This window comes from Rhizobacter sp. (assembly GCF_046595475.1).
Taxonomy (GTDB): domain Bacteria; phylum Pseudomonadota; class Gammaproteobacteria; order Burkholderiales; family Burkholderiaceae_C; genus Rhizobacter.
In genome coordinates this window covers 57,672-114,470 of record NZ_JBKJOQ010000091.1, presented here as the reverse complement: position 1 = coordinate 114,470, position 56,799 = coordinate 57,672, and the positions used below count along the sequence as shown (strand labels likewise).

The window sequence follows — 56,799 nt, the reverse complement described above, 5'->3', positions numbered from 1 at the left end:
GAGCTATGTGATCAGCCTGGTCGGCAATACAACGCCAGCCGAAGCAGTGAACGCCTGAGCCCCAGCTCAGCAAACCCCAACGAGGCACCACTCAATGTATGGATTTACCACCACGCTCACCGGCACATCGTTCGACCAAGCTCTGGCCAAGACCACCGCCGCATTGAAGACCGAAGGCTTCGGCATCCTCAGCGACATCGACGTGCAGCATGCGATGAAGGAGAAGCTGGGCGTTGACATGCCGCCCTACCGCATCCTCGGCGCGTGCAACCCTCCGCTGGCTCACCAGGCCTTGCAGGCGGTGCCCGACATCGGCCTGCTGCTGCCGTGCAACGTCATCGTGCGCGAGGAAGCCCCCGATCGCGTCGTGGTCGGGTTCCTCGACCCGCAGATCATGGTGAACCTCGTCGGCAGGCCTGAAGTCAAGACCGTGGCCGATGCGGCAGAGCAGCGATTGCGCCGCGTCTGCGATGGCCTCGGCGGCAGCACGACCAAACCCACCTGAGGCCTCAGTTTGATACGCCCGGTGGCACCGCAGGCCGAATGCTTGATCTGAATCATGGCCCGCCTCGAAACGCAATTCATGATGCGACTGAAAAGGAGAGTGCCATGCTCAAAAACGTCGGTTCGGTTGATCGCGTCATTCGCGTCGTCGCAGGGGTTGCGCTGATTGGTGCCAGCCTGTTCGGGGTCATTGGCCTGTGGGGTTGGATCGGTGTGGTGCCGCTGGCGACGGGGCTGTTCCGGGTTTGTCCCGCCTACCTGCCATTCGGCCTCAGCACCTGCACCACCAAGTCCAGCACCACGTCGGGCTGAACCCAGTTGGAGCTGGCGATGTCCACGCCATCAGCGGCATGCGCGATCTGACGCAGGCTGCGTCTCGCGTCCGACCGGCGAGGCACAGTGCAGTGCAACCCGCAAGCCATCGCGGACGCGCCCGGTCAGCGCACTCTGGACCGCTTCTTTGCCGGACTCACGAAGGCCGATCGTTCCTGCACGGTGCGTTCCAACTGGCGGGCGATGCTGCCGCAGACGAGGTCGCACAACGCATAGACAGATTTGTCCGCGATGCTGTAGATGGCGCTGTTGCCGCGGCTCTCTCGCACCACCAGCCCGTGCTGGGTCAGCAACGCCAAGTGGCGCGAGACATTGGCAGAGGTGAAGCCGCAGAGTTCCGCAAGTTCGCCGACGCTGCGCTCCTGCTGCCGCAACAGATTGAGGATCTGCAGACGCGTCGGCTCTGACAGCACCTGGAAATACGCGGCCACTTGCACCAGTGCATCGACGGGTAGGTCTTCCATGCTGGGGCGCGCGCCGGATGTTGAGAAGTCGCCATGATGCCTCGGCGCTGAACTCTTCGCTCGTCCTTGTGCACAAACACACTTGACTATTTAACTACTTACGCAAATACAAAAATTATATCCGACGTGTTCCAGCCCCTCCGAGGGTTGGGCATTCGCCAGAAAGCACGCTCCATGTTCACGCTCCGTCTCGCTTCCGCCGCTTCCGCCGTCCTGGCCACTGCGCTCGCGTGGGGCCTGCCCACGGTTGCGTGCGCGCAGGCCCTCAAAGCAGTGCCGGCGCAGGCTGCGACCAGCGCCGCCGCATCGGCCTTCGACGGTGTGGTCGAAGCCGTGCGCCAGACCGTGGTCGCCGCTCAGGTCACCGGCGCGGTGGTGCAGCTGGAGGCCAAGGTCGGTGATCGCGTGAAGGCCGGCCAGGTGCTGCTGCGCATCGACGCCCGCGCCGCCAATCAAAACGCCGCTGCCAGCGACGCGCAGGTGCGGGCAACCCGCGCTTCGCTCGACCTGGCGAGCAAAGACTTCGAGCGCCAGAAGCAGCTCTTCCAGAAGAACTACATCAGTCAGGCTGCGTTGGAACACGCCGAATCAGAATTCAAGTCGACACAGGCGCAGGCCAATGCCCAGCTCGCGCAGGCCGGCGCCGCGCGCACTGAGAGCGGGTTCTATGTCGTGCGTGCGCCGTTCGCCGGCGTGATCGCCGAGGTTCCAGTGTCGCTGGGTGACATGGCGATGCCCGGGCGGGCGCTGCTGACGCTCTACGACCCGCGCGCGCTTCGCGTCACGGCGGCCGTGCCGCAATCCGTTGCGTTGCAGATGGCTTCTGGCCCGTTGCCGCGGATTGAGTTGCCCGGCCTGCCGGCTGCCGCCGCCTGGGTGACGCCGTCGCGCGTGCAATTGCTTCCGACCGTCGACGCAGCGACGCACACGGTGCAACTTCGCGCGGACCTGCCTGCCGACGTGGCCGGCCTGTCGCCGGGCATGTTCGCCAGGTTGTGGTTGCCGGTACCCCAGCCACAGATCGCGGCAGGCGCGAGCCCTGCTTCGGCTCCGCTATCGGTGCCGCTCACGTCCGTCGTGCGCCGCGCCGAGATGACCGGCGTGTATGTGCTCGACCCGAGCGGCAAACCGGTGTTGCGCCAGGTGCGCCTGGGCCGGGTTGAGGGTGATCGCGTCGAGATCCTGTCTGGCCTGATGGTCGGCGAGCAGGTCGTCTCCGATCCGCAAGCGGCCGCCCGTGTACGCTGAAGACCGCCGATGACCCAGCCTTCCACGACGAGCAAGGGCAGCGGCGCACTCGGCGTCTCCGGCCGCATCGCGGCCTTTTTCCAGCGTGCGCAGATCACGCCTCTGCTGGCGCTGGTGGCGCTGCTGCTGGGCTTCTTCGCGGTCGGCGTCACGCCGCGCGAAGAAGAGCCGCAGATCAACGTGACGATGGCCAACGTGCTGATCCCGTTCCCCGGCGCGGCGGTACGCGATGTCGAGCAGATGGTGGCCGGCCCGGCCGAGCAAGTGCTGGCGCAGATTGCTGGCGTCGAGCACGTGATGTCGGTGTCGCGCCCCGGCGTCGCCATCATCACGGTGCAGTTCAACGTCGGCGTGCCGCGCACCGAGGCGCTGGTGCGGCTCTATGACGCGGTGAACTCCAACGCCGACTGGTTGCCGAAAGGCTTGGGCGTGCTCGACCCGATCATCAAGCCCAAAGGCATCGACGACGTGCCCATCGTCACGCTGACGCTGTTCAGCAAGAACACTTCAACCGGGCCGTATGACCTGGAGCGCGTGGCCCACAGCATCGAAGTCGACCTGAAGCGCGTGCCCGGCACGCGCGAGGTCAGCACCATCGGCGGCCCCGGGCGCGCGGTCATGGTCGAGATCGATCCGGGGCGCATGTCCGCTGTCGGCGTCACGGTGGCCGACCTGCGCCAGGCCCTGCTGTCGGCCAACCTCGGCCTGCCGGTCGGTGAACTTGTCAAAGGCAACCGCGCGGTCGCCATCGAGTCCGGCCCCTTTTTGCGCCGGGCCAGCGAGGTCGCCGACCTGGTGGTGGGCGTGCGTGCCGGCAAGCCGATCTTTCTGCGCGACGTGGCCACCGTGCGCGACGGCCCGCTGCCGCCCAGCCGCTACGTCTGGCACGGCGTGACGGGTTCAGCCAGCGCCCCAGCTGCCGAATACCCTGCCGTCACCATCGCCATCACCAAGAAGGCCAGCGAGAACGCCATCGACGTGGCCAACGCGGTGATGAAGCGTGTCGATGCCCTGCGCAACACCGTGATCCCTGGCGACGTGCAGGTGGCCGAGACGCGAAACTACGGCGCGTCGGCCAACGACAAGGCGAAAAAGCTGATCCAGAAGCTACTGTTTGCGACGACGGCGGTGGTGGTTCTGGTCTTCCTCGCTTTGGGCAAGCGCGAAGCAGCCATCGTCGGCAGCGCCGTAGTCTTGACGCTCACCGTCACGCTGTTTGCGTCGTGGGCCTGGGGCTTCACGCTCAACCGCGTGTCGCTGTTCGCACTGATCTTCTCGATCGGTATCCTGGTCGATGACGCGATCGTGGTGGTCGAAAACATCCACCGCCATCAAGGCCTGTACCCAGGCCGCACGCTGACGCAGATCATTCCCGGCGCGGTCGACGAGGTCGGGGGCCCGACGATTCTCGCCACGCTGACCGTCATCGCCGCGCTGCTGCCGATGGCCTTCGTCTCAGGGCTGATGGGCCCGTACATGAGCCCGATCCCCATCAACGCGAGCATGGGCATGCTGCTGTCGCTGGCGATCGCCTTCGTCGTCACGCCGTGGCTGGCGCGGATCTGGATGAAGGCCACGCCAGCGCCCGCCGCAGACGCCTCCGACGATGCGGCGCACCCGCCAGCGCATGCTTCTGCGCACCGCGGCATATCGGCCAAGATCGCGCCGGTCTTCGAGCGCCTGTTCCGTCCGCTGATCGACGAGCGGCGAGGCGTTCGCAACCGTGGCCTGCTGGGCCTGGGCATTGCCGTGCTGATCTTGATTTCATTGGCCCTGCCGGCGACCGGCCTGGTGCTGCTGAAGATGCTGCCCTTCGACAACAAGTCGGAATTCCAGGTCATCGTCGACATGCCCGCCGGCACGCCGGTCGAGCAGACCGCCGCGGTGCTGCACGAGCTCGGTAACTACCTGGCCACGGTGCCCGAGGTCACCGACTACCAGGCTTATGCCGGCACCGCCGCGCCAATCAACTTCAACGGTCTGGTGCGCCAGTACTACCTGCGTGCCGGCGGCGATGTCGGCGACTTGCAGGTCAACCTCGTCGGCAAGCACGACCGCAAGGCGCAGAGCCACGCCATCGCGACGCGCGTGCGGCCGGCGTTGCAGAAGGTCGGTCAGCGTTTCGGCGCCAACATCAAGGTGGTCGAAGTGCCGCCGGGCCCGCCGGTGCTGTCGCCCATCGTCGCCGAGATCTATGGCCCCGAGGCCAGTGGCCGACAGCAGGTGGCCAAGGCCGTGCGCGCCGTGTTCGAGAAGACACCGGGTGTCGTCGACGTAGACGACAGCAGCATCGCGGTCGCGCCGAAGATCATGCTGTTGGTGGACCGCCAGAAGGCCTCGATGCTCGGCGTGCCGCAGCAGGCCATCGTGACGACGCTTCGTGCCGGTCTGGCCGGCGAAGCCACGGCCTATCTGCACGACGAGACGAAGTACCCCGCGGCCGCGGTGATTCAGTTGCCGCCCTCCGCCCAGGGCGACCTGAATGCGTTGTTGCAGCTTGCGGTGCGCAGCGCAGACGGCAAGCTGGTGCCGATCCGCGAGCTGGTGACCGTGAGCGACAGGCTGCGCGAGCAACCGCAATATCACAAAGACCTGCTGCCGCTGAACTTCGTCGTGGCCGACATGGCCGGCGCGCTCGACAGCCCGCTCTATGGCGTGTTCCAGATGCGCGGCGAGATCACGAAGATCGCGACGCCGGGCGGCGGGACGCTGCAGGAATACTTCATTCACCAGCCCGAAGATCCGTACCGCGACTACGCGATCAAGTGGGACGGCGAGTCGCAGATCACCTACGAGACCTTCCGCGACATGGGCCTAGCCTACGGCTTAGGGCTGATCCTGATCTACCTGCTGGTAGTTGCGCAGTTCGGCAGCTACCTGACACCGCTGATCATCATGGCACCGATCCCGCTCACCATCATCGGTGTGATGCCCGGCCACGCGCTGCTGGGTGCGCAATACACCGCGACGAGCATGATTGGCATGATCGCGCTGGCCGGGATCATCGTGCGCAACTCGATCCTGCTGGTTGACTTCATCAACCTGCAGGTGCGCGAGGGCCTCGATTTCAAGCAGGCCATCGTGAGCTCGGCCATCACCCGCGCGCAGCCGATCGTGCTGACCGGCCTGGCGGCGATGCTCGGCGCCTTTTTCATCCTCGACGACCCCATCTTCAACGGCCTGGCGATCTCGCTGATCTTCGGCATCTTCGTCTCGACCGTGCTGACGCTGGTCGTGATCCCGATCCTCTATTACGTCGCCTACCGCCACCGGCTGTATGCGCTCACGGGTTCGGTCGACCCCGACGCACCGGCGGTCATCGCCACCACTTCAAGCACCCCGTCCATTCAACTCGACTAGCGAGCATGTTCGTCAAAATGAAAATGAAAGTTCTAGGATCAGACACCCTGCCGTCGAACGACAAGCTGCTGGAAGGGGCGAATCCCCACTTGATCGGCTTTCTGAGCCAGCCGACCCGACATCTGTTCTTCACGGGCAAAGGCGGGGTCGGCAAGACCTCTTTGTCGACGGCCGCTGCGCTGAACCTGGCCGACGCGGGCAAGAAGGTGCTTCTGGTCAGCACCGACGCGGCATCCAATCTCGACGAGATGCTCGGGGTGGAGCTTCGCAACACGCCCACGCCGGTGCCCGGCGCTCCCGGTCTGTGGGTCTTGAACATCGACCCCGACAACGCCGCCGAGTCTTATCGAAAGCGCGTTCTGGCCCACATGGACACCACGGCCACCGAAACCGAACGCTCGACCGTGCGCGAACAGCTGTCGGGTGCCTGCACCACCGAGATCGCTTCCTTCGACGAGTTCGCTTCGCTGCTGTGCGAAGACGCAGAACACTTCGACCACCTCGTTTTCGACACGGCGCCGACCGGCCACACCCTGCGCCTGCTGAGTCTGCCCAAGGCGTGGAGCGGTTTTCTGGATGGCAACGATCGCGGCGCCTCCTGCCTCGGCCCGCATTCGGGGCTGAAGATGCAGGAGGAGCGCTTCAAGGCCGCGTTGAAGGCGTTGAGCGATCCGGCCCTGACCACTGTGGTCCTGGTGACCCGAGCCGACAAGGGCGCGATCCTTGAGGCGGCACGCACGTCGCAAGACCTGCATGAATTGGGTTTGAACAACCAGCGGCTCGCGATCAACGGGGTGTTCCACGCCAGCGACCGAAGTGACGCCGTCGCCTGCGCCATCGAAGACCTGGGCCAGCTGGCGTTGGATGAGATGCCGAAGTCGCTGAAAGGCTTGCCGCAAGACCAGGTGCCGTTGCGCGCCTTCGACACGGTTGGCCTGCCGGCGCTGCGTGCATTGCTGTCGTCGGCAACACCGGCCGTCGTGCCTATGCAGACCCCACCCGATCAGCACATCGACCCGGTCCAGGGGCTCGCCACACTGGCCGATGAGTTGGCCGCTGCCGGGCACGGCTTGATCATGGTCATGGGCAAGGGCGGTGTCGGCAAGACGACGGTCGCGGCGGCCCTCGCCTTGGGGTTGATTCAGCGCGGCAAGACCGTGCACCTGAGCACCACCGACCCGGCTGCGCACTTGGCCGCAACGCTGAACGGCGACGTGCCGGGTTTGCATGTCAGCCGCATCAATCCCAAGGTCGAGACCCAGCGCTATGTCGACAAGATCATGGCCGCCAAGTCGTCCAGCCTGAATGCCCAAGAACGGGCCCTGCTGCTCGAAGACCTGCGCTCACCATGCACCGAGGAGGTCGCGGTCTTCCATGCCTTTTCGCGCATCGTCGGCGAGGGGCGCAGCGCCTTCGTGGTGCTGGACACCGCACCGACCGGGCATTCGATGCTACTGATGGATGCGACCGGCGCCTACCACCGACAGATGGTGCGCGAGTTCGAAGGGCACGCAAACGCTCGCGTCGTCACGCCGCTGATGCGCTTGCAGGATGCCGCGTACACCAAGATCGTTCTCGTGACGCTGCCGGAAGTGACCCCGGTGTCGCAGGCCGCCGCCTTGCAAGAAGACCTGCGCCGCGCGAGCGTCGAGCCCTATGCCTGGGTGCTCAACAAGAGCGTTCTCGCGGCCGGGACGCACGACCCCTTGCTGGCGGCACGTCTGGCGGGTGAAGCCAGGCAGATCAAACGCTTGTCTGCTGGCCTTGCCAAGCGCCTCTTCACGCTGCCGTGGTTGACTGTCCCGCCGATCGGCTTTGTTGAGTTGTCCAAACTGGTTGACGAGACATGCCGCAGGCCATCGCCCCCACTTTCTCCACCCACGCCCACTCAAGGAGCTTGACCATGACTTCCTGGCAAATCGTTCGACTTGTCGCCGGCACCTTCATCCTGCTGTCGCTGGCCCTCGGCAGCCCCGGCAGCCCGATATTCGTCAGTCAATGGTGGCTGGCTTTTACCGCCTTCGTCGGCATCAACCTGCTGCAAAGCGCGCTCAGCAAGTGGTACCTGATGGAAGCCATCGTGCGCAAGCTCGGCGCGCGCGAGGGGGCCTGATCGTGAACGTCGCCTGCCCGGCCTGCAGCGCCACCAATCGCGTGCCCGACACGCGATTGAAAGACAGACCGGTGTGCGGCAAGTGCGGCGCCGAGCTGATGGCCGCCAAGCCATTCGCCTTGTCCGATGCGACCCTGCCCGCCTACATCGCCCGCACCGAGCTGCCGGTGCTGGTGGACTTCTGGGCCGAGTGGTGCGGTCCCTGCAAGATGATGGGGCCCCACTTCGCCAACGCGGCAACGCAACTGCCCGATGTGCGCTTTGCGAAGGTCGATACCGAGGCCAACCCCCAGACCAGCACGACCTACGCCATCCGCAGCATCCCGACGCTGATCCTGTTTCGCGGCGGCAAAGAAGTGGCGCGCCAGTCGGGCGCGATGGCGGCAGGCGACCTGGTGCGCTGGGTGCAGGCCCATGTCGCAAAGTGACCGCGGCCTACGAGTTTCACGTTCATCTTCAACACCGACCTCAAGCTCCGAAAGCTGCGCCGCAAGGTGCCGATCACCTACGTGGGCAGCGAGCCCTACATCGGTCGCATGACTGGGCCTTGTGCATCGATGCCTTGTTCATCACTTGAACTTCATGTCATCCTCCAGAATCCATGAACGGCGTCTTGCTGTGCACCGACATCGCGCCTAAGGGTCTGGCGGGACACACCTGCGGACGAGCCCTGCGGTAACTTCCAGCCGCCTCAGCCTGGTTGGGCTGGGGGGCCCGCTCTCCAACCGCTGGATCTCACTTCAGAACGGGCGCGGCCCGGCCCGTTGCGCAACACGCGTCAGCGCGCGCCCTTGTGATCCTTCTGGCCGCTGTTCTTGTGCCGCCCCAGAACCTCTGCGGGCTCCGTCGGCTTCGCTTGCGTCTTCGAGTTGTGTGGCGGCTGGGGATGAATCGGCCCAGGGGTCGGGGTTGAGCGTTTGGTCTTTTGGGTCATGGAAACTCCAGTGAAAGTGGGTCGCCTGTTGCACGACACTAATTTCTGCAGCATTTCACCTTAGCGCAGGAGACCGCTTTCCACAGTGCGGCAACGCACACTGGTGCAAGAGAAAGATGGCGCCGTCAGTGCGATGTCGGTGGGCCCTCAGGGCACCAGCACCGCGGCGCCATCGAACCTGCCGGCGCGCAGATCGGCCAGGGCCTCGTCCGCCTGCATGAGCGGGTAACGCGTGGTCTTGGTGACGATGCCCATGCGTGGCGCCTGGCTCAAAAAGTCGAGCCCGTCTTGGCGCGTGAGGTTGGCGACCGAAAGCAACTGGCGTTCTTCCCACAGCAGGCTGTAGGCGAAGCGTGGGATGTCGCTCATGTGGATGCCGGCGCACACAACGCGGCCGCCCTTTCGCACGGCCTTCAGCGCCAGCGGCACCAGATCGCCGACGGTGGCGAAGATGATGGCTGCGTCGAGTGTCTGCGGCGGCATCTCGTCGGAGCCCCCGGCCCAGGTGGCGCCCAGGCTGCGTGCGAAGGCTTGCGTCTTGATGTCGCCCGGCCGTGTGAAGGCGAACACCGAACGACCCTGCCACTTCGCCACCTGCGCGAGGATGTGCGCCGCAGCGCCGAAGCCGAACAAACCGAGGTGCTTGGCCGCGGGTTCGTGATCGACAGCGATCTTCAAAGCGCGCCATCCGATCAAGCCCGCACACAGCAAGGGGGCGAGCGACTCGTCGCTGCCTTGCTCGCCCAACGGAAACGCGAAACGCGCGTCGGCAACCGTGGCCGTGGCAAAGCCGCCATCGCGCGAGTAGCCGGTGAACAGCGGGCGGTCGCACAGGTTCTCGCGCTGCAGGGTGCAGTAGGGGCAGACGCCGCAGGTGTGGCCCAGCCAGGGAATGCCCACCCGCTGGCCCAAGGTCAACCCCAGCATGTCATCGACGCCCGAACCGATGGCGTCGATGCGGCCGACGATCTCGTGTCCCGGAATGATGGGCACCTGCGGCTGCGGCAACTCGCCATCAACGACATGCAAATCGGTACGGCAGACGCCGCAAGCTCCGACCTGGACGCGAATCTCGCCCGGCCCAGGCTGCTTGTCAGGCAGCTCGGTCCATTCCAAGGGGCGGCCCAGTTGCTTCAACACCATCGCGTGCATGACGCGATGGCTCACGCGGTATCGGTGAAACAGGCGGTGGTGAAACGGGTGCCAACAGGCGAGTAGGCGGTGAACCTGAGGGTGAGCGTGGTCATGGCTTCCATTCCAAAGTTTTGGGCGGGCGGAAAGGGCCGAGACGTGCCAGCCGACGAAACACGGCCGGCAAGCGGTCGGGCAGGTCTTCGGCCAACAGCCCGGGGCCGAAGCGGGCCGCCGCCGCGCCGTGCATCCAAACCGCGGCCGCGGCAGCAAGAAACGGCTCCATGCCTTGTGCGAGCAAGCCCAGCACCATGCCGCCCAGCACGTCGCCGGCCCCGGCGGTGGCCAGCGTCGGCGGGGCATTGGCGTTGACGATCGCGCGGCCGTTGGGCGCGGCGATCACGGTGTCGCTGCCTTTGAGCACGACGATGGCGCCGCTGCGGCGTGCGGCGGCGCGCGCACGGGTGAGCTTGTCACCGCGGGCATCGAACAGGCGGGGGAACTCGCCTTCATGCGGTGTCAGCACGCAGGGGCCCGTGATGGCCCGAAACAAGACGTCGGGGTCGTCCGCGAATGCTGACAACGCGTCGGCATCGAGCACGCTGGCCTTGCCAGTCTTCAACATCGTGAACACCCTCGCGCGGGTGTCAGCCCCGATGCCAGCACCCGGGCCGATCAGCAAACCCGAGTAGCGACTGTCGGCCAGCAAGCGGTCGAAGTCTTCGGGCCGCGCGACTGCGCTCACCATGACGCTGGTCAGCGCCGCGGCGTAGACCGGTAGCGCAAATTCGCTGAGGCTCACGTCGACGGCAACGGTGGTCAGGCCCGCACCGACCCGAGCAGCCGCGCGAGCCGCCATGCGGGCCGCGCCGGTGGTCGGCCAGCCACCCCAGATGAGGGCGTGGCCTCGGGTGTATTTGTTGCCATCGGCCTGCAGCGCGGGCAGCGCACCTGCCCACAACGCGGGGTCGTTCTCGAAGGTGTCGGGTACGACGTGCTCGAACACCGATGCGGGCGTGCCAATGTCGGCAACCACCAGCTCGCCGCACAGGCTTCGGCCCGGCTGCAGCAGGTGACCCGGCTTCTTGCGAAAGCAGGTCACCGTGAGGGCCGAGGCTACCGCGCCCGCGTTGACACCGATGTCCCCCATCAAGCCGCTCGGCACATCGACGGCGATGAGGGTCAGCTGTCGTGTCGACGCTGCGGCAAGTGTCTCGGCGGCCGCCCCGTCGAGGGCTCGGCTTAGGCCCGCGCCGAAGAGGGCATCGACAACAAGTTCAGCGCCTTGGAGCGCCGCTGGCGTCAACGCTTCGACGGGCCCACGCCATAACGCGGCATGGTGAGCCGCGGAGCCGCGCAACTGCTCGCGCGGGACCAGCAGAGCGATGCGCACCGGCCAGTCGGCTTCAGCCAGGCGCCGCGCGGCCACGAAACCATCGCCACCGTTGCTGCCCGGGCCGCACAACACGAGCACCGGGCGAGGCGTCCAGCGCTCGATGATGGCCTGGGCCACCGCGCGCCCGGCGTTCTCCATCAGCGCGGCGTTAGTGATGCCCGACGCCACCGTCAGACGGTCGGCTTCGCCCATCTGTTCAGTGGTGAGCAAAGCCGTCTTGCAGTTCAGCTGTGTGGGTGGCACCGTGACCATGGACCCAAGCAGCGGCTCACGCCACCGACTTCAGGGTCGCCTTCTCGAAGTCGGCGCCGCGGGCCACGGCCTCACCGGCTGCGAAGTCTTTGCGCAGCTCATCGAGCTTGGCCATCGCGCCGTCGAAGGCCGCGTTGCCAAGCAGCAGGTGGTGTGGTGGGTTGTCAGAATCGACCGCCGCGATGACGGCCCGCGCCGCGCGCACCGGATCGCCGGCTTGCTTGCCCGAGATCTCACGCACTTGCGCACGCCAGGCGCCCGCTGTGGCCACGTAGTCGTCAATCTGCTGCGGGCTTTCGTTCGCCGAACGACCCGCCCAATCGGTGCGAAAGCCGCTTGGCTCCACAACCATTACCTTGATGCCCAGCGGCTCGACTTCTTGCCACAGCGCCTCGGACAGACCTTCGACCGCGAACTTCGTCGCGTTGTAGTAGCCCAACGAAGGGAACGAGCGTAGGCCGCCGATCGACGAGAAGTTGACGATCGCGCCCTGGCGGCGCCGGCGCATCCCCGGCAAGACGGCATGAATCATTCGCGACATGCCAAAGACGTTCACCTCGAACATCTTGCGAACCTCGGCCTCTTCGCTCTCTTCAACCGCGGCGAAGTAGCCAATGCCCGCGTTATTCACGAGCACGTCGATGCGGCCGAACTTCGCCTCGGCCGCCGCGATGGCAGCGGCGACCTGGTCGGGCTGCGTGACGTCGAGTTGCAGCACCAGTGCGTTCTCGGCCGCGGCGTAGCCTTTGAGTGTGTCTGGGTTGCGCGCCGTCACCACGGTGCGATGGCCGTGTTCAACGGCTTGCCTGGCGAATTCACGGCCGAAGCCGGTGGAACAGCCGGTGATGAACCAAACGCGTGGTTCAGTGGCGAGCGATCTGTTGGTTTGGGTGGTCATCATGGTTTGCCTCGCGCCTCAAGCCGGAGCATCGAGATGCACCACGCGAACCAGCTTCTTGTTGACGAATTCCTGAATGCCCATGTTGCCGAGCTCGCGCCCGTAGCCTGAGTTTTTGATGCCGCCGAACGGCAGTTCGGCATCGGCCCAGTCCAGGTTGTTGACGAACATCATTCCGGTGTCGACGCGGCTGGCCACGCGTCTGCCGCGGGCTTCGTCTTTTGTCCACACCGAGCCGCCCAGGCCGAAGTCGGAGTCGTTGGCCAGCGCAATAGCTTCGTCTTCGGTCTTGACACGAAAGAACGACACCACGGGGCCGAAGAACTCGTCGCGAAAGGCCGGGGTGCCCGGCTTGATGTCGGCGAGGATCGTCGTCTGCATGAACGACCCCGGGCGGGCGATGCGCTTGCCGCCCATCACCAGCGTGGCGCCGCCCTTCACGGCTGCATCCACTTGCTTGAGCAGTTGCACCAACGCGGCTTCGGTCGACAGCGGACCGTGCGTGGTCTTCTCGTCCATCGGGTCGCCGGGCTTCAAGGCCTCCAATGCGGTCTTGAACTGGGCCAAAAACTTGTCGGCAATCGAATCGAGAACGATGAAACGCTTGGCCGCGCAGCAAGTCTGGCCGCCGTTGTACATGCGGCCCCACACGGCCCATGGAATGGTCTTGGCGAGGTCGGCATCGTCGAGCACGATGAAGGCGTCGCTGCCGCCGAGTTCCATCGACGACTTCTTCAGGTTCTGCCCGGCGCGGGCCGCGACCTTGCGGCCGGCTTCGACGCTGCCGGTCAAGGCCACGCCTTTGATGCGCGGGTCATCGATGACGCTGTTGCATTGCTCGTGCGAGATCAGCAGGTTGGTGTAGGCCCCGACCGGCGCGCCCGCGTCGAGCAGCAGCTTCTCGAAGGCAATGGCGCATTGCGGCACGCAGCCCGCGTGCTTGACCACCAGCACATTGCCCGCCATCAGCTGTGGGCCGGCGACACGGGCCAGCTGGTAGTACGGAAAGTTCCAGGGCTCGACGCAAAACAGCACACCGATGGGCGAGCTTTCCATGTGGGCTTCACCGACCTTGGGGTGCAGCTTGGTCGGCGCCAGAAAGGCTTCAGCGTGCTTGGCGTAATAGGCCAAGATGTCGCCGCTGAACTTGACCTCGCCGCGCGCCTCGTTGATGCGCTTGCCCATCTCCAGCGTCTCTAGCTTGGCGAAGTCGTCGACGTGGGCGTGCAGCAACGCCGCCGCCTTGTTGACGATGACCGCGCGCTCGGCATAGGTCTTGTGCTTCCAGCTCTGAAAGCAATGCTCGGCTGCCGCGAGCGACTTCTCGAGCTGGGCGCTCGTCAAGTGCTCGAAGCTTTTGAGCACCTTGCCGTCGTTGGGGTTGACGCTTTGGTAGGGCATGTTGATCTCCTGTGGGGTGTGCGCTTGTTGAAGCGGCGGGGGTTCGGGTGACGCATGCCATTGCATGCGCGGCGTGGTTCGATGAGCAGACCTTGCGCCCCGTAGGCCTGCAGGTCTGTGCGCTACCCCACTCAGCGGTCTCGCAGCCCTCGCAAGCGAAAAGCGGTGCGGCGCTAAGGAACCAGGATGAGTATCCAGTTGACAAGCACGCGCGCGTCGGCTTCAGTGACTGCCTCGGCATTCGGCGGCATCGTGACGGCCCCCGCCTTGCCCGCCCAGTGCGGGGCACGCGGATTCGAACCGGTCATGACGGTGCGGGTCAGCCGATCAGAAGCGCCGGGGTCGTCTCTGTACTTGATGGCAATGTCGCGCCAAGCGGGCGCGATCGGCGGCAGCCCGTCAGTGCGCTTGGGCTTCGGCAAGATGCTGTGGCAAGTCATGCAGCCGCTTCGGCGCGCCATCTCGGCGATTGCGCGGTCGTTCTCAGCCGGGGTCGCATGCGCCAACGCTGCGACCATCAGAAGCGTCGTGGCTGTGCACCATGGTTTGACCATCTTATTTCTCCGCCAGCCGGTGTGTCGGTGACGCCGACTGGGCCGACTGCTCAAAGCGATAGATGGTGTCGTTCAAATAGCGCGCGACCGAAACGATATCGTCTTCAGTCCACTCGAGTGAAGCCACGCCTTGCCAGCGCCGCACTTGCGCCTTGAGAGTCGGCCAGTCGGTGGCCGACCTGCCAGCGCGCCAGTGCATTTGCGTCGTGTGGCAAGCGCCGCAGTGCGTTGAGTAGAGCAACTCGCCACGGCTCTGGGCGCAGGCGGTGGTCGATACCCAGAGCGCACCGAAAAAGACCGAAACAATCCATCTCCGGACCGATCGCCGTGCATTCATTGGTTCACCCCGTTCGCGGTTGATTTCCCTACCAGAGTGGACTGTAGAAGCGAGACAACTTGCAGTCTGTGCGCGAGCGAACACAAGCGAACTGGCGTCAAGGCGTCGCTCGCCAGACCCAACCTGGGCGCTTGCGTTCGCTAGCGCACCGACAGGCCGGCGCAGCCCGCGCATCGTTGGTCGCATGAAACCTGTCAGCACGCATGAGTCTCGGCTCGGACAAGCACAGCGCAATGCCGCCCACAACATGGTGACGCTCTCGCTGGAGCAAGTCGCTCAACTGTCAGGCGTAGTCACCGCCGACCTCAAAGGGCTCGTCGAACACGGCGTGCTGACGCCGGTCGCTCCGCTCAGTGAACCCTGGACGTTCCGCCTCGACTGCGTCATGACCCTGCAGCGCGCAGACCATCTGCGCCAGAGTCTGGCCCTGGACGATCATGGTTTCGCGCTCGCGATGATGCTGAGCCAGATCACCGAGCTCGAATAAAGGTCGTGCCAACCGAGCCGCGAGTGGCACTGCCGACAAGGCACCCACGATCTTTACGTTCATTTTGTGCCGGGGGTTCGTTGCCGCACAGACCGCCGCCCTCAACGCGCTCAGTCTGCGCATTCCGACCCACCCCAACACCGATGAAGGACCTAGCCCATGACCACCGACACACAACTTCAGAGCAACGTTCTCGATGAACTCAAGTGGCGCCCAAGCGTCAATGCCGCGCATATCGGCGTCACCGCGAAGAATGGCGTTGTGACGCTGACCGGCCAAGTGGCCCACTACGCCGAGAAGGCGGCCGCCGAGGATGCCGCCAAGGGCGTGTATGGCGTCAAGGGTCTGGCCAACGACATCGCCGTCGAAATGATTGGCGCGCACAAGCGCACCGATCAGGACTTGGCCGAGGCCGCCTTGAACTCGCTGAAATGGGACTACGAAGTACCCAACGACAAGGTGAAGGTTATCGTGAAGAACGGCTGGGTCACGCTGAACGGCACGCTCGACTGGCAGTTCCAGAAGGATGCTGCCGCGCGCAGTGTGCGCAACCTCATGGGCGTGATTGCGGTGTCGAATGACATCACGATCAAGCCCGAAGCGAAGTGGATCGACGTCAAGAGCAAGATCGAAGACTCATTCCGCCGCAATGCCGATCTCGAGGCTCGCCGCATCAGCGTCAGCACCGACAACGGGACCGTGACGCTCACCGGCAGCGTGGCGTCTTGGGCCGAGCGCGACCAAGCGATGTGGGCGGCATGGTCCGCGCCCGGCGTGACCCTGGTCAAGAACGATCTCACGATTGTTCCCTGACCAACTCGCGCCGGCCGTTCGGTGCACAGCGCCTCCACATGGGCCGACCGCACGAGAAGGCGGCACCCCGAACAACACCGCACTTCACGCATCGGATGGTTGCGTGCGGCGGTGCTGGGTGCCAACGACGGCATCGTGTCGACCGGCAGCCTGATGCTCGGCGTGGCCGCGGCCAGCGCCAGCCACAGCAACATCCTGATGACCGGGGTTGCCGGCCTGGTGGCCGGCGCCATGTCGATGGCGGCGGGCGAGTTTGTGTCGGTGCATTCTCAGGCAGATTCCGAGGCGGCTGACCTCGCCCGCGAAAGCGGCGAGCTCGAAAGAGACCCTGCGGGTGAACATCGCGAGCTCGCGACCATCTATGTCGGCCGCGGGCTCGACCCCGCGCTGGCCAAGCAGGTGGCCGAACAACTGATGGCGCGAGACGCCCTCGGCGCGCACACGCGTGACGAACTCGGCTTCTCCAAAGACCTGGGCGCCCGACCCGTTCAGGCAGCACTGGCATCAGCGGCGAGCTTCGCGGTGGGCGCTGCACTTCCCTTGGTCGTGGCCACCCTGGTGAGCGGGAAATTCCTGATGCCGTGGGTGGGCGCCACCTCGCTCGTGTTCCTGGCATTGCTGGGTGCCGTTGCAGCCCAAGTCGGAGGCGCGAGCGTGTGGGTCGGTGCTTGGCGCGTCACCTTTTGGGGAGCGTTTGCGATGGCGATCACCGCGGCGGCGGGCGCATGGTTCGGCTCGGTCGCTTAAGGCCGCACGAATGCGCTTGCGGACAACGGCGACGGCACCGTGCAGCCTGAACATCGACGCGTTTGAAGTGCTGGGCGTGGGCTGCCGCACAGACGCCACCCGGGCTCGGCCTCACTCTGCGGAAGTCTTAGATCGAGTCTCAACAACAAACCCGGTGCTCCCACCAAGCGCCACCGCAAGGAGTTTCAATGTCACTCAGCCACGCCGTTGCCTTGATCGACCACCACAGCGCTCAGTTGTTGCAGATCGACGCCGAGCAAGTTGTCGAGCACAAGATCAAGGAGCACGCGCACTACACGCGCCAGCATGGCAGCCAGGTGCGCAGCGAACACGAGTTTTTCGCCGAGGTCTGCGATGCGCTGGCGGGCATCGAGTCGGTCTTGGTGGCAGGCTCGCACACGGCTCAAGCCGACTTTCGCCACTATGTCGAGAAGCATCGCCCCGCCGTGGCGACGCAGATCGTCGGATGGGAAACAGTCGATCATCCAAGCCAGGGCGAGATCGTCAAGATGGTCCGCGAGTTCTTCGTCAAGCGCGGTGAACTGGTCGCCACGACCCGGATGACGTGACATCGCCTTGCCGGCGGTTCAGTCCTTCCAGAACAGTGGGCCCTTCACTGCCTTTCGCAGCGCGACCTTGCAACGCTCAACGCAGGCGCGAATGCGAATCGAGATCCAACGTATGGCGGGCTTGGCCGCAACACCCGACGACCCGCCCCGAAGCAAATCAAGTCCAACACGGCGGTCGTTGTTGTCGCCGAGCGCATCTTGGGCGTCGCGCCAGCGCTTCAAACACCGACCCACGCGTTTGGCCCCGAACAGCGGCGCGGCGAATTCGGCCAGGTAGCGCAGGCGCTTCAGTCGTTTTCTCACACGGTGCTGGCGTGACGGCGAGAGCCTGCCGAAGCGCTTGGCGTCGCGCTTCACGTCTCGGTGCAGCCGGTCGAGTCGCGCAGCGACCCGCTTCTTCAAGCGCCGGCGCGCACCCTTGAGGAGTGGATTGGTCGAGTTTGGTACAGCGTGGCAGAACGCCATGACACCCAGCAGAGCGCGCTGAAACTGGGGGTCTTGCACAACCGCTTCGGGGCTCGGCGCCGAAGGCGATGAAATTGAAGCCTCAACCCATGGGATACCTGCTTGTGTCATCTCCTCGCGCAACATGCGCAACACGGTCGCATTGTCTCGATGCACCCCGAGTGCCTGGAAGGCGATTCTGAAGGCCACCTCCCATGCCGGATCGAGGGTGGCGGTGCAGCCCGAGAGTTCGCGCAGTGCAGTGCGCAATCGGCGCAGCCCCACGCGCAGTTGGTGCACAAGCTCCTCGTCCGCCGCACCCGCACCGATCTCGCTGGCGTTGCCGAGAATCTGCCGCAGGCAGCTCTCCATCACAGCGACCAGGAATCGCTCGGGCCCAGCACCGGCATCGACCATCGGCGTGACGGCACGCACCGCAGCCACGGTCTCGTCGGGTGCGAGTCGCATGCCACGCTGGGCCTTCGAAACGGAGCTGAGCCACAGACCGTGGCGACCGGCCCACTGGAAAGCCAGGTCGAACAGCCCCAAAACTGGCCCCGATTTCAACTCGATCTCGAACTCGCAAACCCTGCTCGAGCGGCTGCCGGCGACGATCTCGCCCGTGTCGAGGGCGAGCTCTACGCGTGCCCTCGCGAACTCATCGACGCGAGTCAAGCGCGACACGTCAGTGCGGAAGCGTTCGACCAGTGACGTCTGCGCGGTGCCCATGCCCAGCGTGCCAAGGGCCTCGCGAATCGCAAGGCCGGCGGGAGTGCCGTCGTGCAGGTCGAGATCCAGTGCGGGCGCCTCGCGGGCGCTGGTCACGGTCCGCCGGACGTTGTGCTCAAGTCGCCGCAACGGGTCGGATGTCTGCGCCTTGGCGGTCTGAACCCACAGTCGCCCTTCCCTGCGCAGACGAACAGATACGTTGTTCGCGGCGAGTCGGCCATCGACAGTGTCGTAGTAGATCGCCAGAAGCCGACGAACGTACCCTTCGCCCTGTCGCATGTCGGCGGCAAGCGCCTTGAGCCGGTCGGGCGGGACGATGAACTTCAGCTCAAGCTCTGCCTGCGCCAACGGTTCGTTCACAGAAGCGGCGTGCACGTTTCTGGTGAAGCAGGCCCTCGTTGCCCACGATGGCGATCTCGGCCGAGGCGCCGCTTTCAAGCATATACGGCAAGGACACAATCGCCGTCGTCGGGAAGTACACGTGCGTCAACTTGGCGCCGGACTCGTAGAGAACCGTGCCCAGTGGCAGATCGACGTGTTCAAGTTGCGGCAACCAACGCTCCCACTCGGCTTTGGGCAGCGCGGCCAGCAACTGGATGGATCGGGGGTTGTGCAACAGGGCCGGATTTCGCCTGTGCGCCGCGTGCTCTTGCATCTGTGCTTGCATCTGTTGGTACATCTCGAGTCCCTCCGAAGAAGGCCCTCGGTTAACGACAAGCTTGATGGCTCGCCCGCGCCACCCATGTACGACAGCGCACGCAACGGGCGTAGGCCTATCACTCGTTTTCGTCGAAGAGGCGACGCGCGCCATCGCGTCCAGCGCCGGGACGAAGTCGCCGACAGTCGAGCTGCAGAGCTGGAGACGTGAGCGGTCAGACAACGGCTTCTAGCATCACGAGATGGCCACTTGACGTTGCAGCCTCCAAGTCATGCAACGACAGCACAGCCGAGCGTTGACCACGCGTGCCCCAGATGACGTCGACGCGCTGGTCGTCAATCGGCTCGACCAGGCACGGGCCCAGCGGAATGTTCGCCGGCTTCCCGCCGTCTTCGACGTAGGCAACAGGGCCGACGATGCGACCATTGCAAAGGTTGGATTGCATGTGCGTGGTCCGTTTCTATTGCATGCTGAGACGTCGCCGAACTGCGTAGATGTGCAGCGCATTCAACTCTTCGCCGACCAAGGGGGGAAAGCCCACACGCCCCCCTCGGTGATCGACCTCTTTTTCGGACAGGTACCGGTCCAGTTCCGGAGGGTCGTCCCAGAGCCGGCTGAGCTCATTGGTGATTCGAGTGAAGTCGACGGGAAGCTGAAGCGGTCGAACCCCGATGGGCAACGAGGCCAGCCAGTCGATGGTCACACCGAAGAGTCGCACGTCGCCGCTTCGGCGCGGGCGCCGCCCGATCATGACATCTGCATTGATGAACGATGAGGTGTTGCTCGATGCCATTTGGAAATCCTTTCACCAAAGCGAGAAGCCGCGGCGCATGGCACCATGCCTGAGCGTGAGTCTTTGGATCGTCTGTTCGTTAGCGCTCATACAGGCGCATATCGCACATGGTTCAACTCGTGCTGGTTGTGTGTCGCAGCGAACAGAGTCGAGGCTTTGAATCGGCCAGACTTGCGTTCTTGGGAAATCCGCTAGCCGTGCTACGGCGACCTCACCTCGTCTACGCACGATCAGTCGATGGCGGCGATCGGCAGCCGTTCCCTCGTTGACACCAGTCGCAAAGGAGCTTTCGATGACAAGATATGAGGGCGAGAAATCTCGCCTGTTCGCCAGGGACTTCATGAATGCATTCACAAGGTCCAAGATCGATCTCAGCGCCGACGGGGTGGGTGCGTGAAGCGCGCCTCCTCCTCCCCTCCTCAGCAGCCTTTGACGCTGGCCAAAGAAAAAGAAGAATTCACCAATGAAGGCGCGCCGCCACCGGGTGTTGTGGGGACGGGCTTGCGGCATCGGGGAAGCGCCAGCCCGTCAACTTCACCGCCTCGGAAGGCGGAACATAAGAAGCCGCGCCGGGCTGGGCCTTGACCCGTATTCCCCGCCCTGCGCCTGCGAGAGAAAGTGCTCCAGCGGCAGTGCAAACGCGTACTCGCTTTGCGGGTCGCGGCGTCGCACGTCGTTCACCCGCCTTCAACCAGCGCCACGTTGTCGGCCATCAGCACACGTTGTGCGTCACCGAGACTCAAAAGGAAGACGCAATGAGCGCAAATGAATCGCTTCGATCGTTCAAGCGAATCGGAACAGGCTTGTCCTTCGTTGTCTTTCCCCTAGTCTTCGTATTTGCCTTTGCGGTCCATCCGGGGCTTCTGCACCCGCATTTCCTGACCCCCATTGAACTCATCGCCCGAGCACGCAGCGCTGGGCTACTTCAGTTCGGGCACGCCCTGGTCACGCTGAATACGGCCCTGCTCATCGTTGTCGCCGTGCACTTTATGAAGGTTCTCGATCATGGTCCAGGTGCGTGGGCAGGCTTTGTTGGGGCATCTCTCGCCGTTCTAGGCGCTCTGGCCTTGGCCGCAGACAAGGGCGCGCTATGCCTCACCATGAGTTCGATGGATCAGCTCACCGACACCCAGTTCTGGAACATGATGCCCGGCCTTCTGGCCATGTTCTCAAAACGTGGCTGGGAGGTCTTGCTGTGGGGAGTATTGCTGCTGCCAATAGGCTTTGGCATTCAAGCGGTGGCCTTGCTCAAGAGCAAATCTATCCCTCGCTGGCAGAGCCTTCTGTTCCTGATTGGCGTGCTCTTGATTGGAACGCCTGATGGGGTTGAACTTGTCAACCTGACGGCGTCGGTCCTAATGACAATCGCATTTTCCCCCTACGGAATTCAACTGATTCGGGATCGAAGCGGAGCAACCAAACAGTGATGCCCAACCCTTCCTTCGAAAGGGCTTACGGGCCAGGGTCTTGGACCCCAGAGCACCGTCACCGTGACAGCCGTGCAGGCCATGACCAAGCCTCCGAGTTGCATGTCGAAGTGCGAGTCGTCGACTGGGAATAGCATGAAGCTGAGGTTCAGCGTGGCGTGAAACAGCGCCACAGCGAACACGCTGCCACCCGTGTTGTTGAACAGCCTGACGAAAATGCGTATTCCGGATCAGAGCGCCAGCCGCTTCGATTCAAACCCGCCAGCCGTTCCGGCGTTACCTCGCTACGCAACCCACGTGCAACTCGGACTGGGAAGTTTCCTATTTCTTGCCGAACCGAACTTGTCTTCTGGTGCATCGAATCGTCAGCCTGCGCTGTGCGTTCCTGACGTGGGGAACAAAAAGTTCGACATGCAGTAAGTTGGGTCAATTTTCGGTCGGCGCAAACATCCAGCGCGCCTTCCAGTGCATCGCGGCTGCAGGCGTGAACGACACCCATCCTGATGCGCGGACAGTCTTTCGCTGCCGCCAGCAACTGGTCGTAGCACAGGTCTTGTCCGCCAACAAAGGCTCGGGCAGCTCGGTGCGATGAATGCGCAGTTTTTCCAGCGGTGCCATGACCTCCGCTTCGCCGTCGATCACCACGTCGCCCGCCTGGTCGACACAGCGTGTGGCAAGAATCAGGCGGTGCTTGACGGCGTCCATGGCCTTGACCGTGACCGTCACGGTCAAGGTGTCGCCGATGTGCACCGGCTTCAGGAACTTCAGGCTCTGGCCGAGGTAGCCCGTGCCCGGTCCGGGAAACCGCGTGCCGAGCACCGTCGAGATCAACGAAGCGCCCAGCATGCCGTGCGCGATGATCTCGTGGAAGTGACTGCTCTTCGCGTACAGCGCATCGACGTGCGCCGGATTCACGTCGCCCGACACCGCGGCGAACAATTGGATGTCGCGGTTGGTGACCGTGCGCACGAGACTGGCGCTGTCGCCGACCTTGATGTCGGCATAGGGGTGGTTCTCCAAAAACTCTGGCGTCGGGTCTGTCGCAACGACTCGGATGTCCATGGCTCAGCCCATCACGTGGTAGCCAGCGTCAACGAACACGACATTGCCTGTCATGGCGCGAGCTGCGTCGCTGCACAGCAAGGCGGTCATCGCCCCGACATCGGCGATCGTGACGAGTTGATGGTCCGGCGCACGCGAAGCCGTGTCGTCGAGCAGCTTCTTGAACTCGCCGATGCCTGACGCGGCGCGCGTCTTGATCGGGACCGGCGACACCGCGTGCACGCGAATGCCCGCCGGACCCAGTTCGGCCGCGAGGTAGCGCACCGTGGCTTCGAGCGCGGCCTTGACCGGGCCCACGACCCCGTAGTTCGCCACCACCTTCTGGGCTCCGTAGTAGCTCATGGTCACCAGCGCGCCGCCGCCTTTCATCAGCGGCTCGGCCAGGCGCGCCATGCGAACGAACGAGTGGCAAGAGATGTCCATCGCGCGGGCGAAACCTCCGGCGCTGCTGTCGACAACCCGGCCGTGCAGGTCAGCGGCGGGGGCATAAGCAATGGCGTGAAGGAGGAAGTCCAGCCGACCCCAGTGCTGCTCGATCTGCGCGAACACGGTCTCCATCTGCTCCGGTCGTTCCACGTCAAGCGGGGCGATGAGCTCGGCGTCAAGTCGCTCTGCAAGCGTTCTGACGTGGGGCTCAGCCTTGGCGTTCATGTAGGCGACGGCGATAGATCCGCCCCACTGGCGAATCACCTGGGCGCAGCCGTACGCGATGCTTTGTTCGTTCGCAATGCCGACGATCAGGCCCTTCTTGCCGGCCAGGCTCGGCAACGATATCGAAGCGGCTTCGTTGAGGTGGGTACTCATGGTGCTTTCTCAGGGAATCAGGACATAGCGCCCAGGAGCGTCATCCAGCGGCATGTAGCCGGCTGCCTCGTTGCCCATGGTCGGTGGGGCGACACGCTGGCCGGCGTGCTGCTGCAGCCATGCCGTCCAGGCCGGCCACCACGACCCATCGTGGGCGGGCGCGGTCGCCAGCCACGTATCAGGGTCCACGTAGTGCGCGTCCACCGCCTGGGTGGCGAGCTGATAGCTTCGCAGCCCGTTCGGCCCCGGCGGGTTGACGACGCCGACGTTGTGGCCGCCGCTGCTGAGGCAGAAGGTCACTTCACCGCGTGTCAGCAGGTGAAGCTTGTAGACCGAGCGCCACGGTGCCACCGTGTCGCGCTGCATGCCGAGCACGAAGATGGGCACGCGGATATCCGTCAATGCGACGGGCTTGCCATCGACCTTGTAGCGCCCTTGGGCGAGGTCGTTGTCGCGGTAAAGCCCGCGCAGGTATTCGCTGTGCTGCCGGTAAGGCATGCGCGTGGCGTCGGCGTTCCAGGCAGCCAGATCGCTGGCTGGGGGGCTGCGGCCCATCAGGTAGGCGCTGACCATGCGCGACCAGAGCAGGTCTCGTGCGTTCATCAAGGTGAACGCGCCGGCCATCTGCGCGCCATCGAGATAGCCCTTGTCTGCCATCAGGTCGTCGAGCATGTGCAGTTGGCTCTCGTCGATGAACAGCGAAAGGTCGCCGGGTTCCGTGAAGTCGACCTCGGCGGCCAGCAAGCTCAGCGAGCTCAGGCGGGTGTCACCGGTGCGGGCCATGAATGCTGCTGCAATGGAAAGCAGGGTGCCGCCCAGGCAGTAACCGAGGGCCTGGATTTTCTGTTCCGGCACGATGCTGCTTACCGCGTCCATGGCCGCCATCACACCAGCCTTCAGGTAGTCGTCCATGCCTAGGTTGCGATCGTCAGCGCCCGGGTTCAGCCACGACACGATGAAGACGCTGTGACCTTGCTCGACGAGAAATCGCACCAGCGAGTCGACAGGCGACAGGTCGAGGATGTAGAACTTCATGATCCACGGCGGCACGATCAGCACCGGCTCTGCGAAGACAGTCTGAGTCTGCGGCGCGTACTGGATCAGCTCGATCAAGTGATTGCGGAACACCACCTTGCCAGGCGTGATGGCCACATCCTTTCCTGGCTGGAAGGGCACCGGGTCGGCCGAAGCACCGTGGTCCAGCAGACGCAGTGCGTCTTGCCACTGGTTGTGCGCACCCTGCAACAGGTTGGCGCCACCGCTCTTGATCGTGGTGGCCAGGACTTCCGGGTTGGTCCACAGAAAGTTCGACGGCGACCACATGTCGAGAATCTGCCGTGCCATGAACGCGGCCTGCTTTTCGTGGTGTGAGCTGACACCGTGGACGCCGGTCGTCGCTGCCAGCCACCAGGCCTCGCTTTGCTGGAACGACCGTGCAAGCTGGTCGAATGGCCAGCGCTGCCATTCGGGCGCCGTGAAGCGATGATCCTTGGCTTTCGGCTCGGCGCTCGCAAGCGAAGCACCGCCTTGGAGGGCACTGTCGGCCAGCGCCTGTTGCTTGCCGGGTGACACCGCCAAGTGGACCAGCCAGTCCAGACACGCCGCCGCCATGGAGGCCGGTGACAGACCCATCGTCAACCGCGAGAGCTGAGCGTGAACGATGCTGTCCAGATCGCGTGCCGGGCTGGCTTGTGGAACTGCGGCGTCTGGCGGCTTGGGATTCGGGGCGATCGAAGACTGGGTCATGGCGTGATCTCGCGGTTGGGTGGCGGGGTCTGTCCCGCGCAAGCGCGCGGTAGGGCGAAAGCAGGCGTTCGTTCGCTCACTGCCATCCAAAGCGGCGGATGTAGAAGCGCTTCATCAGGGTGGTCAGCAACGCATAGCCAAGCAGAAAAGCGCCCAGCCATGCGAAGTACGGCATCGGCAGCGGCTCCAACTTGAAGTAGCCGGCCAACGACCCCATCGGCAGCCAGATGCCGGCGACCATGATCACCACCGTCGTCATCAGCAGCGGTGCAGCCGCACGGCTCTGGATGAAGGGCAGTCTGGGCGTGCGGATCATGTGGACGATGAGCGTCTGCGTCAGCAGCCCGACGACGAACCAGCCCGACTGGAACAGGCTTTGTTGGGCCATCGTTTTGGCGCTAAACACCCACCACATCACCGCGAAGGTGGCGAGATCGAAGAGGGAGCTGATCGGGCCGAAGAAGAGCATGAAGCGGCCGATGTCGTCGGGGTTCCACTTCAGCGGCTTGGTGACCAGTTCGGCGTCGACGTTGTCGAACGGGATGCCGGTCTGCGAGAAGTCGTAGAGCAGGTTCTGCACCAGCAATTGCAGCGGCAGCATCGGCAGGAACGGCAGGAAGGCGCTGGCCACCAGCACCGAGAACACGTTTCCGAAATTCGAGCTTGCCGTCATGCGGATGTACTTCAGCATGTTGCTGAAGGTCGTGCGGCCCTCGACCACGCCCAGGTCCAGCACCATCAGGCTTTTCTCCAGCAGGATGATGTCGGCAGCCTCCTTGGCGATGTCCACTGCACTGTCGACGGAAATGCCGATGTCGGCGGCGCGCAGCGCCGGCGCGTCGTTGATGCCGTCGCCCATAAAGCCCACCACATGGCCGCCGGCGCGCAGGGCCCGCACGATGCGCTCCTTGTGCGCAGGCGCAAGCTTGGCGAAGACCTGGTGCTTCATCACCGCAACCGCCAGCGCCTCGTCGGTCATGGCGTCGATCTGCGGGCCCAATAGAACAGGATCGGCCGTCAGGCCCACCTGGCTGCAGACTCGCGCTGTGACCAACTCGTTGTCGCCTGTCAGCACCTTGATCGTGACGCCGTGGCGGGTCAGCGCCTCCAGCGCCGCAGTGGCCGTTTCCTTGGGTGGATCCAGGAAGGCCAGGTACCCGATCAGCGTCAGCCCCGATTCGTCTGCGACAGAGAAGGTGGTCTGGCTGGTCGGCAGCTCCTTCATGGCCAGGGCCACCACGCGCAGGCCCTGTTGGTTGAGTTCCCGGGCCACCGCCTGCGTGCGCGCCAGCAGTCTTGCGTCGAAGGGCGCGTCGAACGGCGCATCCTGCAAGCCGCCACCGTCATTGATGCGAACGTGCGTGCAGACGGCCAGCACTTCCTCGACCGCACCCTTGCAAATCAGCTCATGGTGGTGGTTGCGCTCCGACACCACGACCGACATGCGCCGCCGCTCGAAATCGAAGGGCACTTCGTCGACCTTGGCGTAGTCCTGCGCCAGCTTCAGCTCGTCCGTCAAGTCGACATGCGCCAGCACCGCGCGATCGAGCAGATTCTTCAGGCCGGTCTGGTAGTGGCTGTTGAGGAAAGCGAGGTTCAGCACTTCTTCCGAAGGCTGATCCCAGGCGTCGATATGGCGGCCAAGCGCCACCTTGTCCTGCGTCAGCGTGCCGGTCTTGTCCGTGCACAGGATGTCCATCGCCCCGAAGTTCTGGATCGCATCGAGGCGCTTGACGATCACCTTCTGGCGCGACAGCCGCACGGCGCCACGCGCCAGCGTCGAGGTCACGATCATCGGCAGCATCTCGGGTGTCAGACCCACCGCCACCGACAGCGCAAACAGCAGGGCTTCGAGCCAGTCGCCCTTGGTGAGGCCGTTGACCAGAAGCACGATCGGCACCATGACGATCGCGAAGCGGATCAGCAGCCAGCTCACGCTGTTGACACCGGCCTGGAAGGCGTTCGGCGCCGGGTCAGCGGCGGTCACGCGGTTCGCCAGGTTGCCGAAGTAGGTGTCATTGCCAGTGGCGGCGACGACGGCGGTCGCTGAACCCGAGACGACGTTGGTTCCCATGAAAACCAGGTTCGGCTGTTCGAGCGGACCGGCGGCGCTCACGTGTCGATCGAAGAATTTCTCCACCGGCAAAGATTCGCCCGTCATCGCGGACTGCGCGATGAACAGGTCGCGTGACGCCAGCAGGCGGCAGTCGGCCGGCACCATATCGCCCGCCGAGAGCGCAACGATTTCGCCGATCACCAGATTGCGCAAGGGCAACTCGAGGCGAGGCGAGGGCATCGAGTCGGACTGTGGCTCCCCTGGCGTCTGCGGCAACCGCGCTGGCGATACCGGACCGGGTGGGCGCCTAAACACCGTCGCCGTGTTGCTGACCATCGCCTTCAGGCTGGCGGCAGCGCGATTCGAGCGCGTCTCTTGCACGAACCGTATGACGGTGCTCAACAGCACCATGGCACCAATGACGATCGTGGCCTTTGCATCTTGCGTCAGCCACGAGACTGCGGCGAGCACCGTCAGCAGCAGGTTGAACGGGTTCTTGTAGCAAAGCCACAAGTGAACCCAGGCCGGCAGCGGCTTTTCGTGCGCCACGTCGTTCGGGCCGTCCCTGGCAAGCCGCGCCGCCGACTCCACTGTGCTCAGCCCGTTCGCATGAGACGCCAGTCGCGCGATGGCATCCTGCGGATCCCCTTCGGATATCTGCATCAGCCGCTTGCCGAGTTCAAAAGGGATACCCTGCGCTGGGCCCGTGGCCGCCAGCGTGTCCACCAGGGGATGGCGGCCGAAGTGCTGCAACGCTCGCCTGCGCTGCAGGAAGCGGCTGAACCAATGCGTCAGGCCGTCAAGCACGGAGCGGTTGCGCCGTCATGACGTGGCGGCCTTGCGTGGCGCGGTCCGCCGCGACACCTTCACCGGCTGTGCATCCTTGCCACCGGTTTTGCGCAGGCGAGCCAGGCGACTCTGCAGGTCCACCAATGGCTCGCTGCTGGTGTGCACGGCGCCGGCGTAGACCGAGCCATCGTTACCGTCCAAGGTCAGCCAGTCACCCTCGTGCAAAAGGGTATCCGCGATTTGCAGTGTGCGCTTCGCTTCGTCGAGTTGCATCTCCGCGCAACCGACAAGGCACACCTTGCCGAGTTGACGAGCGACCACCGCGGCGTGTGACGTACGCGCGCCGCGCTGGGTCAGCAGGCCTATCGCCAGCTCAAGTGCGGCAATGTCACCAGTTTCGGCGTCGCGGCGGACCAGAACCACAGGCGCGCCCGCCGCATGGCGAGCGTGGGCCGCCACTTCATCGAATGCGATTTCACCGATCGCGACGCCGGCACTGGCGCTGGCCGCACGCGCCAACGGCGCCAACGGTTTGCCGTCGGGCGACACGGTGCGCGTGGTCACCAACTCGTCCAAATTCAGTGCGGCTGTGCGTTCCCTCGCGACCTCTGCAGAGATGACGCCGGCATCGCACAGGTCGAGCGTGATTCGCGCCAGCGCCTGTGCAGAGCACTTGCCATTGCGGGTCTGCAGCAAGTAGAGGTGACTGTCATGCACGGTGAACTCGAAATCCTGCATGTCACCGAACTCATGCTCCAGCCTGGCGGCGGTGTCGGTCAGCGCTTGCCAGACCGCCGGCATCACGGCCGCCAGCTCTTCGTGGCCGTAAGCGCTGCGCCGGCCCGAAACCACGTCCTCGCCCTGGGCGTTGAAGAGGAAGTCGATCCACAAGCTGGGCTCGCCGCTGACCGGGTCGCGGCTGAAGCCCACGCCCGAGCCTGAGCGCCCCCCCGCATTGCCATAGACCATCGTCTGCACCGTGACCGCGGTGCCGATGCTGTCGGCAATGTCACGCTGGCGCCTGTACTCGCAGGCTTTCGGCGACTGCCAGCTGTCGAACACGGCTCCGATGGCGCCCTTCAGCTGAGCCAGTGGGTCCTGCGGGAAAGGCAACCCTGCCGCGCGCGCATAGACGTCCAGAAAGCGCCGGGTCAGCGTGCGCAGGTCGGCGAAGTCGAACTCGCGTTCGTCGCCTGTGCCGACCAGGGCGCTGCTCTCCGCGTCGAAGACCGACGCCGGCACGCCGGCCACGACCTCACCGTAACTGGCGACCAGTCGCCGATAGGTGTCCCAGACGAGCCGCGGGTTCCCGGTCTGGCGCAGGAAGCCGGGCAGCGTGGCCTCGCACAGGCCGATGTTAAGCAGCGTTTCCATCATGCCGGGCATCGATACGGGCGCGCCAGAGCGCACCGACAGCAGCAACGGCGAACGGGCGTCGCCAAATCGCAGGCCCGCGGTACGCTCCACGGCGTCGAGACCGGGCTGCCAGATCGCAGGGTCGGCGGCCGCTGCGCGCGCTGTCGCGTCACGGCAGTACGACGTGCCGATGGCGAACGCGGGCGGCACGGGCAAGCCCAGGCCTGACATGCGCAGCAGGTTGTAGGCTTTGAAGCCCATGGTGCGTGCGGAAGGCTGGTACTCGACCGGCACTGCTCCGACGGACGCCAGGCAGCCGATCAGGAACAGCGAGTCGGGCCATGTCGCCACGACCGCTGGAGGGTGCGTCTTCACGCGCGGTTCCCAGCCTGGTCGAATGCGACGTCTCGCAGCGCATATCCCGCCACGAGCAATCGATCAGATGCCAGTTCGAGTGCGATCGCGAGGTTGTTGGCCAGCATCAGCGCGGCAGGGTCCTTCACGGAGGCGAGGATCGCGCGGCGAGCTGCGCGCAGCAATTCGTCGCACTCCCGTTCGGAGCGCAGCACGTTCCAAGAGGCGGCGAGGAACGCGTCGTTGTCACCTGCCTCGTTGCCGTGACCGAGGCGCCGCGCGATCGCGAGCGCCTTGATGTGCTCTTGCATCGCGAAGAGCACGGCCTGCGCCAACTTCGAAACGATCTCGTGAACTTCTGCGCTCCAACCCTGCCGATGATCCTCGGCGATCAAGCTCAACAAGAAGGCAGCCTCCTCCAGCGCATCGGCGATGTCATCGGACAGTTCAAGCAGGCGCACAACGGGTTGCCAGCGGCGCTGGCACTGAGCTTGATCTCTGGCCCGCATCACCAGGTGATCGGCCTTGCGTTCCCAACTCTTGGCCCGCTCCGCCAACTTGCGCGCGGCTTTGCCCGAGGCCTTGTGATCCCGCTTGCCCGACTCCGAGGTCAGGTCGTGTGCGAGTCCATCGCTGACAGCTTGCGCCAGCGCGTGGCAGTACGCAGCATGCTCTTCAATCAGATCGAACTCGCTGCTGCGCTGGCGCATTCGGCGGGCCAGCAGCATGCGGGTCTCGTCAACCACCAGCGCGGCAGGCTGGCCAGCTAGCAGTGCCTTACTCGCAAGGCAAAGCACTTCGACCAGGAACGCCTTGGCATCGGGATCGCCCAGCACGGCATTCAGGCGATCGCCGATGTGAAACGCACCCTCACCCGCGGCTTGCATGGCCGAGAAAATTATCTGCTCGCCGCCCACTTTAAGCCACGCCATGTGGCCCGCGTCGAGGCGCGCTGCCTCGCTCAGGACGCCGATCGCGTCGGCCTTGCCGACGAAGGGCAGCAGGCGCTTGCGTGCCCGGTTCCAGTCGATCAGGAAGACGATGCGCGAGCCGATGCCCATCAAGGTCTTGTCGAGTTCGGCTTCAGTCGCGCAAACGAATTGCGCCGTACCGAAGGTGTAGGCCTGACCTTGGTTCAGCGAAGCGTCGACCTTCGATTGTGTTTCAGCCCACTTCGCCCCAAATGGGTTCAGCAACTCCTGGAAAAACTCGAAGCGCGAGCGGTGCAAGTCGGAGTAATGCAGGGTGACCGTCTGGCCCTCGACCTGCAGCACCAAAACGTGCGCGTCGTTGGTGCCAATGTCGTTTTGCAGCAGCAACCGCTTGCCATCGCGCGTGGCCGCCGTGTCGAGGCCGGGATGGTCAAATTTGAGCGGCGCCGTGCGGTTCAGCCCTTGCATGAAGGCTGCCACCCGCGCACGGTCCGCCGGGATGAGTTGCCACACATGGGCGCCGGCGATCTGCTCGTTCGACAGGGTGCCGGCGAGCCGGTTGAGCTGCTTGTGCAGGTCCATCACCAGCAGGTGAAGGCTGTCGTCGCCGTGGCCGCGCTTGCCCTCTCGTTTGCCCACTTGTTTGTCCGGCTTCTTGCTGACCCGCTTCCCACTGGTTAGCGACCGCAGCTGTTCCTCGCTCAGCGTCTGCCGGTTCTTCGCGTTGTCGCCGAGCTGGTCCAGCCACTCGATCCAGTGATTGACCCGATCACGGGTGTCCTCGCCAGCGGAGTTGTCTTCGAGCAGCGGTCTTGCCATCACGCGCAGGTCTTCGACCAGGCGTTGCGCGATCCGACCCAGGTCAGGAATGAAAAGCGCGCCGTCGACATGTGATGATCCGGCAAGCACTTCACGCAGCCAACGGCCTTCGATGCCCGCTGCTGTCGTCTCCAGAGAGAGATCCAGAACCTTTGCATCCGGCCGAGCCGCGTGCGCTGCCGAAGCTTGCAAGATCGTCAGGTACAGCTTCAGGCGATCATTGGCGGCCAGGGCTGCCTTGATCCACGCGGGGATCAGGAGGGAGCTCTTTCCCATGGCGGCAACGGCTTCGGATTTCTGCATTCAGGCCTTGGTGTGATGGGATGCGTCATTGAGTCTGGGCGGTGCGTATGACCACTTGGCGGCAAACGATGAATTTGACGAGTTGGTTTGATGCAAATCAAATGAGCGTGCAGGTCACGCGGGAATCGTTCAGAAACGGCGTCTAAGGTACGGTGCCACACAGACCCGTCGACACATCAGGCGTAGGCTTTTCGGACGAGAGGCGAATTCGCTCACTGGCCTGACTAATTTCACTCCCTGCATTCGCGAGGCCATTCCAAGAGCAAGATATTCAAACCTTGCATGCGCTGGCACAAAGCACTCTCCAAGGCGAAACCTCAGGATCTTCTTGTCACCACGCCCACCGCAGGCCATCGAATGACCGCCCGACAAGACAAGCAGCCCGACCACAAGCGCATCGTGGCGTTGCTGGCGGAGGAAGCCCACCTTCCGGTCGAGGACGTCGCGAAGCTTTACGAACAGCAGCGTGCCGAATTGGCTATCGGCGCTCACATCACGAAGTTTCTGCACATCTTTGCGACTCGCAATGTCCAGGAAATTCTGCGCGTACGTGCCATCGAAAAGCTTGGCAACCTGGCAGCAATCCGGCCGCTGCCGGCGACGTAGCGTGGGCGCGGACCCTGCAAAGTCGCCGGAATCCTCCCAGCACCGGCCGTCGGTTCCTTTGCATCGAATGCGGTCGGAGTCGGCTGCCCCCAAACGCAGCTGAGCGAACGTTCATGGCGTCAATGCGACCTTGAGCACCTGGTCGCGCTGGTGACCGAACAGGTCGTACGCGGCCTCGCTGTCGTCGAGCCTGAAACGGTGGGTGACCATCGCACCGAGGTCCACGCGGTCGCCTTCGATCACCGACATCAGCCGGCGCATGCGTTCCTTGCCACCAGGGCACAGCGTGGTGATGATGCGGTGGTCTCCCAGGCACGCTGCGAATGCACTCCGTGGAATCGGCAGGTCTGTCGAATACACCCCGAGGCTTGACAAGGTGCCCCCCGGCCGCAACACGCGAATGCCGCCTCGAAGGTGGCCTGCGTACCGAGAGTTTCGATGGCGACATCGACGCCACGCCCACCGGTCAGGCAAAGGATCTCCTCGACCGGATCCACCTTGCTGCCGTCCACCACGTGGCCGGCACCCATGCGGCCGGACATCGCCAAGCGGTGGGGCAGCCTGTCGACGCCGATGACGACAATGGCGCCGTGGAGCTTTGCGCCGGCGGTGGCGCACAGGCCGATCGGCCCCTGGGTGAACACAGCCAATCCAGACGACCGCTTGTTCTGCTTGGGCAACTGACGCGCCGCCGTGTTCGTCGGGTGCTGGATCGGGAAGTGCGCAATGCCGCTGCCGAATCCAAATCCCCGCATGGGGTTACCCTGGCCTGACAGCCAACGCGGACGGTGTCTGGCAGCGCACGATGGCCGGTGCTTCGTGGATGAGCGCGTCGTTTTCAAGGGCATCGACCATGAACAAGGCGAAGTCAACACGGCGCGTGATGTTGCTCTGAAGGATCGGGTCACCAACATGCCTGCTCCATACCGGCAGTCCCTGACTCTCGCCTCCCTCCAGCTTGCTCCAGCTCACGACCGTCCATCGGGTGTCGCTGGCAAACACGCAGCGACACGCTTCGACCTGGTCGCTCAGTTCGCCGATGCGCAATGCCCGTTCGAGCCAGGATGCGATGCCCACGATCGTCTTGAAGGTCGTGGAGTAAACGCCTTGACCGTCACGCGTGATGTGCCAGCCGCAGGAGAAAATGAGCCGGGCATTCGGCGGCGCAAGGTCCAACACGGCCTGGGCCGTTCCTGACGCGTATTTGTGAATTCTCCAGGGGACGAGCACCGTCAGCACACCGTCACAACCCGCGACCGCATCTCGGATGACTTTACGATCGTTCGTCTCACCGGCAACGACCGACATCTGCCCCTTGAACGCGTCGAGCTTGCCCACACTGCGCTGCCGACAACCACCGACCACTTCGTAGCCCCGGTTGAGCGCATGCTGCACCATATAGCGGCCGAGCTTGTCCGAGGCCGCAACGATGCAGATTCGTTTCATTTACTGCCCGAGATTTACGTCAGGCTAGACGACTGCAGTCGGTGGGTCTGTGCGGTGGCGAACTGACTACAGCATGGTTTTGCCATACGCTGGTGGCACACAGCAGCGAGGGCGCCATGAAATTCCTTCTGATCGGGGCAACCGGGGGCACTGGGCAAGAGATCATCAAGCAGGGTCTGGCGCAGGGTCACGAGATCACCGCACTCGTTCGCGACCCGTCGAAAATCACGGTGTCAGATCCCCATTTGCATCTTGTCGCGGGCGACATCTTGAATCGGCTGGAGGTCGACGCCGCGATGGCGGGGCATAACGCGGTGATCTGTTCGCTTGGGACCGGTGTGACGTTCAAGCATGTGACACTGTTTTCCGATGGCACGCAGCACCTGCTGGATGCCATGCACAAGCATGCGATTCGCAGGATTGTCTGCATCACCGGCATCGGTGCCGGCGACAGCCGCGGCCACGGTGGGTTCTTCTACGACCGCGTGATCGAGCCGACGCTGCTGCACACGATCTACGAGGACAAGGATCGGCAGGAAGACCTGCTACGAAACAACGACAGGGATTGGGTCATCGTGCGCCCGGGACAGCTGACCAATGACGAAGCGAGCGGCAAGTACCGCGTGTTGCTCGACTTGACTGGGGTCACGGTCGGCAAGATCCCGCGCGCCGATGTGGCTGCATTCGTTCTTCAGCAACTCAGCAGCGATGACTTCCTTCGCAAGTCGCCTCTGCTGACGGTTTGAGCGGCTGGGCCCAGGTACTTAAGACGCGGCAAGGTGTTGCCGGAAGCAGCCGCCGAGAAGTCTGCATCGATTGCGGCAGGCGTCAGTGCGTCCGTCTTCAGCATGAGTGGCGTGAGCAAGGTGTATGGCACCGGCGACGCGCAAGTGCATGCGCTGCGCGATATCAGCCTGGAGATTGGCCGCGGTGAGTTTGTGGTGCTGCTGGGCGCCTCGGGCAGCGGCAAGTCCACGCTGCTGAACATTCTGGGTGGGCTGGACGTGCCCAGCAGCGGCAAGGTGCACTTCGGCGACTTGGCGCTCAGCGGCGCGGGCGAGGCGGAACTCACACGTTATCGGCGTGAACACGTCGGCTTCGTGTTTCAGTTCTACAACCTGATCCCCAGCCTGACCGTGTACGAGAACATCGCACTCGTCACCGACATCGCGCCGCACCCGATGCCCATTGACGAGGCGCTGGCGATGGTTGCGCTATCGCCCCGGCGCGACCACTTTCCGTCGCAGCTCTCGGGCGGCGAGCAGCAGCGCGTGGCGATCGCGCGCGCCATCGTCAAGAAGCCCGACGTGCTGCTGTGCGACGAGCCCACCGGTGCGCTGGATTACGCCACCGGCAAGCTGGTGCTGGAAGTCATTGCGCGCATCAACGCCGACCTCGGCACGACGGCGGTGGTGATCACGCACAACGCGGCCATTGCCGGCATGGCCGACCGCGTGATCAGGCTCGGCGACGGGCGCGTGCTGAGCGTGGAGATGAACGCCAAGAAGGTGTCGCCTTCGGAGCTGGCATGGTGAGCCTGTTGTCATGAAAGCGCTCGACCGCAAACTGCTGCGCGACCTGCGCCTGATGTGGAGCCAGGCGCTGACCATCGCCCTGGTGGTTGCCAGTGGTATCGGCGGATTCATCACCACATTGTCGGCGGTGGATTCATTGGCACTGGCGCGCGACCGCTTCTACATCGACAGCCACTTTGCGGACGTGTTTGCAGCCGTCAAGCGCGCGCCCAACTCAGTGGCCGAGGTGCTGCGCGCGGTGCCCGGCGTGGCCGATGTGCAGACCACCGTTGAGGAGTTTGTGCGGATCAGCATTGCCGGCGACGGCGCGGGCGACGCCATCACCGGCCAGCTGATCGGCATCGACGCCCGCAACGGCCTGCGCCTGAACCGCATCACGCTGCGCAGCGGCCACGCCGCCGATGACTCGCTGTCACCCGGGCGGCCGTTGCCCGACGGCGCGCTGCCGTGCTGGGTGTCCGAAGTCTTTGCCACGGTCCATGGCCTGAAGCCCGGGGCGCGGTTGAACGCGCTGATCAATGGCAAGCAACGCACGCTGGTAGTGACCGGCGTGGCGCTGTCGCCCGAGTTCATTTTTGCCGGGCTGTTCGGCATGCCCGACCAGCACGGCTTCGGCGTTTTCTGGGTCGACGCCGAGGCGCTGGCCGCGGCGTTCGACATGACGGGCGCCTTCAACCACGTGGCGCTGCGCCTGGCGCCGCAGGCCGATGCCACGGCGGTGATGGGCACAGTCGCCAACGCGCTGCAGCGCTATGGCGGGCGTGAAGCCATTGGCCGCGGCGACCAGACATCGCATCTAATGTTGGAAGGCGAGATCAAGCAGCAACGGCTCCTGGGCACGCTGCTGCCGTCGATCTTCTTGGCAGTGGCGGTGTTCCTGCTCAACGTCGTGATCTCGCGCCTGGTCGCCACGCAGCGCGAACAGATCGCGGCGCTGAAGGCGCTGGGCTACCCGAACAAGACCATCGCGTCGCACTACCTGAAGCTGGTGCTGCTGATCTCCGGTGCGGGCCTGGTGCTGGGCTTGCTGGCGGGACGTGTGCTGGGGGGGTTGTTCATCGGGTTGTATGCAGAGGCTTTCCGCTTCCCGCAGTTCGATCACCACATTGCGCCATGGTTGATCGCCACCAGCGCGGCGCTGACGGTGGCCACCGCCGTGCTGGGCACGCTCAACGCGTTGCGCGCCACGGTGCGCTTGTCACCAGCCGAGGCCATGCAGCCACCGGCGCCGGGCCACTACCGGCGCACGCTGCTGGAACGCCTGGGGCTGACGCGCATCGCCACGTCGCTGCGCATGATCCTGCGCAACATCGAGCGCCGGCCTTGGCGCAGCGCGCTTTCGGTGGTCGGCGTGGCGGCGTCGCTGGCGCTGGTGGTGATGGGCAACTATCTGCGCGATGCGATCGAGGTCATCGTCGACAACCAGTTCAACCAGGCGATGCGTCTGGACGTGGCGGTATGGACCTTCGAGCCGGTCAGCAACACCGCGCTGGCCGAGGTGCGGCACCTTCCTGGCGTGACGGCTGCCGAATCGACCCGTTTCGTACCCGTGACCCTGGTCAACGGCCACCGCCGCGAACGCGGTGAGCTGCGCGGCTACGCGCTGCAGCCCGAGCTGTATCGCATCGTCGACATGTCCGGGCAGGCCCACGCGCCACTCGGTGACGGCGTGCTGCTGACCGATCGCCTGGCCCGCAAGCTGGGCCTGCGCGCAGGCGACACGGTGCAGGCCGAGGTGCGCCAGGGCCGCACCCGCACGCTGATGCTGCGCGTGGACGGGCTGGTGGCCGAGATGATGGGACTGAACGTCTACATGAACCGTGCTGCGCTGAACCGTGCCCTGGGCGACGGCAATCTGTCCAGCGGATTCGCTTTGACGGTCGAGCGCGGGCGCGAGGCCGAACTGCTGGCCGCCACGCGCGAGATGCCGATGGTCTCAGGCGCCTTCAGCAAAGGCACGTTGCTGCGCAACATGCAGGAGGTCAGCGCGCGCAACATCAACATCATGAGCACGGTGCTGACCGCGTTCGCCAGCATCATTGCCGTGGGCGTGGTCTACAACAACGCACGCATCGCGTTGGCCGAACGCACCTGGGAGCTGGCCAGCCTGCGCGTGCTGGGCTTCACACGCGCTGAAGTCTCGGGCCTGCTGCTGGGCGAGATGGCGATCTTCATCGCGCTGGCGCTGCCGCTGGGCATGTTGATGGGCTACGGCCTGGTGGAAGGCATGGCGGCGGCGTTGGCGTCGGACCAGTTCGCGTTCCCGGTCGTCATCCGCGCCCGCACCTTTGCCTGGGCCGCGCTGTGCGTGCTGACGGCGGCCATTGCCAGCGCGCTGGTGGTGCGCCGGCACATCGACCAGCTCGACATGGTGGCCGCTTTGAAAACACGAGAATGAGCACGGGAGTAAATATGCAAATGAGCACACATGGCTGAGACAAGCAAAACCAGCCATCGCACACGCTGGATGGCCGCAGGCAGCGCCGTGGCAGCCCTGGCCTTGCTGGCCTGGGCCTTGGCGCCGCGCGCGATGGAGGTGGACCTGGCCACGGTGACTGAGGGGCCCTTCGAGCAGAGCATCGACGAAGACGGCAAGACACGGATGGCCGATCGCTTCACAGTCTCGGCGCCGTTGGCCGGCCGCTTGTCGCGCATCGCGCTGCGCGAGGGCGACAGCGTGGTCGCGGGCGCGGTGCTCGCAAGCCTGTCGCCGCTGCTCTCGCCGCTGCTGGACGAACGCGCGCTGCGTGAGCAGACCGCCCACCTCGAGTCGGCGCAGGCTATGGTGCGGCGGGCCGTGACACGCATCGAGAGCGCGCGCCTGGGCATCGCGCAGGTGGCGGTCGAGCTGCGCCGCAACGAGCAGTTGGTGAAGGAAGGTTTCATCACGCCCAGCCGGATGGAGACCGACCGCCTGGCCGACAGGGCCGCGCGCAAAGAGGTCGATTCCGTGATCCAGGAGCACGAAATGGCCCAGCACGACATGGAACAGGCGCGCGCCGCTTTGGACGTGCTGCGCCAACCGGCCAGCACGGTATCGGCGCGCGCCTTCGAGTTGCGTGCTCCGGTGGCCGGCAAGGTGCTGCGCGTGTTGCAGCCTAGCGAAGCCACAGTGGCGATGGGCACACCGGTCATGGAGCTGGGCGACCTGGGCCGGCTGGAGGTGGTGGCGCAGCTTCTCAGTGCCGACGCCATGCAGACCCCGCCAGGCACGCTCGTGCGCATCGAGCAGTGGGGCGGCCCGGGGGTATTGGCGGGCAGCGTGCGGCGGGTCGAACCGTCGGCCTTCACCAAGGTCTCGGCGCTGGGCGTGGAAGAGCAGCGCGTCAACGTGCTGATCGACATCACCAGCCCGCGCGCGCAGTGGCCCACATTGGGCGATGGCTTTCGGGTCGGCGTTCGATTGGTGGTGCTGCAAACCGACAAGGCGCTGCAGCTGCCGGTCAGTGCGGTGTTTCCGCGGCCGGGTGGCCAGCCCGGTGAAATGGCGGCCTTCTTGCTGGACGGCAATCACGTCAAGCAGGTGACTGTGTCCCTGCGAGCGCGTAATGCTAGTCACGCTTGGGTCTCACAAGGGCTGAACGTCGGCGAGCGCGTGGTGGTGTACCCACCCACGGCGCTGAAAGACGGTGCGCGCGTCAAAGCGCGGCGCGGATGACATTGGCGGCCCGGTACATCAACGAAACGGCCGTAATCACTGTTGGCCCTTGTGGTCTGCCAGTTGCGAGCGCCCGTTGAGCACGTCGTGACGCAAGATGTCGCCGAGCCTCTTGGGCTACTCGAATATCGGGCTGTGCGCCGACTGCTCGAACGTGTAGAACCCCTTCACCGGCGCCCTCGGAACGTCGAAATACGATCTCCGGAGTTGGTTATTGCAGGTGTAGTCCCACCTCCCCTCAAGAAAATAGCCGGGAATCGAAAGCTCGGGCACTGCCTTTCTCAGGTCCGACGAGGCCATCCTGTCCCAGGCGACACTGATGCCGGAGCCGGACTTGACACGCCACAAATTGATCTTCTCCGTCAGCGTGTATTCACGAAACTGCAACGATGGGATCACGAGGCCCCACAACAGTGACCTCATGTCGTGCATCGTGCCGATTCCGAGCTCGTGCATGGCCTCGTCGCGAATGGCGACGTACGCGGCCGGCACGCCATCCAATGTGACCGGTGCGACCTCGAGCTTCTTCACCATCGAGCTGTTCCCGCGCGCCCCGTACTCGCGCAGCATGTAGTCATATGCCAACCGCTCAGACTCGATCTGATACGACATCTGCGCGACACCAATGTAGGCGTGATAACGCTCGGGGGCGCGAGCGGCCGCCTGAATGCCGATGAAGCTGCCGCCGGAGTGGCCCATCAGATAGATCTTGTCCTGCCTGAAGCGGTCGCGCAGGTAGTCGGTCACAGTCAGCGTGTCGGCGATCAGTTGCTCTACCGTGAGCGTCTCGCGCGGAATGTCGGAGGCGTACGAGATGCCGGAGCCGCGCTGCTCCCACCAGACGACGGTGAAGCCCTCGTCCATCCCGGTCGGGTGTTGCTGCGTCAAGAAATAGTCGGGCATGCCGCCGTGCAGGTAGAGCAACAGCGGGTGCGTCGAGTCCCTGCCTTTGATGAACATCCCCTGACGCACGCCGTTGACGTCGATGAACACCTTCTCGGAAATGCTTCTCGCGATGACGTTGCTGTTCTCGTCGAGGAACGGCTGTGGCAGGCCCGGGCTGACGAGCCAGAGCGAGCCGAGAAGCACGAACAGGCCGCCGATCAGCACCGATGCCAGGATGGTCATCGCACGTCGCGACATTTACGTCCCCAGGAATGTGTGGAAGCCCCGACGACAACGGCCACCACCAGCCACAGCCCAGCAGCCAACGTGATCTGCCAGGCCAAGCCCTGCTCGAACGACGTAGCTGGAAACAACACGAGCAACCAACTCGTGAAGCTCGCGTGCATCAGCACGGCCAGCAGCAGGCTCCCGGTGTGAGCAAACATCCGCGTCATCAGGACCCCCACGTCCAAGACCAAACAAACGCAAGGGCGAAGAACGCCGGCAGAGACCATGTGGAGTGCACCTCCCGGACATCAACCAGGGGCATGGAAGTCGCCACCGGGCTAGGGGGCGCGGGCATCTGCACTGTCATGGCCTAGCCTGTGACAAGAGCAACTCGTCCCGATGGGCCGCGACGAACTGCGCAAACTCTATCCGCGCTCGGCCCGTCAGGTCTGCCACCGTGTGCGTCACGGGTGGCGTGCCCGTGAATCGCGGCAGCATGTGCAGCAGCAGCATCACCAGGATCAAGCCGGGCTCGCGACCATCGCGGCGCAGCGTGCGGTAGAAGTGCCATAGGCTGGGAGACTCGTACCTGATAGGTGTTCCCAAACCCGCCGTCAACTGACCGGCCATTTGCGCCTGAGTCGCACCGGCCCAGCGTGCGCTGCCGAACGCGATCAGCCCGATGCCAGCGGCCACGACCAGGCCGAGGCCTGACGCAGTCCATGCCACTGCGTTCATTAAGGGTGTTTCCTTTGTGAAGCCAGGTGGCGTCGGCCGACTGTCAGCACGACGGCGACGCCCCACAGCGTGATGAGTGCACCCGCGGTGTTCACCACAACGGGCGATGAAGCAGCTGACGTGAATGCCACGTCGACCCCGGCGTGAAAAAGCGCCACGACAAGCAGGCTGCCCCAGCTCTCGTTGTAGAGCCAAGTGAGCAGGACCGCGCCTGTCAGCAGGCTGAACAGCCAACCGATCAAACCCGCGATACCCATCTCCGTGAAACCGGGGCGATAGAGGAACAGAGGTGCATGCCAGATCGCCCATCCCAGCGTGAGCCACAGCGTCGCGATGAAGGCAGAGTGGCGCTGCTGCAAGCGTGGCAGCGCGAATCCTCTCCAGCCCACTTCTTCGCCAAAGCCGAACGTGAAGAGGTTGTAGGCTAGGAATTCGAGTGCTGAGAATTGTGGAAACTCGGCTGCCCGCCCCAAGTTCGCCAACAGCGGAGCGCGACCCTCCAACAACGCCGCTGCGAGGAGTCCCAACAGGAGGAGCGCGTACGGCCCCAGGAGTGCGAGCAGCGCCCAGACGGCCCGTCCTCGCCACAGGCCCATCCTGCGCAGCAGATCGCGTGGCCCAGCGCGGCCGCTCTCTACAGAGGAGAGGATGAACGCCGCGGCGATCGGGCCCAGTGCGCCGAGCGCGTGGTGGTAGCGAAGCACCGGCAAACCGTTCACGCCCAGCGCAGGCAGCCACAGTGGCGCCCAGACCAGCCACGAGATGCCGTAGGCCAAGGCGAAGAAGCAGATCAGCGGATGGCGCATGTGGGTGGACCCGGCCGTCAGGCCAGAACCGCCTGCACCTGCCTGCGCATCGACAAGGGCATGATCGGTCCGCGACCGAAGCGCACCACCAGGTCGGGCCGCTGTTTGCGGTCGATTGCGAGCCATGTGGCAAATTGCGGCCGCATGGCCCCGACCTCGACGGGTTGATTCAGGAAAGCATTCCTGATGCCCAGCGCCGTGGCCTGCAGCGCGAAGCGCTCGTAGCAACGGCCGGCCTCGACCCAATGTGCCTTGTCGTTGCGGTCGGAGACGAATACTGCGATGCCGGCCGAATTGCGAAGCTGGCGCGTATAGCGTTCGTTCTCGGTCTTCGGCGTGAAGAACAGACCCATCATCCGGCTGCCCAGCCAGCGCGGCATCACGGGGTTGCCTGAGGCGCCAGCGAACAGCCCATCGCCGGTGCGAAGCGCCTCGCCGGAACCGAAGCGGATCCATCCCTTGAGTTCTGCGACGAACGCAGCGTCGTTCATCTGCGCCGTGTTGGCCGCCACGACGTATTCGAGCACGCTTTCCATGGCCGGGCGGGCAGTCAACAGCCGCACGCTGACGCCATCCCCGGTGCCCGCCTGCTCGAGCTGGCGCAACTCGGCAGTTGAGATCGGTTGGCCGTCGTAGTCGCCGCGGGTGCACTGCCGCTCGGCAATCGCCTGAAACAGCGGTGAGGTCCGCTTCTGAGTCGGTTCCAGGCTCACAGCAATGACACAGTCGCCAACGGGATCGAAGCGCGGGTCGGCGTGCAGTCCTGTCGCCAGCGCGGCGTGCACCATATTCTCTGCGGCGCAACCCATCGACACAAAGAGGTGATGGTCGTCGGGGTCGACGGCCGGGCAGCGACGCCTGAGGTCGGGCGCGATGGCGATCGACTTCTCGGCGATCTGGAAGCGCCAGCATTGCGTGTTGTGGCTCGAAGGCGCCAAAGTGGCCTGACGCACCAAGTCACGCAACGCGAAAACTTCAGAGCCGGAGGACTGCGGCCCAGGCGTTCTCAGAGCGCGAGCAGCACTCTGCTCGGCGTCGCCTGCTGAGCAGGCGGTCAACGCTGGCGTGGCCGAAATGGAAGCAGCCGCCAGAAGAAGATTCCTTCGGGATGGGGATTCCGGGCTTGCTGGTGAAAAGCTCACGTCATGGGTCGCAATCAATTCCACTTTGCCCGATCCGGGCAAACCAGTCTGTTCGTTGCCGAACGCAGCGCCAGACGTTCGGATCCAGGGTCGGGTTATCGCCGCGCGGGAAGCCGAATTTGGTGAACCCAGAACAGGCGTGTTTGCGCCGCGGTTCACTGGAGACTTAATGCGATTCGTCAGGGTCCAACGCGAGCGATCGGACGGGAACTGTCACGTTGCTGACTCTCGCAACCGTTGGCTCGTGGCCGTTATGCAAGTCTTGCCATAACGGCCATGAAGAGTCACTGACCACGGGCCGCTTTCCAGCGAGCTGGAGATCATCGTTCATCGAGCTATCGAGCTCGAAGGAGGCTCGATTCAGACGTGCTCGTACGAGGACGTGCCATCGGCAGTCGGAGAGTTGCCTGGCACTCTTGAGCCCCACGGACAGGCATTGGCACTGCGGTCACACACCGTCGCTTCGGGCGAGCGGCCGGTTCAAATGGCCGCCGTCATTCGTTTTCGCGAAGCGTCCGACCGCACCCAGTCTCAAGCGGGTTCTCGGGCCGCGCCGTCGATAGACAGCAATTGGCCGTGTTTTGCCCGCCGCAGCGCGCGGTTGTGGGTCGGCTGACCGTTGCATAGCAGCCGTTGGCATCGACGTTGCCACCCTTCCCACCCATCAGGCACGCCAGGTTGCCGCGCAAAAACTCGACCGTTCGCAGTGCGCGGGGATCGCTTCTCAGTGCCCCAACATGCCTTGCGCGACGGCGCCGTAGCCCACAAGATGAGGCTTTGGATGAGCGTCATGCGGGCGCTGGAATGGAACCAAAGTACGCCCTGAACTGTTCCGCTATTTTGAAACCTACCGGGCTGCAATTCGCGATTTTCAGCGTTAATAGCGGAACGTTTTCGTACCTAAGTTATTGATTTTGGCCAGGTTCCCGACGATCTGTTAATCCGTAGGTCCCTGGTTCGAGCCCAGGTCGAGGAGCCACTAAACACCAAGGTCAGCCGGTTAACACCGGCTGACTTTTTTGTTTCTTGAGTTCTGCCGGTGCCAGTCTGGTGCCAGTCTTGCGGCGATTGAACTCAGAGCGCTTCCGTGCTCGCAACGTTGCGTTCGCGCCGCGCCAGCATAGGCAACCCGTGGCTCAGCACAGGAGCCGCTCTAGCGCGGCATCCTGACGCTCAACAAGGATTGCGCTGCCTCTGAACGTCACTTGGTCGACGTGGTGTGAAAAACGTCAACTCTTGATCATTTGGGCATGCCTCGCGCCTCGCCCAGCCACTCTGGCCACCCTGTGTTGGTGGCATTCGGGCATTCCGTGAAGCAGGCACGCGCCGACCGCGGCGTATCGCAGGAAGAACTGGCGCATTTGGCCGGCATCGATCGTTCGTACATGTCGAGCATTGAGCGTGGCGAACAGAACGTCGGGTTGATGTCCATGCACCGTGTTGCGGCAGCGTTGGGCATATCGCTTTCAGAGTTGGTACTCAACGCACGTTTGTAGTTCGCGATTGCGTGGTTCAAGGGTTGCACTGGTCATGCTGCGGTCTGCATCCGCGCTCCCTGCGGGTCAGGCTCGGCGGCCCGGCGCGGTCCAGCGCACGCGTTGGAGAAACCAGAAGTTCAAAAGCAAGCATGTTGCATTTGCTATTTAACAATTAACTTTCACAGTGTTTTCGCAACAAAATACCTGCATGAAAGCCACTGCCGGCCAGGCAACGGCTGAAGCGTGCCCGCGCTGCATCGCCCATCGCAGACTCCGCCGCTGCCGGGTCGAAGCTCGTCATCGGGTCGTCCAGCAGCAACTGCAGATAGCTCTCGCCAAAGACCGCGGGCCGCGCGCCTGCCGCGCGCAGGGCTTCGACCCATTCGTCGCCGATGGCCTGGACGATGTCACCGATGTCACCATCGGAGTCATCGGCCTGCTCCATCGCGTCCCAGGCGCGGCGCAGTGCGTGCAGGCCCAGCGCCAGGGCGTCTTCCGCGCTACGAGCACGGGTTTGCGCCAGCAGCGGCAGCACATCGGCAGCACGCTGCGCAAAGGCAGAAGTCTGGCGCCAGTCCAGAAAGTCACGCCTCGGCGCGAGGATCTGCGTGGTCAGCGCCTTCAGCTCGGACAAGCTGGCGGCACCGCGCTGCACGTCACTGAGCTTGCGCCACTGCTGCAGTTCACGCTCGATGGAGCCATCGCGATCGGCCATATCGAGCAGGCGCTGCGCCAGTACTTCTGCATCTTGCCCGCGCAGGAACTCGGCCAGCGCCTCGCGACGACCCTCGATCGTGCGGGCGCGTTTTGCACCCGTTGCCGCAGCAGCGACCACCTTCTTGCGCGCCGCCTCTTCGGGCGCCGGAGCCTCTCCACCGAGGCGGCCCCGCCACACCAGGGCCAGCGCGACCTGGTGCTTGCAGAACCAGCCGTCCGTGGCGTTGGGGCAGTCGCACTGGCCCCCCCACCTCGCCCTCGTCCACCCAGACTTCGACCTCGTAGGGCTGCGTGCCCACCACCGTGGCGCGGGCAGCAGGCCTGGGACCGGCCTCTTCCTCAAGCGCCCGCACCACATCGGACTGGGCGTAGCCCTGGCCACGCTGAAAGATGGCCGAGCTGCTGGCGCGCTTCAGCGCGGCATCGCTCAGCGCCGCGAGCAAGGCCTTGTCAGGCGCGTCGCTCATCCCCGCACAGACTGGTAGGCCCGACGGAACTCTCGCCCGGTCAGGTCTCGGTAGTTGGCCTCGACGACCACCCGGCCTTCGAACTTCTGCTCGATCCACCGGGCGGCGTTCTCGGCGTCGTCGATGTCGTGCAGAGCCTGGCCGATCTCGCGCGGCCGATGGCCACCGAGGTCGTCGAACATGGCTTCGCGGCGGGGCACATCCAGGCGCTCGAACACGTCGTCGGACGACACCGTTTCGACGCTTCCGTCATGCACTTCAGCCACGCGCTGCCGCAGGTCTTCGGCCACGGCTTCCTGCTCGATCGGGCTGCCATGGAACGACAGCTCCCACAGCAGCCCATCGAGCACCTGACCCAGCGTCACGTCTTCCACCTGCGCACGCCCGATCTCCCGCATCCACGCCTGGGCCGCCTGGTCGTTCTCGGTGATCCGCAGCTCGTGACTCACGCGCACAGGCAGACTCAGCAGCTCGCGCAGCGGCGTGAGCGACACGGCCCATTCGATGCGCTCGCCTTTGCGCTTGTGCTCCTCTGGGTGATCCTCCAGCAGTACCGGCCCCACGCCGTGCAGGTGCAACCGCGTCGTGTCGCTGTACGTCTGGGTGTGCGTGTCCAAAGCCCAATACGTATACAGCTCCAGGTACTCGATGCGCTCGTGCGGCTGCAGCGCACTCGTGGCCGGGCCCTTGCTCGCTTCGGCACAGAGTTCCTCGACAAACGCGGTGCAGGCCCCGCGAGGCTACGAAGTGTTCTTTCACGGACGTACCCATCAAAACTGCACAAGTCCATTCAAGTTAGAAATCTACGATATGGCGGCATTGGCAAGGCCTCGTGGCACTGCCATCAGGGCATGGCTTCAGTCGAAGCGACGTCAATCCTGAACCGGAGCTTCTCCCTTAAGTCCGACGGCCCGCTCCGCATTTACGTTCGACACCACGATCACCGGTTTCGCATGGCTCGTGTGGCGATAGCTTGCTTTCAGCAAGCGGTATCCCGCGCCCGGCGCGGCGGCATGGAACAGCGCCAGCCATGTCGCGGCGTCGAAGATGGACAGGTGGCTGTGGCCGTCGTCGTAGCAGGCGATCTTGTGGAAACAAGTGGTCGCGGCGGCGTTCATGCGGGCGATCTGTGCCGGCAGCGACGGCGGCGGCAGATGCTCCAGGAAGTCCGCTGAGACCAGCAGATCAAAACGGCCGGGGAAGCTGAGCTGCGTGGCGTCTTGCTGGACGAAACGCACCCGCGGTTGCTGGCGAAGCACGCCGTCGAGCACGGGCGAACGCGCCCAGTCCACACCCGTGACCTCGGCCCAGTCTTTGGCGGCCTGCGCCAGAAAGCGCCCGTTGCCGCAGCCCAGCTCGACCAGCGAACGCCCGCCAATGGCTCGCAGCACTGGTAGCTCGTCGAGCAGCCAGTTGTTGCACTGGTAGCCCGTGCTGGTGTCATGCAGCCTCTGGTAGTAGGCCGAGTCGCACCGACGCTCAGCCACCGAGGGCCGAGTCGACTTGTGGCGCGAGGGCGGCATGCGCGGCCGCATCAGCGAGCTCACTGGAGTACCTTCGCGCTACGCACTTCGGTATTCGCCCTTGGGGCGGCCCAGCGTGTTCAAGCCACCTGCCTCGCGTTCAGGCCAGCTACGTCCAGCGCGAGTTGCAGGTTCGCTTGCGCCCACGCCAACTGGCTGAACGGCGCCACACGCTCGCGCATCGCCGCGGCCGACTGTCGCCAATGCACGCGCTTGTTTGCAACCTCCAGCAAAGCAGGCCCCATCTCGGCCACGTCGTCCACCAGGCGACCGCACACTCCGTCGCCGAGCAGTGCCACGGCCCAGCCGATGCGCGGGGCCACCACCGGCACACCAGCCTGCAACGCATCAAAGAGGGGCCATGGCCCCGAATCGGCGGCACTGCTGATCGCCACGGCATCGAACGCGCCCAGCCATTCGCTCGCGCGCTGCATCGGAAACTGCTTGAAGTTGTGTGCGTGGCTCTCGACACCCGCCGCACGCAGGCGTTGCATCGCACGCTCAAGGCGCTCACCCACCAGCACCACGCGCGCATGACCGCGCAAAACACGCGCCGATTCAACGAACGCGTCGAGCCCGCTCAAGTCGACACCACCGTGGAGGGCCGGCCGCCCGACCCAGGCAATGCGGGGCAAGCTGTCGTCGCGCGCCACGGTGGCCCCTGGTGCGCCTGACCAACCCACCGGCTGCAAGATCCAGCGCCGCCGAGCCAGGTCGACCCCACCGGCCCTCAGCAGCGTGTCTTGCTGCTGATGGGTCAACGACACCGCGGCGCAGCGCGACACTGCCGCCCGCTCGCCACCCCCCAGGTAACGCCCGCCGTCGAACAAGTCGTGCAGTTGCACCACGGTGCGTGTGAAGTCGGGTGATGCGGCCGCCTCTTTGGCGCGGATGAAGATCCAGGCCTGCGCGTTCGGCATCGGCCTTTGCGTCGCGACCACTTGGCAAGATGGATGGCCCGCCGCCACCAGCGCCTGCTTCCAGCACTCGAAGAGCCAGCCGCGGTCTTCGGCCACCACATTGATCACCGGGAATGCGGCGCGCAGCAGCGGCACCACCCCGCGGTCACGCACGGCGGGAGCCGCCGGCGCCGCAGGCCGGCGCACCGCCGTCGCCAGCAGCGCGGCCACCCGTTCTGGGTCGCGCGCATCGGCCAGGCGCCACTGGTGGCGGATCAGGTGGTGCGCATAGGCGCGCCGGCAGGCAATGGCATCGGGCTCGGTGACGCTCAAGCGCAAGGCCGACCAGTCGGACGGGATGGCGGTGAGGAAGGGCGTGCGCGCGCCCTGCGAGGGCCACACGTTGCGGGCCAGCACGATGGCCGGCACGTCCCACAGCAGTCCGTCGTGCGCCACGTTGCTGTTGAGCGTCAAGATGCCGCTGCATGCGCCGCTCTTGAGCATCTGGTGGATGTTGCCGCGCGCATGCGGCCACACCTGGTCTTGTGCTCGCCGTACTTTCAACGCGAGGTGGCGGTTGTGGGTACGTGCGTCACTCGGGTGCTGCTTGAAGATCACCGGAAACGGCGGATCGAGCCGCGCCACATGGTCGATCAGGCGCTGCATGGTGCGCAGCGGGGCCGGCGCGTGGCGCACGATGTTGGTGTCGGATTCGATCTGCAGCGGCACCAGCAGGAACTGCGGCGGCAGCCCCGCCGGCACCGCCTTGTCGGCCTGCATGTATTGGTAGTAGCCGTTGAAGGTGTCAGCCTTGATCTGTGCAAGCCGCTTGTCGAGCGATGCCGAGTGCTCAGCCGACAGGGGCTCACCGTCCCACACAAACGGCGCCGCATGTGAATCGGCGTTGATGCCGGCAGAGCTGATCTGGTAGTCGGCCCTTGGCAGCCACCCATGTTCGCAATAGAGCGTGGGCCCGCGTCCGCGGTGGCCGGCGCCGTTCCAGACGATCGACAGCACCTTCGGATCTGAAGCCGTGCGGTAGGTGTCTCGCGACACCTCATGGCCGAGGCTCGCAGCAGTCTCGGCCAGCGTGTTGAGCAGCTGCGACACGGCGCCCGTGCCGCGTCCATCAATGGCAATTTTCATGGCGATGCTCCTTGGGGGTGCCACGCGGTGGGCGGGCGGTGCGCTGTGCAGGGGGGTGACGGGAACGAGAACCGGCGCCTGGGCCGACGACTGCCAATCGCCATCGGCCCGCACGCGCCGCCGCGGCAGCGAAGCGATGAGGCTCGCGCTGCTGAGGTTGACAAGTTCGATGCCGCGCTGCTGCAGTGCAAGCGCCAGCCGGCCGTACTGCGCATCGATCTCGCGCAAGCGCCCGGCCAGCGAGTGGCGGCCGGTGGCGGCAAAAAAATGGTGGTCGGTGAGGTCGACCCCGATCAGCCCGATGCGCCGGGCGCCCATCAGCGCGGCCAGGCACACCGCCACATACGGCGAGTTCTGCGCGTAGTGCAGCACCTGCGCGCCGCCATCGTCGGTGGCGCCGTAGCGGCCGAGCTTGAAGCGCACCACCGGCGGCCGCACCGTGCCCAGGTCGAGCTGGGTGAACAAGGCCTGCGCGTTCGACTGTTCGACATAGCGGAAGCGGTCGCCCTTGAACTGCGTGCGCGGGTTCACTACCACCAGGTAGCTCGGGTCGAACAGGCGGCCGACGTCGTTGACGCCGATCGTGACGAAGCGCTGCGGCTCAGCCAGGTCGTTGAGCGACGGGCCGCAGCCGCACACGACGATGCTCTCACCGCCGTGCCGGCCTTGAAAGGCAGCGAGCGTCGCGCCCACGCTCAGACCGCCGACAGTGCGCCCGGCACGGCGGGGGTGTCGGCGGCAGATGCCACCGGCTCCGCGTCGGGCGACGTGATCAGCCCTTCGAGCACGGCTGCGTGCACCTTGTCCGCCTTCAGTTCCTTGCGGATCTGCAGCAAGGCCCCGCCCAGCAGCGGCAACCAGTCCGTCTCGGTCAGCCCGGGCTGATGCTGCAGGGTGCGCAGCGCGACGTGCGCCGAAATCATTTGTTCACTGCCAAACTGCGCCAGCAAGCGGTCGAGCGAGTTCAGCCCGTCTTCAATCGCCGCGCTGCCTGCGCCGGTGAGCCGCTGCTGCCAGCAATCGACAAAGAGCCGGTAGGTCGCAGCCTTTTCTTCGCGCAGCGGCACGGCCAGCCGGTCGCGGCCCGATTGGCGCACCGCGCTGGCGACCAGCCAGGCCGCGAGCAGCACGACGACCGATGCAATCGCGGTGACGCGCGCCACCTGGGCATCGAGCGCGGCGAACGCGGCAGTGATGTGTTCGAGCATCAGCCAGGCGGCAAAAGCGAGCGCCGCCAGCAAGGCCAGCGCAGTGAGCGTCACGATGAGTTGGTTGAAAGTTTTCATGTGGGTCTCCAATCACGTTGAGAGGGAATGAGGCTCAGGGGAGTTCGGAAATCTGCAAGGTCTTGTCCAGCGCCCACGCGCGCTTCATGTGGGCCACGTGGTTGTCGGTCAGCTTGCCGGCCATCTGGGGGTTGCCACGGTCCAGGTTCTCCTGGATCGTGCTGTTGGCGACGCTGTCGCCGATGAACATGTTGCGCAGGTAGCCGAAGAAGACGCTGTAGCGTTCCTTGGCAGCGGCCTTGATGCCGGCCACAGACGCCGGCTTCACCACCACACGAGCGTCACCGATCGAAGCGCGTTGCTCCAGCAGCAGCTTGGCCGCGGAGACCTTCTTCTTGTTGAGCACAGCCATGTAGTGCCTGGACATGTCGCTCGACGACACGACGTGGCGGCGTGCCAGCTCCTTGCCCGCGGTTCGATCGACGTTGACAAGTTCGCCCTTGGAGTTCAGCCGCAGCTCCGACTTCTTCTTGTGCTGGGCCGCGATGCCGCGCTTCTGTTCCAGCGTGAAGCTGCCACGCGGCAGGTCGACGCCGCTGACCACGTCGTCGTCCACACCCCAGGTGGTGAAGGTGTCCGAGATGTGATCGCGCAGCGACACCATGCGGCCGTCCAGGCTCGCCATCAGCTTGTCAGCGGCCTTGAGATCCTTGCCCGCTGCCGCCTTGCCCGCGCCTTCGTCGTAACCGGCCAGGTCGTCCTGAAGCTTCTTCACCGCCTTCTCGTGCGTCTTGGCGGTGGCGACCGGCGCTGTGCGCTTGGCCGGGGCGATGCCCTTGTCCTTGCCCGCTTCTTCCAAAAAGACCGACGGCAGCTGCGGCGCCGATCGCAGCACCAGCGTCGCCTTCTTTTCGCTGCCCTCAAAGGTGAGCGTGTGCTTCTGGGTGCCCAAGCTCACCGGCACTTTCTTCTTCCACCAGTTGAGCAACTTCTTCGCACCCGCCTTCACCGCCCCCACCACCTTGCCGACCTTGGCGCCAACCCACTTGGCCACCTTCGCCAGCGTGTCGTCGACCTTGCCCTTGATCTTCTGGATCGCGGTGCGCACCTTGGCGGTGATGCCGTCGAGCCGCAAGAACCTGGCGAGGAAGGCGACCGCCAGCGAGAGCCCGCGCGCCAGGCCGTCTTCCATCGCCTGCGCCGCCGCACTGATGTTGCCGGCCGCGATCTCGCCGATCGAGCCGAGGAAGTTGCCTATCATCTTGATGATCTGCTTGGCCTTCTGGATCAGGAAGACGACGGTGTCGTAGATGCCGATGACGGCGCGGACGATGCCGGCGCCCGGCACCAGCAACATGCCGATCGTGATCGCCGCCTGCTCGACGATCTTTTGCTTGACGAAGTCTTTCGCGGCATCGAGGAAGGCGTCGCCCACATCGGCGGCCATGCCCTTCAGTTGCTCCCAGGCGGCCATCGGGCCTTCCTTGAACAGCGTTCTCACCAGGCCGGCGGTTTCTTCCAGACTGGCCACCACCGGCTCGGTCAGCACCGGCACGAGGTGCTTGCGCAGGTTGGCGTAGCTCACGCCGACCATCTCGAGCGCTAGCATCAAGATGCCCTTTGCGTCCCAAGTCGTGGGCAGTTTCACGCCTTCGAGCGAGCCGGTCAGCCATTCGAAGATTGCGTCCTTCAAGTGCTTCAAGAAGTTCTTGCCGAAGTTCTTGAAGCCGGTGACGGCGGCGCTGACCAGGTTCTTCACGAACTGAATCGGCTTGGTGAAGATCGCCTTCAGCACCGCTGCGCCCCTGCTGATGATTCCTTCGATCTCGCCCAGCGAATAGCCGAACTTCTGCAGCGCCCAGGTGAAGAACTTCTTGGCCGCCCACAGCAAGAGCTTGCCGAGCTTGGCCAACGCGCCGCCCATCTCGTCTTTCATCTTCTCGATCTTTTCGTCGATCGCCTTGATCGCCGCCTGCTGCTTGTCCTTCAGGTCTTTCTGCAGGTCTTCTTCTTTCTGCGCGACGAACTTGTCCATGGCGGCCAGCTTGTCGGCCATCTCGCCAGCCGTCTTGTTGCCGATGTCCTTCAGGCCGGGTTCCAGGTTCTTCACGTAGTCGGCGATCTGCTGCTTGGCAGAGGCCAGCTCGTCCTTGCACTCCTGGACCACGCGCTTGTTGTCGGCGCTGATGTCGGCCACCAGCTTGTCGACGGTGCCGACGAAGCTGCTGCGGTTGCGGTCGAAGATGGCTTTGACACCAGGCAGGTCTTCCATGCCCAGCAGCCAGTCCTTGGCCTTTCGTGCCCAGCCGAAAAAGCCCGAGTAGCGATCGGCCTTGTAGGCATCGAGGTCGGTCTTGACGGTGTCTTCGAAAGCCTTGGTCGCTTTTGCGTTGCCTTCATCGAAGCGCTTCATCGACTGCGTTTCGAGATCGGCCAGGCGCTTCTTCACCTTGGTCTGCGCGTTGTCGAACAGCGTGTTGATGTGTTTGGCGGTCTCCTCGCGTTTCAGCTGCAATGCGCTCTTGGCTTTCTTCTGCTTGTCAGCGGTGGCCCCCAGGCCGTTCTTGCGCTTGGTCCGCAGCGCGGCCCGGCCCTGGCGCTCTTCGGCCTTCAACGCGGTGTCGATCTTCGTTGCGCTGGTCTGCACGAACTTCTGCATCGCGACCGGCTGCTCCTGGGCCGCCTTCTCCATGCCTTTCTTTTCTTTGTTGGCCGACGCCAGGTCGCCGCTGTCGACCATGTCGAGCTGCTCTTGCGTGACACCCTCTTCCTTCAGCTTGGCGTCGCCTTGTTTGGTGAAGGCGCTGAGGTCGGTGTGCTCCTTCTGCAGCGGCGCGATGGCGTTCGCACCCAGGTTCATGGTGCCGGTGCCCGGTGCCGCCTCGATGGGCGGCAGCTCCACCGGTGTGTGGCCGCTCGGCGTGGGCGGCGGTGTTTTCTCCATGTCGGAGAAGGTCGAGACCACCGCATTCTTGTCGCCCTGCACCACCTCCATCACGTCGGTGCCCATGTGCTGGGCCTTCATGTCGCGCTTGAAGTTGTCGACGTCTTCGATCTTCTTCGGAGTGTTCGCGGCCAACGATTGTTGGAGCTGCTGCTTGCCCTTGTTTTCGTCAACCACCGGCTTCGGTTTGGCATCGACCATGCCAACCTGCCCAGCGTTGCTCTTCGACTGTTCGTCAGACACCGGGATCACCACCGCGGCGTCGGCCTGCTGGCGCTTATCGGCCGCTTCATCGTGGGTCTGTTCGTGCTGGCGCAGGCGTTTCAGCATGGCGCCGCCGCGCGCGAGCACGGGCGCCGCCTTGCCGATCAGGAACATCGCGACCTTGCTCGAACGGCCCACCGTCAGCGCAGCCGGCGCGGCACCGGGCTTGCCCGCTCCGCCGCCCGTGCCGCCGCGGCCGGCACGGCCTTCGGCCTGGCCTTTGGCTTGTTTGCCTTCCTTCTTGGCCGGCTCCTTCACCTGCGGCACCGGCTGGGGCGCTGGGCCCTTGCCGAGCTTGGCTTGCGCCGCCTCGGTCTCGGTCTTCATGCGCTCGAGCTCGTCGTCGGTCACCTCCTCGGGCACCTCGACCACCTTGCCCTCGGCAGTGCGCACGAAGCGCTTGCCGAGCAGCCCTGGAATCCGCAGCGGCAATGCGCTGCTGACCTGGCCGTTGACCTCACTCGCGCCGGCGCGCCGCACACGTCGCGAGCCGGTCAGTGCCGCCAGCACCCGCGAGGCCGAGCTCTTCGGCTTCTCGGGCACTTTGGCAGGGGCGACCAGCATCGACATGGCGTGTTCCGCTCAGGCGACCTTGCGGATGTTGAACAACAACAGAAACGCGCGGTTGTTCGCATTGCCGGTGCGGTAGACGCACTGCGCATCAACGAGGTCAGCGGCGAGCGAGGCCAGGCTCCACGATTCGGCCTCGTCGCAGCCCACAACGTGGGCCTGCAGCGCCGGCACGTCCTTGTCACGCCCGGCCTCGGCGACCGGGCCGAGCTTGGACACCGCGGCTTCGGGCACCGACTCGTTCTCCCAGCCCCACATCCAGGTCTCGGAGTTGGGCGACCAGCTGCCGGCCACCTGGATGTCGGCGCGGGCCTGTTCGATGTTGCCGGCATCGAAGAAGCGGATGGTCGCTTTTTCCAGATCGGTTTCGTAACGCACATGTGTGCCAATGCCGAAGCGCTCGCGCGCCGCGTCCATGCCGGCCTGGACACGCTCGCGTGCCGCGGCGACCCATTGTTCGTAGTCGTTGGTGTTCATCGCGTCCTCGTCAAACGTTGAACCAGCTTCGGATCGTCGGTGCCGGGATATTGGCCGGGGTCTTGGCGCCAGCGAAGCCCTCCAGCAGGCCTTGCAGTTCCTTCGCCTCGCTCGGGACGGCGAGCTTCTTTTCAGCGGCCGGCGTCGTGCTCGTGACCTTGACGATCTTGGAGTCCGGTCCGATGGAGTTGTCGTTGAGCGCCCCGTCCAGCTGACGACCCAGGTCCTGGTTCATCTTTCCCTGGATCATCGAAAAGTTTCCGCTGTCCTTTTCGTCTTTGCCACCGGACTGCAGGTCAAGCCGATGGTCGGCCTGCAGTCCCTTCATGATGGCGTAGCACCGCCCTTGGGGAGGCTCGGGGACGTTCTTGATGAACGCGATGATCGCGTTGCGGAACGCCTTCTGTCCGCCCTGGCGAAGCTCCCCCGTTGATTTGCGGCCGCTCGCGGTCGACGCGTCCGGTGGCCGAGTTTTCGCCTCCAACTTGGTCTTGCCGGCCACGCTGGCCTTGTAGAAGTTGACCTTGGAATTGAACTCCTCGACCGGCCATCCCCTTTCGAAGACGAATTTGACGTCGAAGGTCTTTGCAGCGACCTGGGCTGGGGTTTGCGCCACGAATACCGGGTTGATCTCGGCCCGTATTCCCCAGGTCTTGCCCTGCTCGACAGGCTCGAGGGTGGTCACCTTGTGGAAGATCCGGACGCCCGTCAGCAGCGGCCTGAGAACCTTCTCGCCGACCGGCTTGCCGGCGAAGCGGTTCACCAGTGCCGCACCGGCCTTGGCCGCCTTCTCCACCCGCTTCTGCTTCTCCTCCGGCGGCGCATCCTTGCCCGCGAGCTTGTCGATGAAGCCCTTGACCATCTTCTTGACCCAGCCGATCAGCTTGTCCATGGCGCCGTCGATCGGCGCGCGCACCTTCTGCAAGATGCCGTTGATCTTGCTGGCCACCTTGCCCAGGCCCGCGAACTGCGCGAAGAAGTTGATCGCGATCGTGAGCCCCCCGGCGAGCACCGATTCGACCTTGGACACCGCGGCGCCGATGTTGCCGTTGGCAATGGCGACGATCGAATCGACGAAGCCGGTGACCACCGCCATGATCTGCTTGATCTTGTTCTTGATCGTCACGATGGTGTCGTAGATCGTCATGATCAGGCCGATGAAGCCGGCGCCCGGAATGAACATCGCCACCAGCTTCGGGATGCCCTTGGTGATCACGGCCTCGATGATCAAACCCTTGATGCCTTCGACCACCTGGTCTTTCAGCGCGGCCAAGTCGGCCTTCATCTGCTCCCATGCCGCGGCCGGCCCTTCGTTGGCCAGCTTGACGACCACGGTGGCCCCCTTCTCCAGCAGCGCCACCGTGGTAGCGCCGAAGGCCTTCACCAGCTTGGGTTTGAAACGCGCATAGGTGAGGCCCAGCACCGAGAACGCAAACTTGATGATCTCGCCCAGGCTCAGCGCCTTCGGGATGTAGACACCGTCGAGCGACCCCGTCAGCCAGTCGATCAGGCCCTTCTTCAGGTGGGCCAGGAAGTTGCCTCCGAACGCGCTGAACCCGCCCTTGGCCGCGGCGATCAGGTTACCGACGAAAGGCGCCGGGTTCATGAGGATGCTCTTGAGCGCCGCGCCCGTCTTCTGCACGTAGCCCCACGACGCCGGGCTGACCGCCTGGAACACGATCTCCAGCAGCTTCCACATGGCGTCGCCCGCCCAGCTGATGAAGCGGCCGAGGAAGTTGCCGAACACCTTGGCCAGCTTGGCGAAGGCCAGCGGCACCAGGATGATGTCTGCGATCGTCAGCGACTTCAGGCCCTCCATGAACAGGCCCGGTATCTCGGAGACGAAGCTTTTGAGTGCGCCCCAGGCGCCCTGCATCCAGGCCCAGCACTTGTCGAGCGCGTTGGACTTCTTGATGTTGTTGTAGACCTCGTCCTGGCCGATGATCTTCATGAACCCGCCGATCATCATGTCGGCCGGGTTGTCCACCGCGTCGCCGGTCACCGGGTCTTCGCCCATCACACCCTTGAGCAGGTCGTAGCTGGGCGTGCCTTCGGCCAGCTTGCCCAAGGGGCGAAGGATGGCCTCCTTGATGAATTCGAGAATGGCATCGATGAAGCCGGCCACCAGGCTCTTGATCTGGTTGATGGGGTCGGTCACGAGGTGGATGCCGCGGCTGACCGCCGCGCCCGGGCTCGCCAGGTCCTTGACCCCGAGCGACTTCAGGAAGTCG

Annotated in this window: 49 protein-coding genes and 2 pseudogenes (1 of these 51 cut by a window edge); 18 read left to right on the top strand and 33 right to left on the bottom strand. The window is 64.6% G+C overall.

The annotated features are described in order from the left end of the window. The first annotated feature begins 94 nt into the window (after nt 1–94). Nucleotides 95–505, top strand: a complete 411-nt coding sequence (locus AC30QB_RS16545) for a DUF302 domain-containing protein (protein WP_489547344.1) — start codon at nt 95–97, stop codon at nt 503–505. Nucleotides 506–609: 104 nt separating this feature from the next. After that, nucleotides 610–816, top strand: a complete 207-nt coding sequence (locus AC30QB_RS16540; protein WP_489547343.1) for a YgaP family membrane protein — start codon at nt 610–612, stop codon at nt 814–816. Between the two features lie 125 nt (nt 817–941). On the opposite strand, the gene AC30QB_RS16535 is transcribed toward AC30QB_RS16540, so the two are convergent. Continuing rightward, the gene (locus AC30QB_RS16535; protein ID WP_489547342.1) at nt 942–1,301 is read right to left on the bottom strand and encodes an ArsR/SmtB family transcription factor; all 360 of its coding nucleotides are present in this window, start codon (nt 1,299–1,301) and stop codon (nt 942–944) included. Between the two features lie 126 nt (nt 1,302–1,427). On the opposite strand from AC30QB_RS16535, the gene AC30QB_RS16530 reads away from it, so the two are divergent. From AC30QB_RS16530 to trxC, 5 genes are read left to right on the top strand one after another with little or no spacing between them, the layout of a single operon-like run. Beyond that, nucleotides 1,428–2,549 carry an efflux RND transporter periplasmic adaptor subunit gene (locus AC30QB_RS16530; RefSeq protein ID WP_489547341.1) on the top strand — a complete coding sequence of 374 codons (1,122 nt, stop codon included), beginning with the start codon at nt 1,428–1,430 and terminating at the stop codon, nt 2,547–2,549. Between the two features lie 9 nt (nt 2,550–2,558). Next, entirely contained in the window at nt 2,559–5,909 is a 3,351-nt protein-coding gene (locus AC30QB_RS16525) for an efflux RND transporter permease subunit (RefSeq protein ID WP_489547340.1), read from the top strand. Between the two features lie 23 nt (nt 5,910–5,932). Further along, the gene (gene arsA / locus AC30QB_RS16520; protein WP_489547339.1) at nt 5,933–7,810 is read left to right on the top strand and encodes an arsenical pump-driving ATPase; all 1,878 of its coding nucleotides are present in this window, start codon (nt 5,933–5,935) and stop codon (nt 7,808–7,810) included. Nucleotides 7,811–7,812: 2 nt separating this feature from the next. Continuing rightward, nucleotides 7,813–8,022, top strand: a complete 210-nt coding sequence (locus AC30QB_RS16515) for a DUF2892 domain-containing protein (RefSeq protein ID WP_489547338.1) — start codon at nt 7,813–7,815, stop codon at nt 8,020–8,022. Nucleotides 8,023–8,024: 2 nt separating this feature from the next. Further along, nucleotides 8,025–8,450 carry a thioredoxin TrxC gene (gene trxC / locus AC30QB_RS16510; protein WP_489547337.1) on the top strand — a complete coding sequence of 142 codons (426 nt, stop codon included), beginning with the start codon at nt 8,025–8,027 and terminating at the stop codon, nt 8,448–8,450. 350 nt (nt 8,451–8,800) lie between these two features. On the opposite strand, the gene AC30QB_RS16505 is transcribed toward trxC, so the two are convergent. The 7 genes from AC30QB_RS16505 to AC30QB_RS16475 all read right to left on the bottom strand — a co-directional run bounded on the left by AC30QB_RS16505 (nt 8,801) and on the right by AC30QB_RS16475 (nt 14,787). Further along, nucleotides 8,801–8,956, bottom strand: coding sequence for a hypothetical protein (locus tag AC30QB_RS16505; RefSeq protein ID WP_489547336.1), 156 nt, complete (start codon nt 8,954–8,956; stop codon nt 8,801–8,803). 147 nt (nt 8,957–9,103) lie between these two features. Then, nucleotides 9,104–10,108 carry a zinc-dependent alcohol dehydrogenase family protein gene (locus AC30QB_RS16500; protein ID WP_489547354.1) on the bottom strand — a complete coding sequence of 335 codons (1,005 nt, stop codon included), beginning with the start codon at nt 10,106–10,108 and terminating at the stop codon, nt 9,104–9,106. 91 nt (nt 10,109–10,199) lie between these two features. Continuing rightward, nucleotides 10,200–11,693, bottom strand: a complete 1,494-nt coding sequence (locus tag AC30QB_RS16495; protein WP_489547335.1) for an NAD(P)H-hydrate dehydratase — start codon at nt 11,691–11,693, stop codon at nt 10,200–10,202. Nucleotides 11,694–11,751: 58 nt separating this feature from the next. Beyond that, nucleotides 11,752–12,636, bottom strand: a complete 885-nt coding sequence (locus AC30QB_RS16490; RefSeq protein WP_489547334.1) for an oxidoreductase — start codon at nt 12,634–12,636, stop codon at nt 11,752–11,754. A 15-nt stretch (nt 12,637–12,651) separates the two neighbouring features. Then, complete coding sequence (locus tag AC30QB_RS16485; protein ID WP_489547333.1) at nt 12,652–14,034, bottom strand: NAD-dependent succinate-semialdehyde dehydrogenase; 1,383 nt, start codon at nt 14,032–14,034, stop codon at nt 12,652–12,654. A gap of 173 nt (nt 14,035–14,207) precedes the next feature. Continuing rightward, a complete protein-coding gene (locus AC30QB_RS16480; RefSeq protein ID WP_489547332.1) occupies nt 14,208–14,540 on the bottom strand; it encodes a c-type cytochrome in 333 nt (110 codons plus the stop codon). Nucleotides 14,541–14,589: 49 nt separating this feature from the next. Then, nucleotides 14,590–14,787 carry a hypothetical protein gene (locus AC30QB_RS16475; RefSeq protein WP_489547331.1) on the bottom strand — a complete coding sequence of 66 codons (198 nt, stop codon included), beginning with the start codon at nt 14,785–14,787 and terminating at the stop codon, nt 14,590–14,592. A gap of 322 nt (nt 14,788–15,109) precedes the next feature. On the opposite strand from AC30QB_RS16475, the gene AC30QB_RS16470 reads away from it, so the two are divergent. The 4 genes from AC30QB_RS16470 to AC30QB_RS16455 all read left to right on the top strand — a co-directional run bounded on the left by AC30QB_RS16470 (nt 15,110) and on the right by AC30QB_RS16455 (nt 17,541). After that, nucleotides 15,110–15,412: a chaperone modulator CbpM gene (locus tag AC30QB_RS16470; RefSeq protein ID WP_489547330.1), complete on the top strand. Its 303-nt coding sequence runs from the start codon at nt 15,110–15,112 to the stop codon at nt 15,410–15,412. A 159-nt stretch (nt 15,413–15,571) separates the two neighbouring features. Then, a complete protein-coding gene (locus AC30QB_RS16465) occupies nt 15,572–16,225 on the top strand; it encodes a BON domain-containing protein (protein WP_489547329.1) in 654 nt (217 codons plus the stop codon). 21 nt (nt 16,226–16,246) lie between these two features. Then, nucleotides 16,247–16,972, top strand: a complete 726-nt coding sequence (locus tag AC30QB_RS16460; RefSeq protein ID WP_489547328.1) for a VIT1/CCC1 transporter family protein — start codon at nt 16,247–16,249, stop codon at nt 16,970–16,972. Nucleotides 16,973–17,160: 188 nt separating this feature from the next. Continuing rightward, entirely contained in the window at nt 17,161–17,541 is a 381-nt protein-coding gene (locus tag AC30QB_RS16455) for a hypothetical protein (protein WP_489547327.1), read from the top strand. 18 nt (nt 17,542–17,559) lie between these two features. Here AC30QB_RS16455 and AC30QB_RS16450 read toward each other — a convergent pair whose 3' ends face one another. The 4 genes and pseudogenes from AC30QB_RS16450 to AC30QB_RS16435 all read right to left on the bottom strand — a co-directional run bounded on the left by AC30QB_RS16450 (nt 17,560) and on the right by AC30QB_RS16435 (nt 20,165). After that, the gene (locus AC30QB_RS16450; RefSeq protein ID WP_489547326.1) at nt 17,560–19,074 is read right to left on the bottom strand and encodes a CYTH and CHAD domain-containing protein; all 1,515 of its coding nucleotides are present in this window, start codon (nt 19,072–19,074) and stop codon (nt 17,560–17,562) included. Between the two features lie 25 nt (nt 19,075–19,099). After that, nucleotides 19,100–19,369: pseudogene (locus AC30QB_RS16445) on the bottom strand (hypothetical protein); the annotation flags it as partial. A 217-nt stretch (nt 19,370–19,586) separates the two neighbouring features. Then, nucleotides 19,587–19,817, bottom strand: coding sequence for a hypothetical protein (locus AC30QB_RS16440; protein ID WP_489547325.1), 231 nt, complete (start codon nt 19,815–19,817; stop codon nt 19,587–19,589). 15 nt (nt 19,818–19,832) lie between these two features. Then, on the bottom strand, nt 19,833–20,165 hold the full coding sequence (locus AC30QB_RS16435; protein ID WP_489547324.1) for a hypothetical protein: 333 nt from the start codon (nt 20,163–20,165) through the stop codon (nt 19,833–19,835). Nucleotides 20,166–20,920: 755 nt separating this feature from the next. Here AC30QB_RS16435 and AC30QB_RS16430 point away from each other — a divergent pair. Next, nucleotides 20,921–21,592, top strand: a complete 672-nt coding sequence (locus AC30QB_RS16430) for a hypothetical protein (protein ID WP_489547323.1) — start codon at nt 20,921–20,923, stop codon at nt 21,590–21,592. A 426-nt stretch (nt 21,593–22,018) separates the two neighbouring features. On the opposite strand, the gene AC30QB_RS16425 is transcribed toward AC30QB_RS16430, so the two are convergent. The 6 genes from AC30QB_RS16425 to AC30QB_RS16400 all read right to left on the bottom strand — a co-directional run bounded on the left by AC30QB_RS16425 (nt 22,019) and on the right by AC30QB_RS16400 (nt 31,813). Next, on the bottom strand, nt 22,019–22,654 hold the full coding sequence (locus tag AC30QB_RS16425) for a MaoC/PaaZ C-terminal domain-containing protein (RefSeq protein WP_489547322.1): 636 nt from the start codon (nt 22,652–22,654) through the stop codon (nt 22,019–22,021). Between the two features lie 3 nt (nt 22,655–22,657). Beyond that, nucleotides 22,658–23,458 (bottom strand): enoyl-ACP reductase FabI, encoded by an 801-nt coding sequence (gene fabI, locus AC30QB_RS16420; RefSeq protein ID WP_489547321.1) that lies wholly within the window; start codon nt 23,456–23,458, stop codon nt 22,658–22,660. 9 nt (nt 23,459–23,467) lie between these two features. Beyond that, the gene (locus tag AC30QB_RS16415; RefSeq protein ID WP_489547320.1) at nt 23,468–25,204 is read right to left on the bottom strand and encodes a PHA/PHB synthase family protein; all 1,737 of its coding nucleotides are present in this window, start codon (nt 25,202–25,204) and stop codon (nt 23,468–23,470) included. 76 nt (nt 25,205–25,280) lie between these two features. Next, a complete protein-coding gene (gene mgtA, locus AC30QB_RS16410) occupies nt 25,281–28,067 on the bottom strand; it encodes a magnesium-translocating P-type ATPase (RefSeq protein ID WP_489547319.1) in 2,787 nt (928 codons plus the stop codon). A 15-nt stretch (nt 28,068–28,082) separates the two neighbouring features. After that, nucleotides 28,083–29,780, bottom strand: a complete 1,698-nt coding sequence (locus tag AC30QB_RS16405) for a PEP/pyruvate-binding domain-containing protein (protein ID WP_489547318.1) — start codon at nt 29,778–29,780, stop codon at nt 28,083–28,085. Further along, nucleotides 29,777–31,813 (bottom strand): phosphate transport regulator, encoded by a 2,037-nt coding sequence (locus AC30QB_RS16400; RefSeq protein ID WP_489547317.1) that lies wholly within the window; start codon nt 31,811–31,813, stop codon nt 29,777–29,779. Before AC30QB_RS16400 ends, AC30QB_RS16405 begins: the two co-directional genes overlap by 4 nt. Nucleotides 31,814–32,095: 282 nt before the next feature. Here AC30QB_RS16400 and AC30QB_RS16395 point away from each other — a divergent pair, with 282 nt between their 5' ends. Next, a complete protein-coding gene (locus AC30QB_RS16395; protein ID WP_489547316.1) occupies nt 32,096–32,419 on the top strand; it encodes a DUF3562 domain-containing protein in 324 nt (107 codons plus the stop codon). Between the two features lie 111 nt (nt 32,420–32,530). Here the strand turns inward: AC30QB_RS16395 and AC30QB_RS16390 are convergent. Beyond that, a pseudogene (locus tag AC30QB_RS16390) lies at nt 32,531–33,069 on the bottom strand (zinc-binding dehydrogenase); the annotation flags it as partial. Between the two features lie 109 nt (nt 33,070–33,178). After that, nucleotides 33,179–33,865: an NAD(P)-dependent oxidoreductase gene (locus AC30QB_RS16385; protein ID WP_489547315.1), complete on the bottom strand. Its 687-nt coding sequence runs from the start codon at nt 33,863–33,865 to the stop codon at nt 33,179–33,181. 116 nt (nt 33,866–33,981) lie between these two features. Here AC30QB_RS16385 and AC30QB_RS16380 point away from each other — a divergent pair, with 116 nt between their 5' ends. The 4 genes from AC30QB_RS16380 (at nt 33,982) to AC30QB_RS16365 (ending at nt 39,058) form a co-directional block, all read left to right on the top strand. Beyond that, complete coding sequence (locus AC30QB_RS16380; protein WP_489547314.1) at nt 33,982–34,611, top strand: NAD(P)-dependent oxidoreductase; 630 nt, start codon at nt 33,982–33,984, stop codon at nt 34,609–34,611. A 102-nt stretch (nt 34,612–34,713) separates the two neighbouring features. Next, nucleotides 34,714–35,400 (top strand): ABC transporter ATP-binding protein, encoded by a 687-nt coding sequence (locus tag AC30QB_RS16375; protein ID WP_489547353.1) that lies wholly within the window; start codon nt 34,714–34,716, stop codon nt 35,398–35,400. Nucleotides 35,401–35,410: 10 nt separating this feature from the next. Continuing rightward, complete coding sequence (locus AC30QB_RS16370) at nt 35,411–37,798, top strand: ABC transporter permease (protein WP_489547313.1); 2,388 nt, start codon at nt 35,411–35,413, stop codon at nt 37,796–37,798. Nucleotides 37,799–37,828: 30 nt separating this feature from the next. Further along, nucleotides 37,829–39,058, top strand: a complete 1,230-nt coding sequence (locus tag AC30QB_RS16365) for an efflux RND transporter periplasmic adaptor subunit (RefSeq protein WP_489547312.1) — start codon at nt 37,829–37,831, stop codon at nt 39,056–39,058. Nucleotides 39,059–39,175: 117 nt separating this feature from the next. Here AC30QB_RS16365 and AC30QB_RS16360 read toward each other — a convergent pair whose 3' ends face one another. From AC30QB_RS16360 to AC30QB_RS16340, 5 genes are all read right to left on the bottom strand, one after another. Then, on the bottom strand, nt 39,176–40,186 hold the full coding sequence (locus AC30QB_RS16360; protein ID WP_489547311.1) for an alpha/beta hydrolase: 1,011 nt from the start codon (nt 40,184–40,186) through the stop codon (nt 39,176–39,178). Next, nucleotides 40,183–40,389 carry a hypothetical protein gene (locus AC30QB_RS16355; RefSeq protein WP_489547310.1) on the bottom strand — a complete coding sequence of 69 codons (207 nt, stop codon included), beginning with the start codon at nt 40,387–40,389 and terminating at the stop codon, nt 40,183–40,185. The genes AC30QB_RS16360 and AC30QB_RS16355 overlap by 4 nt, the downstream gene beginning before the upstream one ends. A gap of 145 nt (nt 40,390–40,534) precedes the next feature. Then, nucleotides 40,535–40,909, bottom strand: a complete 375-nt coding sequence (locus AC30QB_RS16350) for a hypothetical protein (protein WP_489547309.1) — start codon at nt 40,907–40,909, stop codon at nt 40,535–40,537. Beyond that, nucleotides 40,909–41,715 (bottom strand): CPBP family intramembrane glutamic endopeptidase, encoded by an 807-nt coding sequence (locus AC30QB_RS16345; protein ID WP_489547308.1) that lies wholly within the window; start codon nt 41,713–41,715, stop codon nt 40,909–40,911. The genes AC30QB_RS16350 and AC30QB_RS16345 overlap by 1 nt, the downstream gene beginning before the upstream one ends. Before the next feature lie 17 nt (nt 41,716–41,732). Further along, nucleotides 41,733–42,881: an Acg family FMN-binding oxidoreductase gene (locus tag AC30QB_RS16340; RefSeq protein ID WP_489547307.1), complete on the bottom strand. Its 1,149-nt coding sequence runs from the start codon at nt 42,879–42,881 to the stop codon at nt 41,733–41,735. A gap of 1,226 nt (nt 42,882–44,107) precedes the next feature. Here AC30QB_RS16340 and AC30QB_RS16335 point away from each other — a divergent pair. Beyond that, a complete protein-coding gene (locus AC30QB_RS16335; protein ID WP_489547306.1) occupies nt 44,108–44,353 on the top strand; it encodes a helix-turn-helix domain-containing protein in 246 nt (81 codons plus the stop codon). A gap of 154 nt (nt 44,354–44,507) precedes the next feature. On the opposite strand, the gene AC30QB_RS16330 is transcribed toward AC30QB_RS16335, so the two are convergent. The 8 genes from AC30QB_RS16330 to AC30QB_RS16295 form a co-directional block, all read right to left on the bottom strand. Next, nucleotides 44,508–45,230, bottom strand: coding sequence for a hypothetical protein (locus AC30QB_RS16330; RefSeq protein ID WP_489547305.1), 723 nt, complete (start codon nt 45,228–45,230; stop codon nt 44,508–44,510). Nucleotides 45,231–45,515: 285 nt separating this feature from the next. Further along, a complete protein-coding gene (locus tag AC30QB_RS16325) occupies nt 45,516–46,136 on the bottom strand; it encodes a hypothetical protein (protein ID WP_489547304.1) in 621 nt (206 codons plus the stop codon). Nucleotides 46,137–46,391: 255 nt separating this feature from the next. Beyond that, nucleotides 46,392–47,066, bottom strand: a complete 675-nt coding sequence (locus AC30QB_RS16320; protein ID WP_489547303.1) for a class I SAM-dependent methyltransferase — start codon at nt 47,064–47,066, stop codon at nt 46,392–46,394. Between the two features lie 56 nt (nt 47,067–47,122). Next, entirely contained in the window at nt 47,123–49,780 is a 2,658-nt protein-coding gene (locus AC30QB_RS16315; RefSeq protein WP_489547302.1) for a glycosyltransferase, read from the bottom strand. A 2-nt stretch (nt 49,781–49,782) separates the two neighbouring features. Next, the gene (locus AC30QB_RS16310) at nt 49,783–50,373 is read right to left on the bottom strand and encodes a hypothetical protein (protein ID WP_489547301.1); all 591 of its coding nucleotides are present in this window, start codon (nt 50,371–50,373) and stop codon (nt 49,783–49,785) included. Between the two features lie 34 nt (nt 50,374–50,407). Then, on the bottom strand, nt 50,408–54,091 hold the full coding sequence (locus tag AC30QB_RS16305; RefSeq protein WP_489547300.1) for a phage tail protein: 3,684 nt from the start codon (nt 54,089–54,091) through the stop codon (nt 50,408–50,410). Nucleotides 54,092–54,103: 12 nt separating this feature from the next. Further along, nucleotides 54,104–54,568, bottom strand: coding sequence for a DUF6882 domain-containing protein (locus AC30QB_RS16300; protein WP_489547299.1), 465 nt, complete (start codon nt 54,566–54,568; stop codon nt 54,104–54,106). A gap of 10 nt (nt 54,569–54,578) precedes the next feature. Then, on the bottom strand, nt 54,579–56,799 hold the 3' portion of the coding sequence (locus tag AC30QB_RS16295; protein WP_489547298.1) for an eCIS core domain-containing protein. Its footprint extends 1,013 nt past the window's final position; only the last 2,221 of its 3,234 coding nucleotides appear in the window; its start codon lies off the right edge, out of view — the gene reads right to left on this strand; its stop codon occupies nt 54,579–54,581.

What these genes read in the sequence shown, in the direction of transcription:
- AC30QB_RS16545 (WP_489547344.1), top strand. Translation starts at nt 95, where the DNA reads ATGTATGGATTTACCACCACGCTCACCGGCACATCGTTCGACCAAGCT.
- AC30QB_RS16540 (WP_489547343.1), top strand. Translation starts at nt 610, where the DNA reads ATGCTCAAAAACGTCGGTTCGGTTGATCGCGTCATTCGCGTCGTCGCA.
- AC30QB_RS16535 (WP_489547342.1), bottom strand. Translation starts at nt 1,301, where the DNA reads ATGGAAGACCTACCCGTCGATGCACTGGTGCAAGTGGCCGCGTATTTC.
- AC30QB_RS16525 (WP_489547340.1), top strand. Translation starts at nt 2,559, where the DNA reads ATGACCCAGCCTTCCACGACGAGCAAGGGCAGCGGCGCACTCGGCGTC.
- arsA (WP_489547339.1), top strand. Translation starts at nt 5,933, where the DNA reads ATGAAAGTTCTAGGATCAGACACCCTGCCGTCGAACGACAAGCTGCTG.
- AC30QB_RS16515 (WP_489547338.1), top strand. Translation starts at nt 7,813, where the DNA reads ATGACTTCCTGGCAAATCGTTCGACTTGTCGCCGGCACCTTCATCCTG.
- AC30QB_RS16505 (WP_489547336.1), bottom strand. Translation starts at nt 8,956, where the DNA reads ATGACCCAAAAGACCAAACGCTCAACCCCGACCCCTGGGCCGATTCAT.
- AC30QB_RS16500 (WP_489547354.1), bottom strand. Translation starts at nt 10,108, where the DNA reads ATGCACGCGATGGTGTTGAAGCAACTGGGCCGCCCCTTGGAATGGACC.
- AC30QB_RS16490 (WP_489547334.1), bottom strand. Translation starts at nt 12,636, where the DNA reads ATGATGACCACCCAAACCAACAGATCGCTCGCCACTGAACCACGCGTT.
- AC30QB_RS16485 (WP_489547333.1), bottom strand. Translation starts at nt 14,034, where the DNA reads ATGCCCTACCAAAGCGTCAACCCCAACGACGGCAAGGTGCTCAAAAGC.
- AC30QB_RS16475 (WP_489547331.1), bottom strand. Translation starts at nt 14,787, where the DNA reads ATGCACTGGCGCGCTGGCAGGTCGGCCACCGACTGGCCGACTCTCAAG.
- AC30QB_RS16470 (WP_489547330.1), top strand. Translation starts at nt 15,110, where the DNA reads ATGAAACCTGTCAGCACGCATGAGTCTCGGCTCGGACAAGCACAGCGC.
- AC30QB_RS16465 (WP_489547329.1), top strand. Translation starts at nt 15,572, where the DNA reads ATGACCACCGACACACAACTTCAGAGCAACGTTCTCGATGAACTCAAG.
- AC30QB_RS16455 (WP_489547327.1), top strand. Translation starts at nt 17,161, where the DNA reads ATGTCACTCAGCCACGCCGTTGCCTTGATCGACCACCACAGCGCTCAG.
- AC30QB_RS16440 (WP_489547325.1), bottom strand. Translation starts at nt 19,817, where the DNA reads ATGCAATCCAACCTTTGCAATGGTCGCATCGTCGGCCCTGTTGCCTAC.
- AC30QB_RS16435 (WP_489547324.1), bottom strand. Translation starts at nt 20,165, where the DNA reads ATGGCATCGAGCAACACCTCATCGTTCATCAATGCAGATGTCATGATC.
- AC30QB_RS16430 (WP_489547323.1), top strand. Translation starts at nt 20,921, where the DNA reads ATGAGCGCAAATGAATCGCTTCGATCGTTCAAGCGAATCGGAACAGGC.
- AC30QB_RS16425 (WP_489547322.1), bottom strand. Translation starts at nt 22,654, where the DNA reads ATGGACATCCGAGTCGTTGCGACAGACCCGACGCCAGAGTTTTTGGAG.
- fabI (WP_489547321.1), bottom strand. Translation starts at nt 23,458, where the DNA reads ATGAGTACCCACCTCAACGAAGCCGCTTCGATATCGTTGCCGAGCCTG.
- AC30QB_RS16415 (WP_489547320.1), bottom strand. Translation starts at nt 25,204, where the DNA reads ATGACCCAGTCTTCGATCGCCCCGAATCCCAAGCCGCCAGACGCCGCA.
- AC30QB_RS16400 (WP_489547317.1), bottom strand. Translation starts at nt 31,813, where the DNA reads ATGCAGAAATCCGAAGCCGTTGCCGCCATGGGAAAGAGCTCCCTCCTG.
- AC30QB_RS16395 (WP_489547316.1), top strand. Translation starts at nt 32,096, where the DNA reads ATGCGCTGGCACAAAGCACTCTCCAAGGCGAAACCTCAGGATCTTCTT.
- AC30QB_RS16385 (WP_489547315.1), bottom strand. Translation starts at nt 33,865, where the DNA reads ATGAAACGAATCTGCATCGTTGCGGCCTCGGACAAGCTCGGCCGCTAT.
- AC30QB_RS16380 (WP_489547314.1), top strand. Translation starts at nt 33,982, where the DNA reads ATGAAATTCCTTCTGATCGGGGCAACCGGGGGCACTGGGCAAGAGATC.
- AC30QB_RS16375 (WP_489547353.1), top strand. Translation starts at nt 34,714, where the DNA reads ATGAGTGGCGTGAGCAAGGTGTATGGCACCGGCGACGCGCAAGTGCAT.
- AC30QB_RS16370 (WP_489547313.1), top strand. Translation starts at nt 35,411, where the DNA reads ATGAAAGCGCTCGACCGCAAACTGCTGCGCGACCTGCGCCTGATGTGG.
- AC30QB_RS16365 (WP_489547312.1), top strand. Translation starts at nt 37,829, where the DNA reads ATGGCTGAGACAAGCAAAACCAGCCATCGCACACGCTGGATGGCCGCA.
- AC30QB_RS16360 (WP_489547311.1), bottom strand. Translation starts at nt 40,186, where the DNA reads ATGACCATCCTGGCATCGGTGCTGATCGGCGGCCTGTTCGTGCTTCTC.
- AC30QB_RS16355 (WP_489547310.1), bottom strand. Translation starts at nt 40,389, where the DNA reads ATGTTTGCTCACACCGGGAGCCTGCTGCTGGCCGTGCTGATGCACGCG.
- AC30QB_RS16350 (WP_489547309.1), bottom strand. Translation starts at nt 40,909, where the DNA reads ATGAACGCAGTGGCATGGACTGCGTCAGGCCTCGGCCTGGTCGTGGCC.
- AC30QB_RS16345 (WP_489547308.1), bottom strand. Translation starts at nt 41,715, where the DNA reads ATGCGCCATCCGCTGATCTGCTTCTTCGCCTTGGCCTACGGCATCTCG.
- AC30QB_RS16335 (WP_489547306.1), top strand. Translation starts at nt 44,108, where the DNA reads ATGCCTCGCGCCTCGCCCAGCCACTCTGGCCACCCTGTGTTGGTGGCA.
- AC30QB_RS16310 (WP_489547301.1), bottom strand. Translation starts at nt 50,373, where the DNA reads ATGAAAACTTTCAACCAACTCATCGTGACGCTCACTGCGCTGGCCTTG.
- AC30QB_RS16305 (WP_489547300.1), bottom strand. Translation starts at nt 54,091, where the DNA reads ATGTCGATGCTGGTCGCCCCTGCCAAAGTGCCCGAGAAGCCGAAGAGC.
- AC30QB_RS16300 (WP_489547299.1), bottom strand. Translation starts at nt 54,568, where the DNA reads ATGAACACCAACGACTACGAACAATGGGTCGCCGCGGCACGCGAGCGT.